This window comes from Robertmurraya siralis (assembly GCF_005502275.1).
Taxonomy (GTDB): Bacteria; Bacillota; Bacilli; order Bacillales; family Cytobacillaceae; genus Robertmurraya; species Robertmurraya siralis.
In genome coordinates this window covers 1-57,671 of sequence record NZ_SWLZ01000018.1, presented here as the reverse complement: position 1 = coordinate 57,671, position 57,671 = coordinate 1, and the positions used below count along the sequence as shown (strand labels likewise).

Genomic DNA, 57,671 nt, shown 5'->3' with positions numbered 1-57,671 from the left:
AGTCAACGATTCCAACGTCTTCTTTTGTTTCTAATTTGTAAGAAGGAACATCTTTGAAGCCCTGCTTTATTTCAGCAGCTGTTAGGCTCTTAATGTCTCCGCTAAACAACGATTCGGTAATTTTAATTGCTTGTTTCAGCGCTTCTTCCCCATGAATTAAACGGGTCATTTCCTCGGCAAGCGCCTTTTGTGCTCTGCGTAAATGTGCTTCCTCCTGAACCGATTGTTCCAATGATTCAATCTCTTCTTTAGACAGGAATGTGAAGTACTTTAAGTATTTGACGACATCGGCATCAGCTGTATTAATCCAAAATTGGTAGAATTCATAAGGAGATGTCCTCTTCGGATCTAACCAAACGGCACCACCCTCCGTTTTTCCGAATTTTGTACCATCCGCTTTTGTCACTAGTGGAATCGTTAATCCGAATGCTTTTGAATTCTCATCAGTCATTTTGCGAATCAACTCTAAGCCTGTTGTGATATTGCCCCATTGATCACTGCCACCAATTTGCAGCTTACAATTATGATTTTCATACAAATGTTTAAAATCCATGCCTTGAAGAATCGTATACGTAAATTCTGTGAAAGAAATTCCAGTTTCCAAACGAGTGGCAATTGTATCCTTGGCAAGCATGTAATTGATGCCAATATGCTTTCCGTAATCTCTTAAAAATGTAATAATATTCATCGGTGCTGTCCAATCGTAATTGTTGACCATGACAGCTCCATTTTCACCTTCAAAATCAAAGATCATTTTTAATTGTTCCGTTAATGCTGCAACATTTTTTTGTACCGTTTCAACGGTTTGCAGCACTCTTTCCTCTGTTGCCTTTGGATCGCCTATTAATCCAGTAGCCCCACCGACAAGAACAATTGGCCGATGACCAGCATTTTGAAATCGTCTTAATGTTAAAAACGGAAGCAAATGACCAATATGCATGCTGTCGCCTGTTGGATCCATACCGCAGTACAAAGAAATTTTTTCTTTATTTAACAGTTCCTTTAACCCTTCTTCATCTGTTTGCTGATAAATGATGCCACGCCACTGTAAATCCTGTAATAATTCCATCTTCTTTTCCTCCAATTTTGATTTGTAAGTGCATATGCTGCTAAATCATGCTAGCGTCTATTCATCCAGAGCCTTCGTATCATAAAATCATAATAGGCAAGATAAAAGTCCAATAAAAAAGTCCCTTCGATTCGATCGAAGGGACGTTAATACGCGGTACCACCCAACTTGAGAACACCAAAATAAAGGCTTCTCCACTTAATTAAGATAACGGAATTTCCGTTTACTGCTAATACTTGACGGTTCACAGCAAAAGCTCAGGGAGGTAATTCATGCTCTCTACATGTACTGACTCGCAGCAACCGTCAGCTTTCTGATCCAGAGATAGGAGCACTACTTTTGATAAGACTTTGTTAAACAAATTTGTTGATAGCCAAAAATCAACACCGACATCTAACAAAGACTTTAAAAAATTCAAACCCATCATAGCTTATTTCATATATGAGATAAAGAATTTTTATCATAAAAAGGATGCGTTTGTCAAATAGAATTTAAGTAATATATGAAAATTATCTTTATCGGCAATACTTGTTTTGCTCTTTATGCTATAATGTATGTGATTTTAGGGGGAATGATAAGATTGAAAGAAAAATTTAATTTCAAACAAATTCTGAAGTCTTGCCAAGATTTTTTTACAAATAAAAAAACAAAAAAAGGGGCAAGCATTACCTATCAGGTAGTATGGAACTTGGTCCTTGTATTTCTCGTTTTAATTATCCTTGGCGGTGCGTTTGCCGGAGGAGTTGGTGCTGGATATTTTGCCTCATTGGTCAAAAATGAACCGCTCCGCTCCTACGATAGTATGAAAAAGGATATATACAACTATGAGGAGACCTCCAATTTATACTTTGCTGATAACGTTTATTTAGGAAAGCTTCGGACTGACCTTGAACGGGAAGAAGTACAATTAGAAGATGTGTCGGAATTTCTAATCAAAGCGATTGTCGCGACAGAGGACGAGTATTTTTATGAGCATCACGGTGTCGTCCCGAAAGCGCTCATGCGCGCTGTATTTCAGGAAGTGACAAACTCTTCTGTGCAGACTGGTGGTAGTACGTTAACACAGCAGTTAATTAAAAATCAAATTCTTACCAATGAAATTTCGTTTGAACGTAAAGCGAAGGAAATCCTTCTTGCCCTTCGACTTGAAAAGTTCTTTGACAAAGATGAAATTTTGGAAGCTTACTTAAATGTTTCTACTTTCGGGAGAAATTCCTCAGGCAGAAACATCGGGGGAGTTCAGGCAGCTGCTAAAGGAATATTTGGCGTAACTGCCAAGGAGCTTACCTTGCCGCAAGCCGCCTTTATCGCCGGGCTTCCTCAAAGTCCGTTTGGTTATACACCTTTTACAAATAAAGGGGAAATCAAAAGCAATCTAGAGCCTGGATTGACACGAATGAAAACTGTTTTACAAAGAATGTTTGACAACGGTTCAATTACACAAGAGGAATATGAAAAAGCCTTAAACTATGATATTACACAAGATTTCATCTCCCATTCAACAAATCCTCAAGAGGAATATCCATATTTAACATTCGAGCTTGAAAAAAGAGCTGTTGATGTACTATCAGTGATTCTTGCTGAAAAAGATGGATATACAGAAGAGGATTTGCAAAAGGATGAAGAATTAAAAAAGGAATATTTGACACTGGCCGACCGTGACCTGCGTCAAAACGGCTATGAAATTCATTCAACAATAAATAAAGACATTTACGACGCAATGCAAAAGGTAAAAGATGAATTTGAATATTACGGCAATGATATTCAAGTTGTTGAAACAGACCCGGAAACGGGCGAAAAGGTTACCGTAAATAAACCTGTTGAAGTTGGAGCTATGCTGATCGAAAACAAAACAGGAAAAATTATTAGCTTTGTCGGCGGCAGGGATTTCTCTCAACAACAATTAAACCATGCAACCAGTGCCAAACGTTCCAATGGTTCAACGATGAAACCACTGCTCGTGTATGCACCAGCAATGGAACTGGGGAGCTTGGCACCGGGTACGATTTTACCTGACCTGCCATTAAAATTAAATCCTGCTTCCAACAATCCATGGCCTAGCAACTATGGGGGAGGATATAGCGGACTTGTAACTGCCCGCTACGCATTAGCAAGATCATATAATGTCCCTGCTGTAAAAGCATACATCGATATTTTAGGTAAGCGTCCTGCGGAATACTTAACGAAAATGGGCTTCACTTCCCTTACAGAAGAAGATTACTCAAACCGTTCCACTGCAATCGGAGGCTTAACAAACGGAGTCACTGTGGAAGAAAATGTGAATGCCTATGGTACTTTTGCCAACAACGGTCAATTTGTTGATGCTTATATGATTGAAAAAATCGTCGATAAAGATGGGAATAGCATTTATCAGCATGAAGCACAACCAGTAGAAGTATTTAGTCCGCAAACGGCTTATTTAACGTATGATATGATGCGCGATGTTATTCGTTCAGGAACTGCTGGTTCGTTGAACAGTCGCCTAAAATTCAGTGCTGATTGGGCTGGAAAAACCGGAACGAGTCAAGATTATAAAGATGCTTGGTTTGTTGGAATTAATCCGAATGTTTCCTTTGGAACATGGATGGGCTACGATACACCTAAGCCATTACAGGTAACATATAAAGGGATGTCTTATTCAAATCGGAATATTTATTTATGGGCTAAGCTAATGAATGCTGCATACGATGTTGCCCCTGAATTAGTCGATCCAGCAGAAACGATTAAAATGCCAGGTGGAATTGTACGACGTTCCTTCTGTGCTATTTCTGGCTTGCTCCCTTCTGATGCTTGTGCAAGGGCTGGTTTAGTGGAAACAGATTTGTTCAATGCAAAATTTGTTCCAAGTAAGGTTGATGATAGTTTAATCGAAGGCAAATATGTTCAAATTGGTGACAAAAAATATTTAGCTTTAGACTCCACACCAGATGAATTTGCGGAAATGGGCGTTATTCTTAACCCTGACTATATCGAAAAGATCTTTGGTATTAGGGTAAACCCACAACAGCTTATTCCGAAGAATAAAGAACGCTGGGCGAAAATATTGCTTCCAGATGATAAAATACAGGAAAATGGGAAAGTTCCAGCGAAGATGGCGGCAAAGGTTGCTGGCACAACGATCACTTGGAGCAAACACCCTGAGAATGATGTGATAGGGTACCGTGTATACAAAGACGGCAAGAAAGTTGCTTCAATAAAAGCGGGTGAAACCCTTGCTTATAAAGGTGATAATGGTATGTATTATGTGACCGCCGTAGATATTGCTGGGCAAGAGTCAGCACCTTCAGATGAGATTCGAATCGGTCCTGAAGATAAAGAGGACCCTACAGATCCTGTTGAAGGAGAAAAACCGCAAAAACCAGAGAAACCAGAAAAACCGCCTACAACTCCACCTGTAACCCCTCCAGGCAATGGGGACCCGGATGGAAATGGCGGCGATAAAGAACCTCCTAATCCACCTGATGCTGGAAGCGAAGGTTAAAGTTTTTACTTTCATTAAGATACAGAGCAAGCTTCAAAAAAACGCTATGGATGTTAAGCAAGCCCTTCATTACTTCTAACTAATGAAGGGCCTGTTTACAAAAAATCATAGCGTTTTTTAGATTTTGTAAAAAGCTTGGCTCATTTCGCTGCCTTGCTTTAATCCCTATTTCCCCATTAAAGCCAAACCGCAATCATACTTCTCCTCAAAAGAACTCCTATCAGTCTCGATCAAGAGAAATGTCACGCAAACCGATGTATATTTCCCCTATTTTTTTGAATCCTCCTAAAAAAACATGACTATTTTCCTATATACTCACATTGAATAGGTGATAAAAGTCACGGAAATATATCTCTCATTTGGTTATATTTAGTAAAAACATTGGATAATAAGGAGAAAATAATATGCAACTACTGTTTAAACCAGCAAAAGTTTTATTAAACAAGTTTTCATTTTTTAAAAAGTTCCTTGTACTGTTTGTCGTAGTATTCTTTACGCTCAGCTTCTTAATCTCGACGATCGTCTCCAACATTTACAGCGAAATCGCATTTACAAAAGAAGAACGAACTGGAGTCGAACTATTCCAAAAAATTTATCCGCTTATTCAATCTGCTCAACAGCATCGAGGATTGTCAGTAAACGTATTAAGTGGTGAGCGATCAGCAAATAGTTCTCTTAAGGAAGTAGAAGAAAAGCTCAATAATGATTTACATTCACTATCAGAAACCTTGAAAGAATTGGGGCATCTTTCAACAGTGCAAGAGGATGTTACAGCACTGCTATCAGATTGGGAAACGGTGAAACGAGATGCCCTTTCGCTAACTATCCCTGAATCAATTGAATTACATAATCAGTTCATTGACGCCATGTTTAGAACTCTATTAAATATTTCTGATGAAACAAATCTGTCATTAGATTCTACCCTAATAAATAATCATTTAATCAATTTATTAAAACAGACTCTTCCACATATCACAGAGTTCATGGGTAAATCACGAGCTATCGGCGTTGGCGTTGCTACTAAGAGGGAGGTAACTGATGAGGAACACAACGATTTAACCTACTTGTTAAAAATGATGGAAGAATATATCACCCAAGGAGAGCGCACATATGAAATTGTCTTTAATCTTGAGCCATCCTTGGAAAACACCATCGGTACTTTTGCGACGAACTCTATTGCTGAAGCAAAACAAATTACCCAAATAATTGAGAATGACTTATTAGCGGCAACCATCTCCATTGAGCCCGAGTTATATTTTGACAAAACAACTGACACCATTAATAGTATATTCGAGTTATTGACCTACCAAACAGACGAATTGGATAAATTACTAACGGCGCAAATCAAGCAATTAACAAACCAATTATATTTAACTGTTACACTCGTCTTCGCTATTATTATCGCATTAGGATACTTACTTATCAGCTTCTATCTTGCCATTAAAGAACAAGTAGCAAGTATCCAAAGCATCACTGCCAAAATATCGGAAGGTGATCTGCTCAAGACCGTGCCAATCACATCAAAGGATGAATTCGGTATTATTGGAGAGGCAATCAACAAAATGCTCTCTTCCTTTAAAAAAGTCCTTCATAACAGCCAAGAGGTCTCTCAGGAGGTTGCAGCTGCAAGTGAACAATTACTCGCCATCACTGAAGAAACAACAAAAGCAACTTTCCAGATAACCAATTCCGTTGAAACCGTAACCTCCATTGTAGGTACACAAGCCGATGAGGCAAAAGCAAACATGGTGTTAATGGAAGACTTTACCCAAAAGCTTTCTCATATTTCAAGCATTAGTCACGAGGTTGGGACAACCACTTCATTGTCAAGTGAAGAAGCTGAAAACGGAAACGGTATCGTAGAAGATACCATTAAACAAATGGAAGTCATTCATCAATCTGTTCGGTTAACTGCAAATGTTATTGAACAGCTTGGAACACGTTCAAAGCAAATTGAAGGAATTTTAAACGCGATAACAGCAATAGCTGAGCAAACGAATCTCTTAAGCTTGAACGCCGCTATTGAAGCGGCAAGAGCTGGTGAACATGGAAAGGGATTTGCGGTAGTGGCCAATGAAGTGAGGCAGCTGGCGGATGATTCTTCAAAATCTGTTGAACAAATTCGCACATTGGTTAGAGCGATTCAAACAGACACTCTTAACTCAATTGAATCTATGGAAAAAGTAACAACAGAGACAGCAGCAGGGATGAACCTCATAAGCAAAACAGGTGAAACCTTTTCCACTATTGCAGATAGCACAAAAAATGTTGCTCATGAGGTTCAAAAGATCGTCAGTTCAATCAACAGCATGCTGACACAAGCAAACCAATTAAGAAATTCGATTGAAAATGTAGCCAAGCAAACAGAAATGACAGAAGATACTATCCAATCTGTAGCTGCTGCTACTGAAGAACAGCTTGCCTCTATGGAAGAGGTCACTTCCTCAGTCGATTCATTAAGTATGAGAGCGCAACAATTGCAGGAAATGATTGAAGATTTTAAACTATAGATGCTCATCACCGCCACTTTACTAAACTTTAGCAGCTAAAAAGAAAAAAGCGGTTGTAGAATGAATTCTTAACTCCTACAACTGCTTTATTTTAAACGAAAACTGAACATTTGTTTTTTCCTTAAGTCGATTCGCTTTTTTTCCGGCTCCGTATTGAATAGAGTGCATTCGTTACTGTTTGGGCATTTTTTTCAGTAATTTCATTTTTTCTCGGAATCGGTCGATACATCCCTTGCGGATCGTCCCATTCAGATGGAAGAGTGACGGGAGCTTTTGCCTGCCAACGCTCAATCCACTCCTTCGGGATCTCGCCGTAGCAATTCTGATTTCCTGTCATCTCCATCCAAATCAAGCTCCATGCCCTCGGTACAACGCGCCAAATATCGTAGCCACCCCCGCCTACAGCGATCCATTTACCATCACAATATTGATGGGCAATTTCATGAGCAAGCTTCGGAATTTCTCGGTAAATTCGCATTGTAGCCGATAAATGTGTCAGCGGATCTAAATAATGGGCATCTGCCCCATTTTGCGTCACAATAACGTCCGGTTTAAAAAATTCAGCTACCTCCCGAACAGAGTTTGTATAAGCATGCAGCCAAGAATCATCCTCAGTAAAGGCATCGAGTGGTACATTAAAGGAATAACCATATCCTTTTCCTTGCCCCCGTTCATTGACATTTCCTGTCCCCGGAAAAAGATATCTTCCTGTCTCATGAATTGATAAGGTGCAAACGTTCGGATCTTCATAAAAAGCCCATTGAACACCATCTCCATGATGAGCATCTGTATCGATATATAGAACTCGGGCACCATATTTTTCCTGAATATACTTGATTGCTACAGAGCTGTCATTATAGATACAAAATCCTGAAGCCTTTCCCCGAAAACCGTGATGAAGGCCTCCTCCTAGATTCACTGCATGCTTGCTCTTACCTTCCATAACATAGTCAACCGCCGTCAAGGTCCCGCCAACGAGCAATGCACTTGCCTCATGCATACCTGGAAAGATAGGTGTGTCCTCTGTTCCCAATCCATAACTCTCTGCTGCCTCCTCCGACAGCTCCCCATTTCCCGCTTTCTTGACAGCGATTACATAATTGGGATCATGAATAAGCTGCAGTTCCTCGTCAGTAGCCCGTCGAGGAGCAACAATATCTTGACTTGAGATCGCCTTCATTTCCTTTAATAAATCTAAAGTGAGCTTTAATCTTAGTTGATTAAAGGGGTGTTCCTTATTAAATTTATAGTTCAATTGTTCTTCAGAAAAAATAAAAATAGAGTCCCCCATCATACTTCCATCCCCGGAAGATTCGGCCAAAGTACCTCATGCCCAGATTTCTCAAGCTCTTCAATTAAGCGGAGCGGATTCATCGTTTGGATCCTTAATACAATAATTTTAAAATCCTCATCTCTTTTATCAGGGTATACGAGCACACTTAATATGTTCACCTTGCAGTCTTGAATATCTGAAAAAAGGCGGAAGAGCATCCCCATTTTATTACGCACGCGAATTTCTATTTGTGAGCCAGGCTGATGAGCTCCGGTCAATTCTACTAAAGTATGAAGTAAATCGGTTTGTGTTATAATTCCTACTAATCTTTTATCTTTCAAAATTGGAAGGCATCCAATTTTACTTTCATAAAAAATGGCAGCGACCTCTTCGACGAAATCCAATGGATGACCTGTAATCACTTCCGTAGTCATAATCGATTCCAAAGGTTTTTGTAAAATTTCTCGATTATCATCAAAGAAAAAAATCGAGGGGATTGCCTCCTTTATATCTCGATCCGTCACGATTCCGATTAAATGCATGTCACGATCGACGATGGGGATATGCTTTATTCGATTTTCTTTCATTACATGAATCGCTTCTTCAATCGTATTTTCTTTTTCTAATGTATACAGCTTCGAAATCATAATTTCTTCGACAATCATCATGAAACCTCCTAAACACTCTTTACTTCCTTAGGCAAAGACAACGATTTTAGTACATAAACCGATTCATAAAACGAAGCTGATCAAATCTTTGGATTGATTCGTTATCGACTCGTTTTCCAATTTTCACCATTAAGCAATTCGCTGGATGGGAGCTGATTTCCGGATCATCTGTTGCAAACCATTCAAGTCCGCCTGCATTCATCATCTTTTCCATTACTTTACGATATTCCCATACATTTAATCCTGTCCCTTTTAAATCCCAATGCCAGTAATATTCCGTTGTGATCGTTATATAGTCTTCCATCGCATCATCCATCATTGAAACGATGAGAAGATTTTTTCCCACCTGACAGCCTCGAAATTTCGGAATGACCTCAATAGCTCCTAATTCGATCAAATTATCCATTTTTCCTTCTGACCATCTTTCCAATGGATCAGGGTATAAATACGTGACATAGCCAACAATCAGTTGCTTATGCCTAGCGATAATAATTCTCCCTTCAGGCAAATCCGCAATTCCAATCAATGCTTTATGCTGCTGAACGGCAGGGCGAAAGGCCACCAAATCCTCATGAAACTCCAATTGTGATAGCGTCTCTGAGGAAATCGGACCTTCGATAATCAAATCTCCATGAGGAGTCTTTAGTTCTTTCGCATTATATGTTTTCTTATGTTCCACGGCTCCACCACCTAATATTTTAATTGGTTTATAAAAGACTTTTTTAAACGTGATCCAGTCAAAGTCTAACTACCTAAACCGATAATGGGATTCCCTCAATATGAATAATTACTATTATTATACATGAATTCATTTGCAATAAAGCGCTTTCACAAAATTTTCAGTATTTTTATTATTTTAGTGACTTTTATCATTATTTTATAAATGAATATTTTTAAAATTGTGAAAAGTAATTATTTGTAATATAATAATTACAACGATATCAAAAAAGGGGGATACTTTTTACAATGAAATTGGAAACGCTACCAGTTATACAAGGGGAATATAACTTACAAAACTATCGCGAAACATATGAAAACTTCGATTGGAAGGAAGTCGAAAAGCAATTTTCTTGGGCCGAGACTGGGCTGGTTAACATGGCTCATGAGGCGATCGATAAACATGCAAACTCCTATCGAAAAAATAAAGTCGCCCTATATTACCGTGATGCTAATCGAAATGAAAAGTATACCTTTCAAGAAATGAAAGATCTTACTAATAAAGCTGGAAATGTACTGAAAACTTATGGAGATGTTGAAAAAGGGGATCGAGTATTTATTTTTATGCCCCGCTCACCTGAACTATATTTCACTGTACTAGGCGCCATTAAGCTGGGAGCGATCGTTGGTCCTTTATTTGAAGCATTTATGGAAGGAGCGGTTCGTGACCGACTCGAAGATAGTGAAGCAAAGGTGCTGGTAACAACACCTGAATTGCTTGAACGCGTTCCAGTGGATGAATTACCCGCTTTAAAGCATATTTTTCTCGTTGGTCATGAAATTGAAGAGAGCGAACAATATATTGATTTTAATAAGCATCTTCAAGAGGCAAGCAATAAGCTGGAAATCGAATGGGTGGAAAAAACGGACGGATTAATTCTTCACTACACTTCAGGCTCAACTGGCAAACCAAAGGGTGTTTTACATGTTCATAACGCGATGCTCCAGCATTATCAAACAGCTAAATGGGTGCTTGATCTGCGGGATGATGATGTTTATTGGTGTACGGCTGATCCAGGCTGGGTAACTGGCACATCATATGGGATATTCGGCCCTTGGTTAACAGGAACGTCCAATCTCATCGTTGGAGGAAGATTTGATCCAAATACATGGTACAAAATGCTTGAAGAGTATGGCGTAACCGTATGGTACAGCGCTCCTACTGCTTTTCGCATGCTGATGGGGGCTGGAGATGAGATTATTAAAAATTATGATTTGAGCCAGCTTCGCCATATACTTAGTGTGGGAGAACCACTTAATCCTGAAGTTGTTAGATGGGGAATGAAAGTATTTAATCGTCGCATCCATGACAACTGGTGGATGACGGAAACAGGCGCACAGTTAATTTCCAACTACCCTTGTATGGAAATACGCCCAGGTTCTATGGGAAAACCAATTCCAGGTGTGAAAGCTGCTATCGTAGATAACCAAGGAAATGAACTGCCACCAAATCGTATGGGAAATTTAGCGATCAAAAAAGGTTGGCCATCGATGATGAAAACCATTTGGAACAATGAGGAAAAATATCAATCCTACTTTATGCCAGGTGATTGGTATGTATCTGGAGATTCAGCCTATATGGATGAGGACGGATATTTTTGGTTCCAAGGTCGTGTTGATGATGTCATTATGACTTCAGGAGAACGAGTCGGTCCATTTGAGGTGGAAAGCAAACTGGTTGAACACCCTGCAGTAGCTGAGGCAGGCGTGATCGGTAAGCCTGATCCAGTTCGCGGTGAAATTATCAAAGCCTTTATTGCCCTCCGTGATGGTTACGAAGTAAACGATGATTTAAAGGAAGATATTCGTCAATTTGTGAAGAAAGGACTTGCAGCACATGCAGCGCCACGTGAAATTGAATTCCGTGATAAACTTCCAAAAACTCGAAGCGGAAAAATTATGCGCCGTGTCCTTAAAGCATGGGAGCTCGACTTACCAACCGGTGATTTATCAACAATGGAAGATTAAAGCATGAAAGACTATTTCTCCTAAATTCCATCAATTCCGTAGACTTTACCATAAAAAAACGAGGACGTCCATTGTCAGGACGTCCTCATTTTTATTATCGCTCCTTACTTTGTAGAGCTACGCAGTTCAATGCGGTGTGGCAGAATTACCGTTTGCTCTGACACTTTCTCTTTATTCATTAATTTTGTCAATAAGCGCATGGCTACCGCTCCGATATCATACAACGGCTGAACAACGGTTGTAAGCTGTGGACGCACCATTAACGCTAGTCTGGTATTATCTGATGAAATCACTTCAAAATCAGCCGGAACACTATAGCCTTGATCTTCTGCTCCATGAACAACTCCTAACGCCATTTCATCTGAGCCAACAAATATGGCAGTAGGCTTGTCCTCAAGCTCCATTAGTTTTTCAAAGGCTTCAATTCCAGAATCGTACGTATAGTCTCCCTCAACGACCAATTCTTCCTTGTAATCAATACCGGCTTCATGAAGAGCGCGCTTGTACCCGGTTAATTTTTTCTTTTCATTAATAGGCTCATGAAATGGTCCAATCACGAAAGCAATCTTCTTATGACCTTTTTCTACAAAAGAGGAAACTGCATCATATGTCGCTTGCTCATGATCAATGTTAACAGATGGAACCTGTTCTGTTTCTTCAATAGAACCAGCCAATACAATTGGTACAGGAGATTTTTCAAATTCCTCCACATGCTCCTGAGTGATATTTCCGCCCATAAACACGATTCCATCTACCTGTTTTCCAAGCATGGTATTTAATAAGTGAAGTTCCTTTTCTTTGTTTTGATCCGAGTTACTCAAAATAATATTGTACTTGTACATGGTCGCGATATCCTCAATCCCTCGGGCTAGCTCTGCGAAAAAAGTACTTGAGATATCCGGAATAACCACTCCGACAGTAGTTGTTTTCTTACTTGCCAGTCCTCTCGCCACTGCATTGGGTCTGTAGCCTAATCGGCTTATGACTTCTAATACCTTTTTTCTTGTAGCAGGCTTTACATTAGGATTCCCGTTTACAACACGCGAAACTGTAGCCATCGATACGTTAGCTTCTCTTGCCACATCGTATATCGTTATATTCATCACAATCGACTCCTTATTCAAAACAATGATTTATTTTTATTTTAACCTATATTAACACGCTTTAGTGCGTAATTATGTACTTAATAATACTTCACTCCACTATCTCTCGCAATGTCAAGACTAATTTTTTTACAAAAAAGTCGAAAATCGATAACAAAATCCCTTATTTTTCATAGAATTGCTCTGAATAAGCATTGCAGGTTGTCGACAATCCTTTAGCTAATAAAAATTAGACGAAGCTTGCGATCAGGATCGGATTTTATAAAAGTATTTTCTCCTTGATGTTCATAAAATCGAGATCATGCTGAAATTATTTTTGAGAGCATCTATTTCTTCCATTGTTTTTTTCCATCCCCTACCTTAAAAATTTTGCTTCTATTTAGTGCTTCAAAAAACACCCGTAAAGATGTGGAGTGGTGTGTCTAACACTCAAAGAGCCATTTAAGCCAAAATGAAACAGCCTTCTGCCAAAAGCAGAAGACTGTTTCTTGTGTATGAAGAAGAGATTATACTCGTACTAACGAAGAAGCGACAAGCTGCTCCATAAATTGATCAAATTGCTTTAGATCCATTTGCTGTGCAGAGTCTGAAAGAGCAACCGCTGGGTCCGGATGTACTTCTGCCATTACACCATCAGCGCCAATCGCTAATGCAGCCTTTGCTGTTGGAAGAAGGAGATCTCTTCTACCAGTTGAATGTGTCACATCTACAAGAACTGGCAGATGCGTTTCCTGCTTCAAAATTGGGACCGCAGAAATATCTAACGTATTTCTTGTTGCCTTTTCATATGTGCGAATGCCGCGCTCACAAAGAATGATCTGTCCGTTTCCTTGCGCCATAATATATTCTGCAGCATTGATGAATTCTTCAATAGTTGCCGCTAAGCCTCTTTTTAACAGGACTGGCTTATTGACAGCCCCGGCTGCTTTCAATAGCTCAAAGTTTTGCATATTGCGGGCACCAATTTGAATAACATCTATATATTGAGCTGCCATTTCAATATCAGCCGGGTTCACAATTTCGCTTATAACAGCCAAGTCATACTCATCGGCTACTCTTTTTAATATTTTCAGCCCTTCAACACCTAAACCTTGGAAGTCGTATGGAGATGTCCTTGGCTTATAGGCACCTCCGCGCAATAGCTTCAACCCTTTTGCTTTCACCGCTTCAGCAACAGTTGCCACTTGCTCATAAGATTCCACTGCGCACGGTCCGAAAATCAATTGCTGTGCACCAGCACCAATCTGTGCTCCCTTTACCTCAACAATTGTGTTTTCTGGCTGCTTCTTACGCGAAACAAGCAAAGCTTTACGATGATCATCCTCCTGCAATTCTAAGCCTGCTTTAAAAATCTCTTTAAACAGATGCTGTAATGTCGATTTTTCAAAAGGACCGTCGTTCTTCTCAAGTATGGAGTCTAGCATTTTGCGTTCACGAACCGGATCGTAGCGATTAACACCTTGAGTCTCTTTAACACGTCCGATTTCTTGCACAAGTCGTGCTCTTTCATTAATTAGATTAAGTAGTTGAACGTTCAGTTCGTCAACACGATCTCGCAATTCTTCAAGTTTCATATTGCTCATTTTTTCCCGTCCTTTCGAATCTTTTTTGCCTTTACTTTTACACATTCAGAAATATTGTTGCATGCCCTGTTTAAATGAGAGACATTTCTGTATAATTAGAGTTATTATATATGAATTTATTATCAATGTCACGTACTTTTCTTTAATAATTAAACGCTTTTAAGCATTAAAGTATTTATGGAGTATATGATTAATCGTATGATTAATAGTTAAAGAAGGTGTATCGTTTTGCTAGAAAAGAAAAAATTGTTTGCCTTAGATATTGGTACTCGTTCCGTTGTCGGAATCATTTTGGAAGAGAATGAGCAAAATTATCATGTTGTCGATATGCTCGCGATCGAACATTCAGAACGTGCCATGCTGGACGGCCAAATTCATGATGTACTATCCGTATCCAAAATTATAACTGAAATCAAGGTACAGCTAGAAGAAAAACATGGGCCGCTAAAAAAAGTCAGTGTCGCCGCAGCGGGAAGAGCTCTAAAAACCGAGAGAGCAATGGTATCTATTGATATTAAAGGGAAGCCCATGATTCAGAAAGAAGACATTCTTCACCTTGAATTAAGCACGGTTCAAAAGGCACAAAGCCTTGTAGCTGAAAAACATGAAGAAGATTCAAGCCATTATTATTATTGTGTCGGCTACTCCGTTCTCTATTATCGCTTAGATGGAGAAGAAATTGGAAGCTTGATTGATCAGCAGGGAAACGAGGCGTCCGTAGAGATTATTGCAACTTTTTTGCCAAAAGTTGTGGTCGAATCTTTAATCTCAGCCCTTCATCGAGCGGGTTTAGAAATGGAAGCTTTGACGCTTGAGCCAATCGCTGCTATTAACGTCTTGATTCCTCCGAGCATGAGAAGATTAAACGTTGCTCTTGTCGATATTGGAGCCGGCACCTCAGATATTGCCTTAACTGATTCCGGTACGGTTATTGCATATGGAATGGTGCCAATTGCTGGCGACGAAATTACGGAGGCCATCAGCGATCAATTTTTATTAGATTTTCCTTTAGCAGAAAGAGCGAAACGGGAAATTAATACAAAGGACAGCGTGACGATCACGGATATATTGGGATTTGAATCGGAGGTTCCAAAACAAGAAATGATTGCACAAATTGGCCCTGCCATCGATCGACTAGCTACAGCCATTTGTGATGAAATTTACCGATTAAACGGGCAAAAGTCACCGAAGGCGGTAATGCTCGTAGGTGGAGGTAGCCAGACCCCTGATTTATCGCAGCGAATTGCTGAAAGACTAAATTTACCTGTTAATCGCGTTGCCATTCGCGGTATTGATGCCATTACATCGTTAACGCTTGATGAAAGCATTACAAAAGGTCCAGAGCTTGTAACCCCTATTGGGATCGCCATTGCCGCACAAAAAACACCTGTACATTATGTAACGGTATATGTGAATGAACAGCCTGTCCGCCTGTTCGAAGTAAAGAAATTAACGGTTGGAGATTGTCTCCTTGCAGCGGGGATCAAGATGAATAAACTTTATGGTAAACCTGGATTAGCCATGATCGTCTCATTAAATGGACAGCAAATCACAATCCCGGGACAACACGGGAGCCCTCCAAAATTATTCATTAATGGCGAGGCTTGCTCTTTTGATGATGTTGTAAAAAATGGAGATATCTTAACTCTTGAAAGAGGAAGAGATGGGGAAAAAACAAGCTTAAAAATTCACGAATTGCTTGATGAAATCCCTACTAAAAAGATAACAATCAATGGCAAAAACTATGAGCTTGAACCCATTATTACACGCAATGGTATAGAGGTATCTCCTGAAGTAATTATTGAGGATCGTGACAAGATCGAATATAAAATACCAGAAACAATTGAGGAGGCATTCAACGCCCTTGATCTAGAACATTTTTTCCTGCAGCTAAAGCCTTTCCGGGTCACTTTGAATCAAAAGGATACCATTATTCCTTCCTTTTCCGGGAAGCTTTACAAAAATGGCTTAGAAACAAAATTAAATCATACCATCGAACATCAAGATCAGATTATGGTTGAAGCAAAAAAAACCGTTACCATTCAAGAGCTTGCTGATAAAAAACAGTTCATGCTCTCACACTCAATTCCGGTCTACTTTAACGGAAAAGAAATTCAGCTAACGAAAACAGTCACTGAAATTCAAAGAAATGGGCAAGCTCTCCATGCTGAGGATTTAATCAAAGATGGCGATCATCTTATAGCGCATCAAAAACAGCTAAAGCCCTTTATTTTCCAAGATTTATTTAATTTTGTAGAAATCGAAATGCCTTCCCAAGCAAATGGAAGCTTTCAATTACTTAAAAACGGCGTCGAAACTACTTTCTTTGAAAATATTGAGCCTGGTGACAAACTAGAAATTGTCTGGCCAAAAATGTTGAAGCAAAATTAGGATCCGGCGTCCTTTAAAATAGGTTGTGTTAAACATAATTGTTCTTCAAGCCATTTTGCTCGATAAAGCGAAGGGGAAAACAAGCCTTTCTATTTATCAGAACGATCTTTTTGCATAGCTTCAAACACAAAAGTGAAAAAACAAAGGTTTTTCACGAACTGAGCCAAAAATCATCAGAATCATCTAAACATAGCCCAAAAATAAAAGAGGGGAAGAAACATGAGTCATTGTTCTTCCTCTCCTTGTTGTTAGTGAAACTTAGTTTGTTAATGACTAAATTTCGCTTTCTACTGCTTTCGCTAAGGTTTCCGCGGTAATTTTCCAATGTGATGCATGCCATGCAACATTCTCTTGATTAAATAAAATCGCTTGCGGAGACTCGTGTTTTACATGAAATGTTTCAGCAATATGATCCGATAATGGACGTGCCTCTTGCACCGCCAAATAATAATAGTCTATCTCTCCATAGTCATTTGCAAAGCTTTCATATTCCTCGAACGCCGCCTGGCTAATTGGGCATGTTAATGAATGCTTTAATAGGAAAAAACGACGGTTTTCTTCCAATAATCGAGCGAATTGTGCAACAGATTCCAATTTTTCCATTTCCTTTCCTCCAACATAAGCAACCATTTTAATGATTTAATTGATGTTCCGTTTCATCAAACGCTTTTTTTGTTTCTTCTAATTTCATTTGAATATCAGTTTGCCCACCTTCAGAAACCATTTCACTTTGATTTGTTTCATTAGTGTTCGCAATTTTTAATCCTTTCACCTTACTGATGAATTGATTTGATTGTTTGGACACCGATTGTCCAATCGCACTCGTCTTTTCTTTTGCAGCCTCAGCTAATTCTGATCCTTTCGTTACCGCTGTTTCTCGAAACTGATCTGTTTTTACTTTAATTGTGTGGGCTTGTTCTGATAAATTACTTCTTATCTCTTTCCCAGACTTTGGAGTGAGGAATAGCGCAGCTGCAGCGCCAACAATTCCTCCGATGAAAGCCCCGATTAGAAAATCTTTTGTATTTATCCCGTTATCCATCTTCTCATTTTGTTGATTTTCGTTGCTTGACATCATTAAAAACCTCCTAGAGTTTAGTTGTCCCTTTCCCTTACCCTCACCAGCTTCTCTTCAGAAATCGGTTCAGACTTTGCTTTCTTTGCCGCCCATTTCTCCCTTAATTCAAGAAGTACTTGTCCCCACTGAATAACTTGTGAAACCTTATCTTTATTTTGCTCAACTTGCCTGTCAAAAGATGAAGTGACATTTTGTAATGATCCACCAAATTTTTTTATCGAGCTCCCCACATCTTTGACCGCATCAACAACCCCATTAAGGCTCTCTGATTTTTTCTGGAGATCCTCGGCCAGCCCATTCGTCTTCGTTAATAATTCCGTTGTTTCCCTTGTTACCCCTTCTAACTGTTGCTCTAAACCTGTCAACGTTTTAGATACACTATCCAACGTTACTTGCAACGATTTCAATGTCCTCCCAATAAAAAGGACTAAAATTAAAAAAGCAATTGCAGCGATTGCTGCACTTAAGTAAAGAATAATTTCCAAAAAGGAGCACCTCCACTAGCATCCATCTGTCTTCTGTTCTATCTATTCCCTCTATAAGAAAATCTTAACATAAAAGTGAGCTTGTTTCAGGTATGATGAATGGAATTTATTTAGGAATTTGCTAATTCTTATAACAAAAGGGATAAAAAAGGGTAAAATAGATATGATTTCCCAGCGTTTAAATTAAACGCCGGCAAATACCAAAACAAAACGGGGGGATTAACTTTGAAAGATCCACGAATTGGAACATTAGCTAAAAATCTGATTAACTACTCTATAAAATTACAAAAAGGCGAAAAGGTACTGATCGAAAATTTTGGATTACAACGCGAGCTCGTTACAGCTCTCGTAGATGAAGCATATAAAGCTGGTGGCTACCCTTTTGTATTATTAAAAGACTATATTGTTGATCGCTCTCTTCTTCTCGGTGCCAGCGAAGATCAATTTAATCTGATCGCAGATTTTGAAGCAAATGTCATGAGCAAAATGGATGCATACATAGGATTACGATCAGGTGACAACATCAATGAATTAGTCGATGTTCCAGATGGCAAAAAGAAAATCTTTGGCTCTACGATTGGAAAAAAGGTTCATAGTGATATTCGTGTTCCTAAAACAAAATGGGTTGTTCTTCGTTATCCAACATCTTCAATGGCTCAGCTTGCCAAAATGAGTACAGAAGGGTTTGAAGATTTCTACTTTAAAGTGTGCAACTTGGATTATGGAAAAATGGATCAAGCGATGGACAATCTTGTGGAACTAATGAATAAAACCGATAAGGTTCGCATTACTGGACCAGGCACAGACCTGACCTTCTCAATTAAGGATATTCCAGCGATTAAATGTTCTGGGCAAATGAATATTCCAGATGGAGAAGTCTATACAGCACCTGTGCGCGACTCTGTTAATGGAGTTATCACGTATAATACTCCTTCCCCTTACCAAGGCTTCACATTTGAAAACGTGAAGCTTACATTTAAAGACGGAAAAATTATTGAGGCTACATCCAATGATACAAATCGAATTAACCAAATTTTTGATACAGATGAAGGAGCCCGATATATTGGGGAATTTGCCATTGGTGTAAATCCGTATATTTTACATCCAATGCAAGATATTTTATTTGATGAAAAAATAGACGGAAGCTTCCATTTTACCCCAGGTCAATGCTATGATGATGCCTTTAATGGCAATCATTCTAATATTCACTGGGATATGGTCAATATCCAAAGACAGGAGTATGGCGGCGGAGAAATATACTTTGACGACGTCTTAGTTCGAAAAGACGGTCGCTTTGTTCTCCCTGAACTTGAATCATTAAATCCAGAAAACTTGAAATAGCTTAACGCCACAGATCGACTAACATTAGGATCAAACCTAAGCGATCAAGAAGCTCAAAGCTTTTCAAGTAAACCATTTCGGAAGTGAAACTTTACCTTCCTCTATAATCGCTTCGTAAAAAAATTGTCGCTCAAACGATTATCCTGTGTGAAACCAGGGTTTACACAAAATAAACCAAAACACCGATATTAACGCAATAAAAAGCTGATTTAGAATTTCTTAAATCAGCTTTCCTTTTTCCTAAACTAAACTTTTTTCATAAGCACTTTGGAATTTTTGAATATCACCAGCACCCATAAAGATAATGACGCTATCGTCATATTCACTCAAAACGGCTGTTTCATCCTCATTAATAATTTCAGCGTCTGGAATAATTCCTCTTAAGTCTTCAATGGATAGCTGACCATGATTTTCCCTCGCCGAACCGAAGATTTCACATAAAAAGGTTTTGTCCGACAAATTTAAGCTTTCCGCAAATTCATTTAAAAACGTTTGTGTTCTTGTAAATGTATGTGGCTGGAAGACAGCTACTATTTTTTTATCTGGATATTTTTTCCTCGCTGAATTAATGGTTGCTCTGATTTCCGTTGGATGATGGGCGTAATCATCAATTAATATTTGCGTACCAATTGTTTTTTCTGTAAAGCGACGCTTCACACCTTTGAATGTAAGCAATTGCTCCTTCACAACATCCGCATCAATTTCTTCATAGTGACATAAGGTAATAACAGCAAGTGCATTCAAAATATTGTGATCACCAAAGGTGGGGATGGAAAAAGTATCATAAAAGGTGTTGCGAATAAAAACATCGAAAGTAGTGCCCTCTTTTGTTGTTTCCACATTTCTAGCTTGAAAATCGTTTTCTTCTCCAAATCCGTAGAAAAGCACTGGTACCTTTGCTTGTATTTTTTGCAACTGTTCATCATCACCGCAAGCAATGATTCCTTTTTTGACTTGAACCGCCATTTCTTGAAACGCAGAAAAAACATCCTCGATATTGGCGAAATAGTCAGGATGATCAAAATCAATATTTGTCATGATGCAGTAGTCAGGAAAATAAGATAAGAAATGGCGGCGATATTCACAAGCCTCAAATACGAAGAATTCAGCTTCTTTATTGCCTTTCCCTGTTCCATCTCCAATCAAAAACGATGTTGGTTTTGCGCCACTCATCACATGGGCAAGTAATCCAGTTGTGGATGTTTTGCCATGGGCGCCTGTAACACCAACGCTCGTAAAGCTTTGCATAAATTGTCCTAAGAAACGGTGATAACGTATCACCGGCAAACCTAATTCCATTGCTCTGACAATTTCCTCATGCGTATCTGGAAAAGCATTTCCGGCAATAATCGTCATACCCGGCTTAATATTATCCTCTTGAAAAGGAAGAATTTTGATCCCGGCATCCTCAAGTGCTTTTTGTGTAAAAAATCGCTTTTCATAATCTGAACCTTGAACTTCTAAATTCATATCATGGAGAATTTGTGCAAGAGCACTCATTCCTGATCCCTTTATCCCTACAAAGTGGTAAATTGTCATATAAGAACCTCCAACCATCTTCTACCTGTAAGGCTGTTCAATTGTTTAAACAGCAGTTACAAAGTTGCCATTAATATATACTCAGGAATTTACTTCAAAATGATAAACGAACCTATCATTTTCTAAACTTGGTTCGCTTTAATCGCTATGAGATTGTTCCTCTTTATTCACCGTCATGCTGTACAATATCGTCCATAAACCAGCGACCTTTCTGCTGGAATGGCATGAACGAAGACGGAAGCACCTACCCTTTTAGTCGGAGTGAACCATCATCATGTAACAACACAATTGTTAAAAAGAACCATTCTGTAAATCAGTATATGAGTATGACTAAATTTTGCTTCATTTATTAGGGTGTACCTGAAAATATCCCAATCTGTCCATATAGAATCATGCTAGTATTTATGTATATTCAACAAACTCATGTTGAATATTATAGCACCAATTGTTCATAAAAACTATGGAACAAAAGGGAGTTCTTTTCGTCGTCTATCCGACAGGAGCTTTTTTCTTTATTATAAAACAAAGGCTCTATTCTCAAACATAGACAAAGATAGAAAGTACCTGCAGAAAAGAGCCATTGTTTTTCAACTATTCCTCTTGCAGTAATTCAAGCTCAGATTCGGTAATTAATACATCTCTCGGTTTACTTCCACGTGCTTCTGATATCAATCCCTGTTCCTCCATCATATCAATCAGCCTTGCTGCGCGGTTATAACCGATCTTAAATTTACGCTGGAGGCTTGAAGTCGATGCTCCACCTTGTTCAACAATGAATTCACATGCTTCGTAAAACAGCTCATCCTCTTCCTCGGTGACAACTGCTTTTCGCAATAATTCCTCTTGTTCGAACAAATATTGCGGCTTTTGCTCTCTTCGTACATGGGCAACGATCGAGTCGATTTCTGCGTCGGAAACATAAGTCCCTTGCAGACGGACTGGTTTAGATGAACCATTTTCTAAAAATAGCATATCTCCACGACCAAGCAACCTTTCCGCCCCGCTAATATCAATGATTGTTCTAGAATCAATTTGCGAAGAAACAGAAAAAGCGATTCTTGTTGGAACATTTGCCTTTATTAACCCTGTAATAACATCAACCGATGGTCGCTGTGTCGCAATGATTAAATGGATCCCACACGCCCGGGCCTTTTGTGCAATACGGCAAATCGCTTCCTCAACTTCTGCTGGGGACATCATCATTAAATCTGCTAGTTCATCTATAATAATGACGATATAAGGAAGCTTTACAGCATAATTTTGTTCTTCCTCAGCTATCTCATTAAATCGGGTAATATCACGAACCCCAGCATGAGCGAATAGCTCATAACGTCTCTCCATCTCCTCAACAGCCCATTTAAGCGCGGCTGTAGCTGCCTTCACATCCGTGATAACAGGACTTACAAGATGCGGAATTTGATTATATGGCGCAAGCTCAACCATTTTTGGATCAATTAGCAATAGTTTCACTTCATTAGGATTCGCTTTATATAATAAACTAACGAGAATCGAGTTGATACAAACACTTTTCCCTGAACCCGTTGCCCCAGCAATTAATCCATGAGGCATTTTCCTTAAATCTGTAACAATTGGTTTCCCTGATATATCAAGACCTAACACTGCTGTTAAAGGTGATGTGGAAGCTGCAAATTCATCACTTCCAATAATCTCACTAATGAACACAGGGCGGCTCGTTTCATTTGGCACCTCCACTCCGATCATATGCGTTCCAGGGATCGGCGCTTCCATCCGAATATCTTTCGCTGCCAAACTAAGCTTAATATCATCAGCAAGATTGGTGATTTTATTTACTTTCACCCCCGGCTCGGGGTGAACCTCAAACCTCGTCACTGATGGACCTTGAGTGACGTTGACCACACTTGCTCTTACATTAAAATGAAAAAGCGTTTCATTTAACTGTTGTTCCTGAAGTTCCAGCCATTCCCGATCAATGTTTTTAAAAACAGGAGGCTTTAACAGCTCAAATGAAGGGAAGACATAATACTCTTCATTCATATCCTCTTTCTCATGTATTTCTTGCTCAACGCTTGCGCTAACCTCACGAATTGAGCTTGCTGCTTCCTCTGCTATCGCAGCCCGTTCCGCAAGCTTTCGCTTATCCTCTTTTAACATAATGACATTGAAAGGAAGATGAGATCTTCTCTTGGGTTCAGGTGCTTTTGCTTCCTTGCAAGAATCTTCTTCGGTTTCTTTTTCCGTTTCCTCTTCGATTTCTACTTCGATTGCTTTTTCTATTTCTTCTTCGGCGAACTCGTCGTCCGTTTCAACTTCCTCTGTAAAAGAAAGCTCCTCACTCTCTTCATCAGCGCTGCTTGGAGAAAGCTCCGATTGTTCAGCTAACTCATTGTCCGCAAACTGCTGGACTTTTTCTTGTATGCTTATTTCCTCATCTTTAAATATTTCGGTATTTATGTCGACAGTCTCTTCCCGCTTTAAACTGGCTTCCCGTTTTTGTTGATCATTCACTTCTTCATTATTTTCAATCGGTTTTTCTATTGACTCTCTTGATTCTTTTTTCGCGTCCTCTTGTTTTGCTGCAATCGCTCCCGCTTCTATCCGTTGAGGTGCTGAAAAGCCTTCTAATTCAAATTCAACTGGAGCGGTCCTTTTCGGATGCTTTTCGAAACCATAAATGGGTGAAGGGATTTCGGTTGGACGAAACGGCCGATTTGAAGGTGAGCTTTTCTTTTGCACTCGATCATGGTTCACCCGAGTAGTTTCAACATTTCCAACCGCTGAATTTCGCCGTGTTTCCCTTCGTGTACCCGCTGGTTTGCGGGGAGCATTTCTCTTTCCATCGCTTTTTCTTATTTCTTTCCGTTCCTCATCTGGAATTAAAGGAAAGCGAAATTGGCCCTTAGGATATTGATAAATTACTTTAGCATCCACTTCTCGATTTCCCTCATTTTTAGTGGGGACGTGTTCATCTATGTATTCATCTTCCTCACTTTTAAAAAAATGAAATAGTTTTTTAAACCAACTCAAAATAAATCACTCTTTCTAATCCTAATATCAAAAAAATAGTTTGGAAGATTTGTTGATTTTCTTAAGTATCAGAATCGAAATATCAACATCTTAGTATAACTCCTATTTTTATTTTAGCAATAAAAATAAAAAATTCGAGACAAATATGAAGGAAAGGTTCGAATTACCTGCTTAATGTTTAAAATTTCCTTTAAATTTTTCAGAGCCCTCACGCGCACACTAAATAAAGAAAAAAGGGTCGCTGTCTCCTCAGTCGAACCCTTTTTAACCATTATTCTTTCTCCTTATTTTTCCCTAAAATAAAAATCGGTTCTAATTCCCCATTTTCATATAAAAAGGAAAGAGCTGTAATCGGAACCCTGCCACTTGCAAAAAAGCTCATCGTCATCTGCGCTAAAATATCATAGCCTGTATCATTTTGAATATCGGCAATAATGAGCACGTCTTGATGGGGCACTGCTACCGCCATCGTCCCTGACACTTGCTGCTCCATTTCTTTCAAAAATGATTCATTTAAAATGCGGCTGGCATCATATCCATCATTTTTATTTAAAAAATAATAAATATTTCCAGCTACTACATCTCGTTTCAAATCAGTTGGTAATGACCGCACATTAAATAACGCAATCTCTTTTAGGCGATTTTTCTCCCAGCCTTCTTTGTCAATTAGCTTCTGATCAATTAAACGGTACGTCTTATCTAAATCAAGGGCATAATAGATTCTCGTTTCTGCAGTATGTTCATCATACAACAGTTCCACGTCGTCTGCAGAAACGGTAGGAAACGATGTTGAGCGAATCACAGGGAAAATTCGTTTTTCATGGCCTTCAAGTGAAAGCGGTTCAACCATCGCAGAAAGTCCTTCTTCAACATAATAAACGACAGCATCAATTGCTTTCTCTTTCTGTTCTTCCCACTTTCCGACGATTCCAGGAAGGGAAATTGTAATCCCTTTTCCTGTTTTTTTATTTTCGATTCTTAATTGGTCATTCTTTTTATCATAAGTAAACGTCCGTTCAGGACTTTGCAGTCTTTTTTCTAGTTCTCTTTTCATTTTAATACTGTCCATTTTCAACTTCTATTCCTCCCCAGATTTAGGAGTCTTTTAAATCCCAATCTCATTTATTTTACAATAAAAAGGCCTCCATCTCAAAGATGGAGGTTTCAAGTTATCCAATGCTCACGTTCAATTTACGCAAGCTCTTCGATAAACTGTTCAATTTCTTCTTTTGTTTTTCGATCTTTACTGACAAAACGGCCAAGTTCTTTTCCGTCCCCATAGGCGATAAAACTTGGGATGCCGAAAACATCCACTTGTGCGCATAAATCAATAAACTGATCGCGATCCACATAAATAAACGTGTAATCCTTGTACTTTTCCTCAATTTCTGGCAAAAATGGGTCAATGAATCGACAATCAGGACACCAATCAGCTGAAAACATGAAAATATGTTTTCCTTCATTACGGAATTGTTCAAATTGCTCTAAACTTTCTAGCTTTTTCATCTTTTTGCTCCTTCTGTTTGGATAAACAGGTCACCTGCTTTTATCCAACCTTTTTTTCTCATATACTCTGATATTAACAAGCTAATGATTGCAGGTCCAATTATATGCAGCAAGAGGACTTTCATAATCACATCAGCACCGAAGCCCATCGTTGTAAAGGTCATAATTTGACCTACGAAGCCACTAGTCCCCATTCCCGCTCCTGCTGCATTATTATGTAATATCAGAACAGTCGTCCCAATGGGGGCTAAAATCGCTCCTGCGATCGTTGGAGGAATTAAAATCCTTGGATTTCTTATAATATTGGGAACCAACAGCATTGAGGTGCCTATTCCAACTGCGACCAGACCACTCCATTTGTTCTCACGATAGCCACTTACTGCAAAACCAATCATTTGCGCTGCACAACCAATCGTCGCTGCTCCTGCTGCCAGTCCATTTAAATCAAGCATTAAAGCAATTGCAGCACTAGAGATCGGTGCTGTCAGAGCTAGCCCCATCAAAACAGCAACAATGACCCCCATCATAACAGGTCTTTGCTCCGTTCCCCACATAATTAAATTTCCTAAACCCTTCATAAACGAATCGACTACTGGCCCAACAAAATAAGCGGTAATATAGCCCGCTACTATTGTCACTAGTGGAGTGACGATAATATCAATTTTTGTTTCCTTACTCACTAATTTACCAACTTCTGTTGAAATGACAGCTGCTACAAAGCTTCCTGCTGGTCCTCCTCCTAAAGAAGCCCCTGCTGCTCCGCTCACAATTGCTGCAAAAATGACGAGTGGAGGAGCGCCTAAACCATATGCGACAGCTACTCCAATAGCCGGTCCCATAAGACCCATAGCTAATGCTCCCATATCGGTCAAAAAAGTTATATGGAGCTGCTCTCCAACAGTATGGATTATTAAACCAATGATCAGCGATGAGAAAAGCCCAAGAGCCATGTAGCTCAAAGCATCAATAAAATAAACTTTCGGTGATAGACTGATTCCTTTTTTATATAAATGTTCTCTCATTCTTCCTGTCCCCTCTCCTATCATACACACCTGTCAAGACACTTGTATATGATACCTATTTTAGCCTTTACTGAAATAAAAGGGAACTACTTTTTTATTATTCCATACGAGAGAGCTATTATGAATCTTACAAATTGCCGATTCCTGTTCTCCCAACAGTAAATGTAAACACGAACTACGAAATCCTTATTTCTTACACAAAAAAAGCCGTGCCATTTTCAGCTTGGGTGCTGACGATGGCATGGCTTTTTCTAACTTTTAAAGTGAACAGAGTTAGCGATGTGCATCATCGCTTCTGCTTCAGCAGCTAGATTCTTTGTCTTAACTTCACTTGTAATCTTTACTCCGCCAATTCCGACGGTCACTTCATTTTCTTTTTCATTCAATCTTTTTACAAGCAAATAACCCAATTTTCCTTCTTCTGTAAAACGCTCGTCCAAATCAAATTCCTTTTGTTGCAATGTAGCGTTTAAAACTACCTCACTGCTCGCATCTTCTTGAAGATTATAAAATAAAATATAGGTCTTTGCCCCGTTTTTTAAAATGATATTATTGGCCGATTCCTCTTTCACCTCGAAGCCAAATGGCAAATGATATTGAATTTCTTTATTTTCTTGATTTCTTTTGTTCGCTGCCCCTTTAAATGCTTCCTCAACTGCTTCACTCGCTTTTGTCTGCTCTTCTTCAAAAGAAGCGGAGCAGCCTGCAAGAAAAATGAGCGCCATCACAAAAAGCAACAATGCTTTATCGTGATTTTTCATACCTTTTTTCCTCCTTGATTAAAGCACAGCACAAGAATAGCCATATTAAATGCTTAGCGACACGAACTCAACCCTTTTTCTTTTTGCTAAACTCGTATTGACCTAGCAGAAGCATCATAACATGGGAAAACATTTCTGAGCGATTGACTCTACCACTCGAAAAAATACCTATTGCTCCTTCTTGCTTGCGAATATTCTCTTTTTTTGTGTACTCGTCCATAACAGGCCCCAGTTCCTCACCATTTCTTAAGCGCGCAGCAACCTCTTTAGGAAGCGGGATTCTTGCCCCACCAGCAATAAAAGGGGACTGTCCATGAACAGCTAACGCCCCCCAATTGCACAGAAAAAGTTGATCTCCATGCTCTTGTACGCCTCCTTCGAGACCAATGCCAATATCCCCTTTCCCCTCTTTCAAGGCTGCTGAAGCACGATTTATTGCACCTCTAATCGTTTCTTCATCTGAAAAAGGCTGAGCCTTAACGCCTGAATCTGTGTCCAGCATTTCAAACTGTACCTCGTACCCTGCAAAAGCAGATTGCACCGCCTTTATTTTTGCTGGATTTTTTGTACCGATTACTACTTTCATAGCTGTTCGTCCTTCTTTCAAAAAATCGTCTTCACCTGTGAAGGTTAACTATTTTCTTTTATGGTAGCTACTGTCGTTTGATCGCATGATATCACTAACTTAATCAATAATTCCTTTGCCGCTGCATAGTCATCCACATGAATAATGGAGGCGTGGGTATGAATATAACGTGAACAAATTCCCACTACTGCACTTGGAACCCCTTCATTTGTCAAATGAACACGACCTGCATCCGTTCCTCCTGGAGACACGAAATATTGATAAGGAATCTTGTTTTGCTCAGCAGTATCAAGAATAAATTCTCTCATCCCGCGGTGGGTAACCATGGAACGATCCAAAATTCTTAATAACGTTCCCTTCCCTAATTGGCCAAATTCCTTTTTATCACCTGTCATATCATTTGCCGGACTTGCATCTAATGCAAAGAAGATATCCGGTTTAATCATCGTTGCGGCTGTTTGCGCCCCTCTGAGGCCGACCTCTTCTTGAACAGTTGCCCCAGAATAAAGCGTGTTGGGCAGTTCTTCGTCCTTAAGCGCTTCAAGTAACTCAATGGACAATCCACAGCCATAGCGATTATCCCAAGATTTTGCCATAATCTTTTTCTCATTTGCCATTGGAGTAAAAGGACAAATTGGCACAATTTGTTGTCCCGGCTTAATGCCGATTTTGATTGCATCTTCTTTATCATCTGCACCAATATCAATCAGCATATTATTCATTTCCATCGGCTTATTTCGCTTCGCTTCATCTAACAGATGGGGAGGAATAGAACCGATAACACCGATAACAGGTCCGTGATCCGTGATAATCTGCACACGCTGTGCTAATAAAACTTGGCTCCACCAACCTCCTAATGTTTGAAAACGAAGCATTCCATTGTCAGTAATAGCCGTTACCATAAAACCAACTTCATCCATATGTCCTGCTACCATAACAGTAGGACCGTTCCCTTTTCTTACCCCGAATACTCCACCTAGCTTGTCTTGAACTATTGCATCACTGTATTTAGACAACTGTTCTTTCATAAATTTGCGTACCATATGCTCATTACCAGGAGCACCTGGCAATTCGGTTAATGTTTTAAATAAAGCCTTCGTGTTTTCGTTCATCGTTTCGACCTCTTCTCCATGTTATGTAAATTCACGCAATAACAATCACCTTGATATCACTTTTTCGCCATCGTGAAATTGAGTGTATACCTTTTATTTTACAGAAGTCTCTTTCGACTTACCACCTCCCGTACTTCGTTTAATAAAAAAAGGGATGAAAATCTCTAAAGGGAATGCTTTTTAATTTATCTGTGTTGATGATATGATGGTTAAAGAGCACTTTTTTGAGAGGAGGCCTATCATTGAATTGGAAATCTTTCTTCTTAGGACTTAGCGTGGGAGTTGTAAGTGGATTCGCTGCAAAGCAAATTTTAGATGCAAATGCCTATGTATCTCCTGAAAAGGCATTAGCCAATGCCAAGGAACTATTTAAACAATCTGGGCCGATTAGCGGCTCATGGATTCAAATGAAAACAGAGCCTTATGAAAAACAAAATTTAAGTTATACCGTCTACAAAGGTGGAATCTCCCGATTTACAGAGGAGAGCATGGAGCAATATGAATTCATTGCTGACGCTGCAACTGGGAGTATTATTGAGACGGTACAACTCGTTTAGACTTAACTATTCCGATACAAAAAGACAAGTGAAATAATGCGCCATTTCTTCACTTGTCTCTGATCTTTTTTTATTACGATGAACAAAAGTATTATTCCCACAAATAGATGCAAGCTTCTCGCCAGCGGGGACATAACAACCTTTTTAAAATGCGCTTACTCTGCTCTTTTGACTGTTGCAACTAATTCATTTTCTCCATTCCATTTTACTGCCCGATAAATAGCATCATGATAAAAAGTAAACCAAGCCTTTTGTGATAAGCCAAATTCAAGCCATTTTTCTTTTGCATGTATGGAAATCATTGGATAATCATCATAAGCCATGACCCATAGAACATTTTGATGAGCATGGGTTGGCATAATATCAGCCATATGCAGTGCCGTCTCTCCCCCATCTTGAAGGATGATAATCGAATGGCCGTCACTATGTCCGCCCGTATGAACCATTCTGATTGGACCGTACTTCCACTCGTTCTCAAATGTTTGTACTTGTTCTTGAATTGGTTGCCAGTTTTCTTTCCAATATGTATTCCTTGAACGGATATTCGGTGCCCTCATTTCATCCCATTCGACTTTAGATGTAATAATCTTACTGTTTGGAAAAACAGAAACAAATTCTTCATCATTCCGTTTCGTTAATCCATTGGCATGATCATAATGCATATGGGTCATGAGCACATAATCAATATCTGCTGTTGTCATCCCCAGTTTCTTTAATGACCACTCTATTGATGATTCTTCCGTAACGCCAAAATTCCTTTTTTGTTTATCTGTTAACTTTCCTACACCAATTCCTGATTCAATTAAAAAGGTTTCACCATTTCCTTGAATTAAAATCGGATCTGTTCTCAATGGAATTTGGTTATTTTCATTATGGGGATACTTCTTAGCCCATAACGGTTTCGGAACTACGCCAAACATTGCACCACCGTCAAGATGCGTAACTCCTCCACGAAGCCATGTCAATGTATATTCTCCAATTTGTAACGTTTCCATTTAATTCCCTCCCTTACAAAATATCTTACCATTTGTTTAATATTTAGAAAACTTCAACCTTAGACAAGCTATTCCAGCCCCTTCGAATTGTTCCTAAGAGAGTCATCTGCTAGCAATCATACCCATCAAGGTACAGACTTTTTCGCGGCGGGTGGCAACAATTTACCCACAACCGTGAAAGAGAGTATTATCAAATATCCGGAATGGCGAATTCAGGTCCATTTCGTTTGAAACCTTGGTTTCAGAAAGAAAATGAACCTAAAATCAACACGGTCATATCACAAAGCCAAATAGAAGAAAAAGCTGTTCCTTCCAATGGGAACAGCTTCAAAGGGACGGCCCCCATATATATGATAAATTTTGTACGCTATTGCAATCGTCTATAACCAAAGAAACAACATGACTTAGCGATATTGAACCTCACATCTATATATACGACTGCCTTTTTGTGAGAACTTCTCTTCGTACTCGGTCATAATATTACCCTCAAAATCACTATTATGAAGATCAAGACTTACATATTTTAATAATAATCCATACTCTGAAAAGCTCATCAGCGAAAATTCAAACAGTCCTTGATTATCTGTTTTAAAATGAATCTCGCCATTGTCGACAAGAATTTCTTCATAGAGCTTTAAAAAGCTTTTATACGTTAAACGTCTCTTTGCATGACGAGTTTTGGGCCAAGGATCAGAAAAATTTAAATACACGCGACTAACATCACCCTTCGCAAAGTACTCGGTTAATTTTTCACCATTAACATTTAAAAGCTTAAGGTTCGGGATATCAGCTGCAATTAAACGATCAAGTGCAGAAACAATGACACTCTCATATAGCTCAATCCCAATATAATTAATATCTGGATGAGCCTTTGCCATTTCCGTAATAAAACGACCCTTTCCAGTTCCAACTTCAATATGAAGCGGTTGTTCCTTTTCAAATACCGCCTTCCAATTTCCTTTATATTGTTCTGGTGAAGAGATAACATGCTGTGGATGTGAATCCAACATTTCTCTCGCCCATGGTTTATTTCGTAAACGCATTTGGACACCCCTAAAATCTAAAATAAATATTCGTACAAACAATATCATTAAGAAGGACTTCACGCAAGTAAAAATAGTATGCAACAAGCCGCTACAGTGAATAAACAAGAAAAGGAATTCACATGCTAGATGTGAATTCCTTAATAAATTTGGATTTGTCGAAAGGGTGGACAAGGTGCCATTAAATCAACAAGATCAGCTTCAATTACTGAAAGATATATTAAGCAATCATCAAGTTGATTGCTGCGGGTCTATCGCAGAGCTCGAACAATTAGAACGACTAGTAAAATCATTAATGACCGCTTCAAATGTGGACAACGAAGTGCTTGAACAAATTTACCACTACAGCCAAAATGGAATTAACGCAAGCAATTTAGATAACCATATCGAATCGCATCAACAGCAATTATCCCAGTGGGTAAACGAAGTCGAAACTTTTTCGTAAGCAGTTTCTTTCTAAAAAAGGCATTATGAACCAATATTGTATGCGCTAATTTCGTATGAAATCAAGGTTTCACATCCTTTTCAGCTATGTTGAAAGGTCCTCTGATTCCATGAAATGAAAGGTGAAAATGAGCAAAAATCAACACGGATATATAACAAAGCTTAAAGCCAAAAAATTATTAATTGATTCTGTCTCATTCACCGACCGTGCATTTCTTAAAGCGGCAGAGTAGGTTGGACCAACTCATATAGTGAAAAGTCCGTATCATGTTCAGCCAGAAAAACAGTTAAACCCAAGAATGCTCGAAAATCAACATTCTTGGGTTTTTAATGTCGCGATATTTACTGAAAAATGAACTTATTAGACAACATTGCCTAATATATCATGAATAACCGCAAGCCATTTTTCAACTTCTTCCGTTCTTTCCTTGTTTTTTGACCACTGAACAGTCGACAAGGTTTGAGCAATAAAATACCATTTCAACCGTAAGCGCAAGTGATCATTGAGTGTAATTCCATAAAGACGAACCCAATCCTGCCATTGCTTCTCCGGAATATACCAATAAAGAAGCATGCTTAAATCAAGAGCAGGATCACCAATCATCGCTCCATCCCAATCGATTAAATATAATTGATTGTCTTTTGTCAACAACCAGTTGTTGTGGTTGACATCGCCATGACAAACAACCTGAAGATTAGATGGAATATTAGGAAGCTCCTTCTGCAAAAATTGCAATGATGAATGAACGACAGGATGCCAAAGAAGCTCTTGATCCAAAGCTTTTTCTACTGATTCCAGAAGATAACTTGGCTGCAACGGGTTTTTCCCCATTCGTCGCAGCATGCCAAGAAGAGGATCAGAACCATGTATTTTTTGCAGTAACTTTGCAACTCTCTCCCCGATCATTTCGGGCGGCTTCAATTCTCTACCCTCTAACCATTGCTGAGCAGTTATAACATCCCCGCTCTCCAATCTCTTTGTCCAAATAAGCTTTGGAACAATTCCTTCTGCTGATAAGACGGCCAGAAACGGTGAGGAGTTTCGCTTTAAGAAAAGCCGCTGTTCTTCATGTTGTGCAAAAAACGCTTCACCCGTTGCCCCTCCAGCAGGGACAATTTCCCATTCTTGTCCAAATAAGTGTTCCAAAATTGTTCACCTTCAGTAAATTGACTTCATAATGCCGATCATTATGAAATTAATTAAGTAATAAAACGTATTACAAGTTCAGTACGAATAAAAAAGACAGCTACTGATACGAATCTACAATAGCTATCTTGTGCAAGCTTCATCATAAATGAAAGCTAATTGAAAAACAATTGTTTTTAACTTTACACCATTCATTTCAATTTAGCATAAATCATTAATCCTTTAAATTTTATCTCCAAATACCAATTTCCGTCAAGTCCCCTGTGAAAATTCAACCATTCCTATTTTTGTTACTCTTCATTACCAAAGCAATCTATAACTCTCTCAATCTACTTTTTTTGTTAGCAATGGCATTGCTTGATGATGAACAGTAATCTGCATGGGGCTTTCCCCAATGTATTCTCCATCTGCATGGGCATAAAACGGGGATCTCGATTGAACTGTAAGTTGTTTACCAACCAATTCTTTTACTTCTTTAAACTTTGTATGTCCTCCCCAAAACACGGTAATAAAAACAAGGAAAAACTTCAGCCTAGAGAGGTTTTGTACAATCGTTACATTCAACAGACCATCGCCAACATCAGCCTGCGGAGAGATTTTCATCCCCCCTCCATAATAAGGCTGATTTGAAACGGTCACAAACCAAGCTTTCTTATAATGGAGCTTTTTTCCATCAATCACAATATTCACATCACTGCATTGAAAAGAAAATATTTTTTTCATAACAAAGTATGCATACACTAAATTGCCTAAATGAAATTGATTTAAAAATCTTTTAAGACGTGAAGAGTTGGCCACCTTCGTTATTAAAGCATCAAATCCGACACCCATATTATTGATAAAGTACGTGACATCGCCCTGTTCATTTTTGATTTCACCGATATCAGCAAGGAAAGGTCGGGTTTTGGCCCGTTCTGAAATAAACTGCAATGCCGCAAGCGGATTTTTAGGAATACCGTATCCTCTTCTAAAATCATTGCCCGAACCTGCTGGGATCATGCCAATCATGGCATTACGAGCATTAGCGGCACCATTAATAACCTCATGTAAGGTGCCGTCACCACCAATTGTAACAATCATAACCAAATCTTCAGCATCTGTACCATTAAGCAACGCTCCGACAATTTCTGCAGCATGCCCTCGATATTCTGTAAACGCTGCATGAAAAGGAATTTGCTCTAAAGTAAGCTGTTTCTGAACCTTTTTCCACACTTTCATGGAGTAACCATTCTTTGCTTGAGGATTAATGATAAAATGGATGCTGTTCATTTACTCAACCTACATTTTCCTGATTATTCTTGTTCTGATTCTATTTCCCACTCCGGCCTGCGAACACTAGTGGTTTGACAATAATTTAGCAATGCCTGGGCTGCTTTTAATTGAATATGCTTTAATGGTGAACGCTGCTTTCTCATCGTCTGAAACCATTTTTCATAATTTCTTCTCTCAATAAACTTCGTATCATACGGGGCAGATGGATAATCGATATAGCCATTGCGGGTTAAAACCACCTTATGAATCGGCAACTCAATTCCATATCGACTTAAAATGTTTTTCGTTACTTTTTCAGTTCGGTTTAGTGCTAGTAAAGGATTCAAAACTTTTTGTTCTTGCTCCTGATTACGTTTAATCCAGAAGTGATCATTGGAACCGACAAAGACCGCCCGCTCTTCTTCCTCTAAAAAAGTGATACACCAAACATCCGTTGGGGTTATGAGAATAATTTCCACTTCCACTGGTGCGGTTTTTAAAAGAAAAATAGGATGAAACAAGACAAGGACTGTATCCGGAAACCTTTGTAAAAAATACTTCAAGCGCTCATTATGATAATAGCTCTTGCTTACAAACGATTGCTCCGCTAACGTTGTGCTGGCCCATTTTAATTGGAAGGTAAAAAGCTGTTCCAAAAAGCTTCTTTTTAAATCCTCCAATGTACCTGGTTGTATCGCCAGTGTTGGCGTAAATGAAAATGAGCTGACCGGAGTCTCTTGCTCCTCAAGCACTTCCTTTTCCACTTCTTTTTCTCTCTTTAAAAAGCCTTTTATCCGATTAAAAAAAGGTTCTTTCTCCTCTTCATACCATTCCGGAACTAACGGCTCTTCCTCGCGTTCCAGCGGAATTTCACCATTCTCCCATGCGTTCTTCAATTTATCCCATTGCTGCGTTTTCAAGCTGACAAACCGGGAGGGGTATAAGAAAATATCTTGCTCATATCTTGAAACATAGTCTTGTAACTTTATTAACTGACCCATTTTTACCATCCTTACTTCTAAAGCAATATTATCCTATTTTAAGTTTTTGTTATATGTCGGTGTTGATTTTTGGCTCATTTTCTCTGATTCCATGAAACCAAAGTTTCATACGAAATAAGCCAAAAATCGTTTTACCAACGATTCTATTTAACAAAGCTTATTTAAAAAGAAAGATTCCTTTATTTCATATTTAGGAGTCTGTTCTACATGTGTTTCGTATAAAACGATTTCATTTGCTTGAAATGTAAAAGGGACGTTTCCTGTTAAAAATACTTTCGAAAAAGGTTGTTCACCCTGCCATTTTCGCGCGAGAGTTATATGTGGTTGAAACTCTCTTGTTTCAAGTTTGAATCCCGCCTGTATACATGATTGATATACTGAATTTCGCAGTTGCAGCAGCTTTTCTTCTTTTTCTAACCGCGCCCAGAAAATTCTCGGAGAATCGCCCTTACCAAACACTCCAAAGTCTTGAATCGTTAAGGAAAAAGGGGAATGTATGGTAAGTTCCCTTGCAACATTAGTTAACGATGCTTCAAGCTGTTCCTTAGTGGCGCTTCCTAAAAAGGCTAAAGTAATGTGATAGTCCTCTTCGTGCACCCAGCGATTAAAAGGCAGTTCATTCCGTAACCGATCAGAAGTTCGCATCAAAAATGCCTTCGCATCTTGCGGAAGCTTTAAAGCGTAAAAAAAATGTGGGGTTCTTTCCATTATATCGTCCTTTCTTTGAAACATTAAATGTATTTTCTATTCTTTTCATCATAACCACCTAAAAAATGATAATCAACCCAGTTGCCCGGAATAGTATGTTTTCGATATGATAAGGGAGAAATTCGTTCATAATAGACAGTGATGGAATCATGATCGATTTGAGAGAGGAAGATTTGATGAAATTCGTAGAAAATATTGCTGATTTAATCGGCGATACCCCAATGGTAAAATTAAATCGCCTTGCTCCTGAAAATGGGGTAGATGTGTATTTAAAATTGGAGTTTTATAACCCCAGTCGTAGTGTAAAAGATAGAGCTGCTTATAATATGATAGTTGCGGCAGAGAAAAAAGGGTTGCTGAAAAAAGGAGCAACTATTATTGAGCCAACGAGTGGGAATACAGGCATTGGCTTAGCAATGAATGCTGCCGCAAAAGGTTATAAAGCGATTCTCGTCATGCCTGATACAATGACCAAAGAACGGATCAATATTTTAAAAGCATATGGTGCGGAGGTTGTGCTTACTCCTGGTGATGAAAAGATGCCAGGCTCGATAAAAAAAGCGGAGGAATTGGCAGCAGAAATTCCAAACAGCTTCATTCCCATGCAATTTGACAATGAAGCAAACCCTGATGCCCATCGACATTCAACTGCTTTGGAAATCATTGATGCGATGAAAGAGATTGGAAAACCGCTCAAAGCATTTGTTGCCACCGCAGGAACAGGTGGTACAATTACGGGAACAGGAGAAGTTCTCAAAGAGCATTATAAAAATATGCAGGTACATGTCGTCGAACCAGCGGGTTCACCCGTACTATCGGGTGGAAAACCGGGAAGACATAAGCTTGTTGGAACAAGCCCTGGCTTCATTCCAAACACATTGAATCAAGAGGTATATGATAAGATTCACCAAATTACCGATGATGATGCTTATAAAATTACCCGTCTCCTTGCAAGCAAGGAAGGTATTCTTGTTGGACCATCATCTGGCGCCGCCTGCTTTGCAGCCCTAGAAGTAGCAAAAACTTTAGAGCCTGGTACTGCAATCGTCTGTATTGCCTGTGACACAGGAGAAAGATATTTATCAAGCGATTTATTCCGTTTTGAACAATAAAAAAATCGACTTCTCAAAATCCATTTCCCACAAATTTTTGAGAGAGCATACAGATAACAACGAGCTTCGGAACTCCCCCAAAATATTCTTCATTAGATGAGCTTTGGGGAGGTTCCGAGCCAAAATTATGGGAAGCCGCTTGCTCCGAAACTGACCCATTTCCATTTCGAGTGTCAACAAGACGTAGGCCCGAGTTTAGGTTTTGTCATGAGTTGTCCTAAACGTAGCAGCTGTCCGTCAGCATATTTTAAGTATTCATGAAAAAATATAAAAGGAAGTGGAGTAAGTGAACCGTTTTACCCCACTTCCTTTATTTTAGAAGCTTATTGGATAGCCCCTGTGCATCTTAAGGTTCTATCAGCTTCTTTTTATTTGGCAAGCTCATAAATGGCGTGCGCATAAATAGCGGTTGCCTTAAGTAAATCTTCGATAATCATGTACTCGTCCTTTTGGTGCGCAATATCCGGTCTTCCCGGAAAAAGCGGACCAAATGCAACACCCGATTTCAACGACCGGGCATAGGTACCACCACCGATCGCAAGAAGCTCTGCTTTCTCTCCTGTCTGTTCCTCATAAACCTTTTTTAATGTATGTACTAAGAAGTCCTGCTCGTCCACATGATGCGGCTTCGAATCGGAAAAATTATCGATCTTGAATCCTTCAACAGTCAACTTCGCTTCCAACTTAACGATGGTTTCTTCCAAGTTTGTTGTAACTGGATAGCGCATATTAAGACCCAATCTGCCGCCATTTTCTAGATCATAACTTAATTTGCCGACATTGATCGTTAAATCTCCCGTAATGTCATCAGAATAGGCAATTCCCAATGCACGTCCACGAGAATCTTGATAAAAATAAGCAGAAACAAAATGAACAAAAGCAGCAGCTTGCTTATCGAGCTCGAGACTTGAAAGAAATTTTGCTAACATAAGACCTGCGTTTTTCCCTTTATCTGGTTCCATCCCGTGAGCAGAAATTCCTTCCAATTCAAACAGCAAACCTTCCTTTGTATTCGTATGCTTACCTGTCACATCGTTGTCCTTTAAAAAATCTTCAAAGGAACTGATTATTGGTGCAGGATTTCCAGAAATAGTAATAACCGCTTTGGCATAATCAGGAACCATATTGTATCGTCTCCCTGATTCAAAAGAAAGCAATTCATTTCCTACTTTCTCATTTGTTGAGAGTGGCTTTTGTACGAGATCATAGTCAGCAATTCCTTTCTCAGCATAAATGATTGGAAAATCAGCATCTGGAGCAAATCCACATGTCGGCATTTCCTCATGCTTAAAATAATGATCAACACAGCGCCAATTGCTTTCTTCATCAGTTCCAATAATCATACGTATCCTTTTGGTTAGCGGCAATTTTAATTCTTTCACAATTTTCATGGCATAGTAAGCAGCCATTGTTGGGCCTTTATCGTCAATTGCTCCACGGGCGAAAATCTTTCCATCTCGAATGTCAGCACCAAATGGATCACTCGTCCATCCGTCTCCTTCTGGAACAACATCGACATGGCAAAGGATTCCGATTAGCTCATCCCCCTGTCCAAACTCAAGATGTCCTGCTAAATTATCCACATTTTTAGCAATGAACCCATCTTTCTCCCCAAGCTCAAGCATGAACTGCAATGCTTCCTTAACCCCTTGACCAAGCGGTGCATCTTCCGTTGCACTGTCCTCATCTAATAAACTTTTGATTTTCAATAAATTTTGTGTATCCTCAATAAGTGACTGTTTTCGTGCTTGCACTTCTTTCATCCAATCCAATTTAATCCCTCCTCAAGTTCCTAAAAAGTTAAATGCGAGCAAGCCTATAGTAATGGGAATCGCAACGATTATGATCGCTACTACATACAATACCGTAATTGTTCGCTTTCTAGCAGCAAAATACGCATCATGCTCTTGATATTTTTTTGTAAAGGGATGAGATAAAATAATTCTCTCCCAAAGACCAGCCAACCAACTCCACATCATCAATAAAAATCCACCTAAGATGATACACTTAATCCATAATGGTGGAATAATTAGAACAGCCGCTATCGTAACTGAACAAATTTGAAAATAAGTCATAATATGGGAGCTATTGCGGATAAACACTTTGACAAACAATTCAACAAACCCATTAACTGCCGTTCTGTTCTTAAAAATACGTCGTGAATTTCGAAACAACCATGGTCGTTTTCTTGTGATCACCTTCGTTTTTTCAATATCATAGGACATTTGAAAGATCATATTAACAAGCTTCTGCTTCTCTTCATTTTCAATTAATAATTCGGCTTCCAACGCGGAATTCTTCTTTAATAACGGAAAGTAAAGAAGAAGGGCCGCACTCCCAATCACAACAGCGAACAACATCATCATTAATGAATGATTTTCCCAAAGGCGAGAAAGTGCCTGAGCTCCCCAACTTACAACGATAAAAAATCCAATTGTTAAAAAGATTCTAACCCATTTTCCTTCAATCTTTTTAATATGAAACTTAATATACATGATCATGTACTTGATCGATAATAAAAACAAAAAATATGAACCGACATGAATCGATGTTAACTGATAATGTTGAATGATAAAAGGAAGCAAAAGAGCAATTGTAAGTAAAGTAGAAAGTGCCTGAAACAGCACTGAATAACGAAATCCCCATTTTTTTAATCCGTAAAACAATTCCCTTTTCTTTACTAAAAAAACCTTATCTGCACCATCAACATAAGTTCGGTATGTACCTAGCCAAGTAAATAAATAACCTGCTACAAAAAATAACTCTATTGGCATCCATTGAATCCACGTAGGGGCTCCTTCTATCCACCAAGAGCGATAAATAACGATGAACGCGACAATAGCAGGAATGATGAGATAGAGCCAAATTGTCCAATCAGCTATTTGACGAAAGATTTTAATCTGATAATACCAATTTTGAAATAAGCGGTGACGGAAAATTTTGAAGCTGTTCATCATTCTGTTTCCTCTGCAATTTTATGAAAGCAGTCAAATAGTGAGCCACCTACAAGTCCGCACTGCTCCTGTATTTCCACTAATGTCCCTGATGCTTCGAGTCTCCCGTTATTAATGAGGAGAAAGCGATCACAAACCTTTTCCGCCGTGTCCAATACATGTGTAGACATTATAATCCCAGCCCCACGTTGTCTTTCTTCCTCAAGAGAGGCGAGGAGGAGCTTCACTGCACTTGGATCTAAACCAATAAATGGTTCATCGATTATGTAAACAGCAGGCTTCGTAACTTGAGCGAGAATAAGCATCGCTTTTTGCTGCATTCCTTTTGAAAAAGTTGCCGGCAATTGATGGGCGGCCTCATGTAATTTATACAAACGAAGGAGCTCGTTCACTTTCATTTGATATTCTTGCTCAGCTAGTTCTTCAACTGCTGCAACAAAATCCAGATGCTCCCACAAAGTCATTTCATCATAAAAAATCGGTCGCTCGGGAATATAGGAATATTTTTCTGGTAGTTGAAAGGTCGCTTCCCCTTGCAAGTATTCCATAAGGCCAAGAATCGACTTTATCGTAGTGCTTTTTCCAGCTCCATTCGGACCGATGAGCCCGATTAGCTCACCTTTTTCCAGTGAAAATTTAATATCTTTAATAATTGCTTGCTCTTTTTCGTATCCAGCTTGAACAATATCAACAGTCAATAGACTCAAAATGCTGCACCTCCTATCAATACATACGAATGAGTCTTGAAAAAGTTTGCATGAATTAAGAAATTAAGAAAGCAAAGCTGACAACGGAGCCCTGTTCACTTTCCAATAACCGAAATTAGTAATCTTTTGACTTCCTCACTAGTTTACAGATTCCCTCTTATCAACGAAAGAGCAAGGCCATTGTCTTCACTTGCTCTCTGATGCTTCAATCCATTCTCTCATTTTTAATTTTCACTTAGCAATGTAGCAAGTTCATTATACTCGTAATCGACAGCATAATCATATGCTGTTGAGCCTGTAGAATCCTTGTAGTCAACATCAACTCCATATTCCAATAGAAGTTTGACCATCTCAATGTCTTCCGCAAGCACTGCTGAAAATAATGGCGTTGTCTCGTATTCATCAACCGTATTTGGATCTGCTCCAGCCTTTAGAAGAGCCTTTGCTGCTTCGTAAGAAGAATAATACACGGCCCAATGAAGAGCGGTAGACCCTTCGAAATCCATTTCATTGATATCCATTCCTTCATCAAGAAGAGATTCTATTTTTGCCACATCATTTTCAATCGCAGCATTTATTAAAGGAGTTGTATCATCGATTTCTGAAATAACCTCCGAAAAGAAATCTGTTTTTCCAAGGGCAATAATAGTATAAGTAATGCCTGAAATCACAATGGTAATAGAAAATATTGCAATGATCAGCCCTATCCAAACGCGTCCCTTCGGTTCTTTTAATGGTTCTGTCGCTTCAGGCTCATAGCAGGCTGATAATTCATAAATTCTCTTAGGTAAATGAGGATGTGTCGAGAGTTTTTCATTCAACCAAACAAAAAATCCTGATTCTGTTTGAAGCTGCCTCATATAAATTTCATGATTTACTTTCGCGTAAAGCTCTTTTCCAATTGCAAGCATCAGCAATGCATTTGTAGATGCTTCTAATGATTGAATATAGTAGGTTGCATAACGATCACATGTATACTCACATGCCCGCAAGTATGCATTGCCAAGGAAAGGTACCCACATTGCCGGCAAAATCAACAAGCTTATTAACACATGCTTTCTTTTTAAATGGGCAAACTCATGCGCTAAAACAAACAGGACTTCCTTTTCTCCTTCTTTTTCAATCAGATCAAAGATACCTGAATAAAGAACAACCATATCTTTTTGAAAAAAACGCGTTGCAAAAGCGTTTAACATTCCTTCAGATTCGACGACATAAAGATCGGGTATTTTCGATAAACCCATATCTTTAGCTACCATCACGGCTTTTTCATAAATCTCAGGAAATTGTTCTTCACTTAGCTTTACCCCATTGCGACGAATTCCACCAACATAAAGACCATTGAGAACAAGAGAAAGAAGTAAAATAAATGCGATGACAAACACTCCAAAGATAGAAAAAGTCAAAAGAATGTAAATCAAAATACTAAAAATGAGAACAAGCCCAAAATAAATGTTTTCCTTTCGATGAACCAGTTGATTTTCAATTGTTGTATCCAAAAACAAAATCTTCCTTTCTTGATAGTCTGTTATGAATTATAACCGATTGAGAAAAAATCGAATAGAGGGAAATTTTAGTTTCCTCGACCAAAGAATGAGCATCCCGTTCCCTCCATATAGATGCTCAATACTTATTGTTTTGCCTCATTCCGAGAGTCATTGCCAAATTCAAATCAAGCAATTGTTGAAGTCAACTACAGGATGTTAAAAGCTAGCAATACTACTAGTCATTCTGTAAAAACTCGATTATGAAGTGTCAAACACGGTCAGTCAATCTAGAGTCAGCGTCCGCTCTTATCTACATAACTAAAAAGAACTGTATGATAAGTTATAAGAATTTTCAAATTTCGTACATAAATAGCTTGTCTTTTCCCATATGTATTACTGAGTAAGACAAGAAAGGGGAGAAGAATATCAACAAATTAATTCATTAAAGTAGAAATTATTAAAAAATAAGTTTAGAATTATGTTATAAGGTTTAATATGAAAATATATTTGAAAGAAATCGATAAAGGGGTTGTCTTGGGAAAAGAAGCGTACATATGTATGAGAAGATTCTCATAGAAGCTGTCAGTTGTAGGATTATGCCACAGGTTTGAAAAAAGGATAGGGAGTGGTTTTTTGAAACCTTCGACTAACCGGATGATAAACCGAATCAAATCCGTCTACATGTTTATTAATCAACAAGGAACTGTAACAACTCAAGAGCTTGTAGAAGAATTTGGTACAACTCCTCGGACGATCCAACGAGATTTAAATGTTCTAGCTTATAACGACTTAGTTGAAAGCCCAAGTCGCGGTAAGTGGACAACAACACAAAAAAAAGTAAAAATGACCTCGTAACTGAAAAATTAACTTTAAGAAATTAGAAGTCGCCTCAATTGGGGCGACTTCTTTATGCAGATATTTCACTTTACTTCATATTCAAGCAAACTCTTTATTTCCTGTTCCGTTAACTCTCTATACTCTCCGAGTTCAAGCGTTTCATCGAGTTCCAACGGCCCCATCGATATTCGTTTCAAATAGAGCACTTTTTTCCCTACTGCCTCAAACATTCTTTTTACTTGATGAAATTTACCTTCAGTAATCGTTAATTCAATGTCCGAACGTAGTCCTGTTTTTAAAATTGTCAGCTCCCCTGGCTTCGTAACATAACCATCATCTAACATAACACCCTTTTTAAAAGCGGTCACATCCTCTTCTGATACTTCCTGATCGATAACCGCAAAGTAGGTCTTTGGCACATGCTTCTTAGGGGATAATAAACGATGGGAAAGCTGTCCGTCATTCGTTAAAAGTAAAAGCCCTTCTGTATCCTTATCCAATCTTCCAACTGGAAATGGAGAGAAAATAGCATCTTCCATTTCTAACAGGTCAACAACGGTTTTTTCGTAATGATCCTCCGTTGCAGAAACAACGCCAGGCGGCTTATTCATCATTAAATAGATAAATTCTTTATACTCCACTACCTCACCAAAAAGAGTCACAACATCCTCTTCAGGATTAACATGTTCCTTTGCGTCTTTAACCAATTTATCATTTACCTTAACGACTCCGTCTTTCAGCAGTTTTTTTACATCTTTACGGCTGCCATAGCCAAGATTTGCAAGCATTTTATCAATTCTCATTTTCCTATCCTCATTTCCACATTACTCACTGGGCAAATCGCATCGAAAACAGACTAAGCAGCTACAACGACTAAATTTATGGATAATAAACAAGACGCAGCAAATGGTAACCTGTATTTTGCTTTTCTTGCTGCTACTCTGTTCTAACACAAACACCCTTGCATCAACAAGGGTGATGTATAATTTGAACAGCTGTGCCTCTATTTCACGTATACGGGAATCCGCAATTTCCATATCGTTAAATTTTTAGCCTCAGTTTTTCTTTAATGCTGTCAACCCTAGCACCAAAAAGAAAATTAACAAGTTTCGATTTTAAACCTAAATAGAAATACACTCCCGCACCTGCTATTGCACAAATCGCGACAATGATAAGCGCTTCAAGCTTGACGTCTGGTGAAAGGAACATCGTCAGTAAATAATACACAAGCTTTGTAACGAAATACATAATCGCCGTAAAGATCACGATTAAGATCCCTCTTCTAAAAACAAGACGAAAGCGATATTTAGAGAATGCTTTAATCACAAATAAATTGATTAAAATTGCCACACTATAACCAAGTGCCGTTGCTAGAATCGCGCCCTTTGTTTCCATCAATTTTATCAACGGGATATTCAAGCTGAGCTTAATTAAAATGCCCACCAATAAACTAAGAATATTAAATTTCTGCGCATCAATTCCTTGTAAAATAGCTGCTGTCACGGCATAAAGGGCAAAGAGCATCCCTATTGGCGCATACGCTTCTAATACTTCTGCTCCCAGAGCATCTGGCTCATAAAACACCGTATAAAAAGGCTCTGCTAATAGGGATAAACCAAGAGCGGCTGGTAATGTTAAATAGGTAAGCACTTGAAACGTTTGATTCAATTGACGATTTAATCCGAGCTGATCTTGCTCTGTATAGGATTTAGTGACTGCTGGGACTAATGTTAACGAAAAAGCTGTTGCCAGTGAAACTGGAATAATGACAAGCTTTTGCGCCTGGAAATTAAGAATTGAAAAAGCATGCTCAGCATCATTGAAAGCATAACCCATCGAGACCATCGTTGGATTAAAAGTTAGCTGATCAATAAACTGAAACAATGGATTGGCAATTCCGACTAATACAAAGGGAATGGAATAAAGAAGGATTTCCTTGTAAATGTCTTTAACAGAAATATCTATCGTTTTTCGATCACGAAGCAGCAGTTCATCAAACATCGGCTTTTTCTTAACCCAATACCAAAATAGAACCGCAAGTCCTCCAAGACCACCGATAAAAGCCGCAAAAACAGAAAAGCTAACTGCCGTTACTAAGCTCCCTTTCATTACCTCCAAAACAATAAAGGCACCGGCTAATACGAAGGCAATCCGGACAATTTGTTCGACTACTTGAGAAACCGCTGTCGGTTCCATTGATTGATGGCCTTGGAAAAAACCTCTTATAATAGACATAAATGGAATAATGATTAAAGCAAAACTAACTGCTCGAATAACAGTTGTGACATCTGCCATATGATCGATAAAATCTGGATCGGTAATAACCATAGCTGCTAAAGTAGGGGCAGCCATATATAAAATCAGAAAGGAAATAATTCCTGTAATCGCCATTAACACGAGACCTGTCTTAAATAATTTCCTTCCTACGGCATATTCTTCTATGGCATTATATTTTGAAATAAATTTAGAAACAGATGCAGGAATCCCTGCCGTCGCAATACTGATGAAAATCGTATAGGGAACATAGGCATAATTGTAAAGAACCGTTCCTTCATTCCCTACTAAGGCAAAAAAAGGAATGACATAAAACAAGCCAAGAAATTTCGAAATAAACGTACCAGAGGTTAACACAAATGTCCCTCTTAACAGCTTTGAAGACATAACATCCCATCCTAATCAAAAATCAGCGAGCAAAAAAATCTTCCAATTTAACAGTTTACACTTCTTTAAAAATAACTTCTACCTTTATATGTATCCTTTTCATGACAATCGTTCATGTTCTATAATATACTGATTAGATACTTTTCAAAAGTAAAAGCCCCGTTTTTAGAATAAATATCCTCCAATTACATGGAGCCGTTAAGGAGAATGAATGGATGCAAAATGATGTAATTGTCATCGGTGGTGGTCCATCTGGTCTGATGGCAGCCATAGCTGCTGGTGAACAAGGAGCAAATGTTTTATTAATCGACAAAGGGGACAGGCTTGGGAGAAAATTAGCGATTTCAGGCGGCGGAAGATGCAATGTGACGAATCGTCTTCCGATTGATGAAATCATTAAGCATATCCCGGGGAATGGGCGCTTTTTGTACAGCGCATTTTCAATTTTTAATAATGAAGATATTATCAACTTTTTCGAAAAACTTGGCATTGAATTAAAAGAGGAAGATCACGGGAGAATGTTCCCTGCCTCAAATAAGGCACAATCCGTTGTGAATGCTCTTTTAAGCAGGTTGGAACATTTGCATGTACAAATAAAAACCAACTCGCCTGTCTCTGATATTGACTTTAATGAGGAAGGTCCCATTACTGTTCATTCGGAAAATGGACAGAGCTACACCACTGCAGCAGTCATTATTGCGGTTGGCGGTAAATCAGTTCCTCACACCGGTTCAACGGGTGATGGCTATGCATGGGCTGAAAAGGTCGGCCATACAATCACCGAGCTTTACCCGACTGAAGTCCCATTAACTTCAACAGAGCCGTTTATTAAACAAAAGGAGCTACAAGGGTTATCTTTACGAGACGTTTCGTTAAGCGTACTTAATCCTAAAGGCAAAGCGATCATTACACATCAGATGGATATGATCTTTACCCACTTTGGCATCAGCGGTCCTGCTGTTCTTAGATGCAGCCAGTTTGTAGTGAAAGCAATGAAAAAGTGGAATCTCCCCGAGGTAACGATGAGCTTAGATGCACTTCCTGATAAAAAAGAAGAGCCTCTTTTTCAAGAATTACATAAATTAATCAAAACGGAACCGAAAAAAAGTGTGAAAAATATTTTAAAAGGATTGCTCCCTGAACGTTATTTACTTTTCCTTCTCGCCTATAATGAAATTGATCCAGCCATCCAAGGAGCCAATCTTTCTTCTGATAAGCTCCGTGCATTCACACATAGCTGCAAACAATTTCAATTTAAAGTAAACGGGACGCTTTCTTTAGAAAAAGCCTTCGTTACTGGCGGAGGTGTTTCCGTAAAAGAAATCGAGCCGCAGACAATGGCCTCAAAGAAAAAGAATGGACTCTACTTCTGTGGGGAAATTCTCGATATCCATGGCTACACTGGTGGCTATAACATTACCTCTGCTCTCGTAACAGGGAGACTGGCAGGAATGAATGCAGCGCTCTTCGTTCAAGAAAATAAAAAGTGAAGCCTCCTTGTTAAGGGCTTCACTTTTTATTTACGGTAAACAATCATTGCAGAAAAACAATAAACCTGTTCCTGCTCTTCTTCATCCTCTGGAAATGCAGCAATATTGTATTTAATATCAAGTAGCTTTTTTTGATCCAATCGTTCCAAAAAACGATTCATTTCTCTTTCTAAATCTTTTTCATGCTCCTGATCAAATAACTTAACCTGGATCACCGTTCTTCTCTCCCAATCTTTTTTATCCATTATTGACAAATTGGGAGGATTTTATAACGATTAGACGATTACTTCACCGTTCCATTCCAGCATTCCGCCGACCATATTCCGCACTTTATAGCCTTGATCCTGTAAATAATAACACACATTTTCACTTCTTCTACCCGAACGGCAAATAAAAATATATTCCTTGTCCTTATCAAGCTCATCTAAATGATTGGGGATCTGTCCCATTGGAATATGTTTCGCTCCTTGAATCATCCCTTGTGCGACTTCCTCATCTTCTCTCACATCAATAAGAAGTAATTCTTCACCATTTTCAATTTTCTGCTCTAATTCTTCCGTTGTTATGGTCTTAATCGCTTCCATCACACAACACCTCACATTTATCACTATTTAAACAGTAAAAACATTTTATTATAATACTATAAATGAAAAAGGCTCCAGTTGTCATGCTATAGGTTTTTTACGCTTGTTATAAGTGATGTTCATTCACTGTTTCAATAAAGCAGGAGATTTTTTTCGAAAAGAGACCAGCATATATTATTTAAGCTTTGCTTCAAAATATTACTTTTCAGATTTAAAATCTTTCGTAGCTATAATTACTCTCCCAACCAACAGCATATTTGGATATGAAACAACGGAACTACATTCCTTATTATCTGTTTATAAATAAGTTTATCTTTATTTCCTTTACTTTTAAGTGGATAAACTATTTATCACTGTAACTTTATAAGTTTTAAACTCGTTGTATATATTAAATCGTTTTACAGGAGGTTTTTCACAAATGAGGAAATGGGAAATCCTTTTCGCTATGCTTTTAATATTTCCGGTATTAAATGGTTGTGCAAGTTCATCTACTCAAAATGAAAATAAAGAAATTGATAAAATTATTTTAACTTCTTTTTCAGATAAAAGCCACGAAGTCACCGTGAACAAGCCAGATGTATATAAACTCCAAGCATTTTTGAACAGTAACAAGAAAATGGAGGGAATCATTAATATGACTGCTCCAGATTATATCGTATCTGCTATTTATAAGGACAATCGAGAGGATAAATATCATCTATGGGTAGGAAATAAGGAAGAAACAAGTGCAATTTCTGAAATAGATAACACTGAATCTCTTTATACGCTTTCTTCAGAAGCTACACAAAAAATCCAAGAGCTAATGAAAGCAAATGAGAACTAACTGAAAATGGTAGTTCTAAATTTTGCGCAGGCACTTGCTTTTCTGAGGGAAGGCGGTGAGCATCCTCTGAGCAGCCGCTCCTGCCGGAGACTGATTGGCCGGAAGCAATGCCTAAAGCTCTTCGAACCGGTCAATAAATACCAAGTCGAATAACACTCCCTTTCAATTTTCCTGTAAAGTTTCAGGAGGAGTTTTTCAATTTTTCTTCCTTTATCGGATTTTTACATCCACCCTTTTTCTTTAGCCACAGCAATGGCCTCAATTCTATTTTTAACGTTTAACTTATTAATTGCTTCAGAAATATAGTTTCTTACGGTGCCAGAAGACAAGTACAGCTCCTGCGATATTTCCTTTGCCGTCTTTCCCTCTGCCACTAATCTTAATACTTCTTTTTCTCTTTCTGTTAGTGGATTATCTCCCTGTAAGCTTCCGAATACCAACTCTGGCGCATATTCTCTTTTTCCCTTCATCACATTTCGAATCGCTTCCGCCAATTCATCACTGGAGCCATCCTTTAATACATAGCCATGAACTCCTGCATTTACGGCTCTTTTAAAATAGCCTGGCCGGGCAAAGGTCGTGAGGATAATGATTTTACTAGGAGAACCTATTCTCATCAAATCCTCAGCCACCTCTAATCCGGATTTAATCGGCATTTCTATATCGAGAAGACAGACATCTGGTTCCAGATTGATAACAGTGTTATAAGCTTCCTCCCCATTTCCCACTTCTTCTATCACTTCGATATCATCTTCCATATTTAAAAGAGAGCCTAATGCACCTCTTAACATCCGCTGATCTTCAGCTATAATAATGCGAATCATGATACATCTTCAGCCTCCCTTTCCTTGATAATAATCGGGACTGTTATTTCCAGTCTTGTTCCTTGTTTAGATGTTAATTGCAGGGCTCCATCAATAAGCTCTAACCGTTCTTCCATTCCTTTTAAGCCATTCCCCAACCTAGTAGGATCCGAAATCCCCACACCATCATCTTCGATTGCGATCACGACCTCTCCTTCAAGAGAGCAGATGGAAACATAACAATTTTTTGCTTCACTATGTTTAACCACATTAGTAACTGCTTCTTTTAAGCACAAGCTTAAAATATTTTGAGTCAAGTATGGGATATCGCTTACATCCGAATCACCATTTAAATGTAAGGCAATTCCTGCTGTTTGGAGCAATGCTTGGACTTCTATAATTTCTTCCGCCACCGTAATGGTTCTCATATCTGATACAAGTTCGCGGACCTGAGATAATGCAGATCTAGCCGTTCTTTCCATCTCCTGCGCCTCTTTATGCGCTCTTTCCGGGTCCTTAACTGCCAGCTTACCTACAAGCTGGCTTTTTAGCGCCAACAACGATAATGTATGACCGAGGGTATCATGAAGATCACGGGCAATTCTCATTCTTTCCTCTCGCTTTACAAGTTCTTTAATTTGTTCGTTTGCTTCATCCAATTTTCTTTCAAGCTCCATCCTGCTGACCATGGAGCGTATTCCAAATGGCGCCACAAGCATAATAATAATAAAAGGGGTAAAATAAAAAATGCTCCTCTCAAAGTCATGCGCTGCCATATGAATGAGCAATGGCAAAATAATCGCACCTGCAAGAAACATCAACATATAAAAAAATATTTTTTTCTGTTGATACCAGCCAATAAAATGAGCAGAAAAAAAGCCAAGAAATACATTATTTACATTATAAAAAAGAGAAAGAATCAAAATAATCCCAATTTGCATGAAGAGCCAAAAACTAAACATGTTTTTGGCTTCACTTGACACATAAAGCTGTCGGTACGTGAAAAGAAAAAGAAATAGCAATAAGTATCCAAATATTTGTTTAAAGCTGCTCTCCTGACTCACATAATAGCCTGGCATTAATAAATACACTAAAAAAATATATGGGAACAGACCATACTGTCTAGGAAAGAGCGCAAATCTTTTTTTCTCACTCATAAAATCTTACACCGCCGCTTCTTGTTTTCTCCTGATATAGCTTGATAATACCATGAAAATGATGAGATATCCGATTAAAACAAGAACATTCGAAACGTCTGGCCCATTTCCACGGACAATTTGCCATGCTCCATTTCCGAAATTATAGGAAGGGAGCCACTGGGCAATTTTTTGAACGATCGTTGGCATAATTTCCAACGGCATCCACATCCCTCCGGATAGAGCTAATAATAGATAAACGAGATTGCTGACACCTGAAACCGTGTCGACCCGTTTCATAGTCCCAAATAGTACGCCGAGAGCTAAAAAAGGAGCAGATGCGAGCAAAATCCATAGCCCACTGAGCAACCATTCTAGAGGTGATAAAGTAACACGATTTATAAAGCCTCCTGCCGTAAAAATAACGATGATCGAGAGAATATGAATGACCGTTTGGCCAACCATTTTTGCGAAAAAGTAAGCGCTAGTTGATATCGGTGTAATTCTCATGAACAGTGACCAGCCTTGCGTTCTCTCCTCGACAAGTCGAATCCCGAGCGTCATAATAGCAGAACCCATTACACTAAAGGTCGTCATAGACATCAAATAATGGGCTTGCCATTCCTGATCATTGTCGAAAGCATTATTAAAAATTCTTGTAAAAATCACATAAAAGACAATTGGCATAAGCAGAGACCAAAAAACATAATAGGGGTTTCGCAAAATCTTGATTATTTCCATTCTACACTGCATCAATAACCCTTTCATTTATATGGCCTCCTTATTTTTCGTTAGTTGCTCAAACGCTTCATCCAGTCTTCCCTTTTCAATCTCAATCCCTTTGACTCCAAGCCTTTTTTCAAATAAGTAAGCAAGTACGTCATCCGTTTGCTCGGTTACAACAATGACGCGATTATTCTTTACATAAACATCAGAGACGATCGCTAAGCTTCTAATTTCATCCAACGGCACTTCACTATTTTCAATAAAGGAAACAGACTGTTTTGTAAGCCTGTTTTTTATCGCATGTGGAGTTCCATCTGCGACAACCTCGCCCTTATGGAAAAGGAGAATTCTCTCTGCAACATCATCTGCCTCCTGCAAATAATGAGTCGTGAAGATAATCGTTTTTCCCTTTTCTTTTAATGCTTTAACAGTATCCCAAAATCGTTTTCGGGCTGTAATATCCATTCCAACTGTTGGCTCATCAAAAAATAATAGATCCGGATCACCGGCGAGTGCTAGTGCAAACCCCAGCCTTCTTTTTTGCCCACCTGAAAGCTTATCAGCCCTTTTTTTCATCTCTTCTTTCTTCAGGCCTGTTAATGCCACAAGCTCCTCAAAATCCATCGGTGTTGCATAGTAGCTCCTAAATAATTGAATTATTTCTTTCACTGTTAAGGTATCAATTACGCTTACTTCCTGAAGCATGGCCCCAATCTTTTCACGCACGGCCTTTTCCTTTGGGTCCATTCGAAAAATTTCAACTTTCCCCTCTGTTGGCTCTAATAATCCTAACATCATCAGGATGGTCGTCGATTTCCCAGCACCATTGGGACCTAAAATAGCGACTACCTCACCTCTCTGAATCGAGCAGGAGAGTTCATCGACAGCTGTTTTATCTTTAAATTTCTTTGTTGCTTTTTCGATTGAAACCACTTCTTCCACCTCATCCACCTCCATCGTTTCTATATTCAGTATAACGTCGGAACAAATGTTGAGATTAGTGGATTGTGTCATCAATATGTGATGACATTTGTCATAATTGTTCTTTTTCCATAAGCTAAAATTTGCAAAACACAAGCGCAGGACGCCTTCGGAACAATCAGAAAGCAGATAGTTCCTGCGTGCTATTCCAGAAATATTCCTTAGTGCTCATCGCTGCACAAACATAAAAGGGTCCGTTTTTTCAATATAAGAAGCCTACGGTGCTGGCAACTCCGGTTGACTTATCGTTCGTTGTAAAAATCCAAATACCGAGTTTAACTGGGAGCTGAAGTTTGTTAGGCTTTGGGTTTGTTCCGGCCCAATCACACTTAATTTTTTATATAAAAAACTCCCCATTAAATAGCAGATTACATATTAATCTGGCCACTTAATGGGGAGCATATCAAAAATTCATTCAATCCTTTTATTTAGTTAGCAACAATGTTCACTAGCTTACCTGGAACAGCAATGACTTTCCGTACAGTTTTGCCGTCAATTTGTTCCTTTACCTTTACATCTCTCATAGCAATTTCTTCAAGCACCTCTCTATTTGCATCAGCCGGTACCATTAGCTTCGCCTTGACCTTGCCGTTAATTTGCACGACAATCTCAACCTCATCATCTACAAGCTTCGCTTCATCATATGCCGGCCATGCCTCATACGTAATCGTTCCATCGTGTCCTAGCTTTTCCCACAGCTCTTCTGCTATATGCGGAGCTATAGGTGCTAACATCTTCACAAAACCTTCCACATAGCGAATTGGCAATACTTCCACTTTATATGCTTCATTAATGAATACCATAAGCTGAGAAATCGCCGTATTAAAACGCAAGCCTTCAAAATCCTCTGTTACTTTTTTGACCGTTTGGTGATATACCTTTTCTAATTGAATATCTTCACGATCCTTCACCTTCGGACTTAACGTACCGTCCTCTTCAACGAACAGACGCCAAATTCGATCTAAGAAGCGGCGAGAGCCATCTAAACCATTTGTTGACCAGGCGATCGATGCATCAAGTGGTCCCATGAACATCTCATACATACGCAGTGTATCTGCACCATGACTAGCAATAATATCATCTGGATTTACAACATTTCCTTTTGATTTACTCATTTTTTCATTGCCTTCTCCAAGAATCATCCCTTGATTGAATAGCTTTTGGAATGGCTCTTTTGTCGTAACAACGCCGATATCATAAAGGAATTTGTGCCAGAAGCGGGCATAAAGCAAATGAAGTACCGCGTGCTCTGCCCCTCCAATATAAATATCCACTGGCAGCCATTCTGCTAATTTTTCTTTATCCGCTAATGCCTTATCATTATTTGGATCGATGTAACGCAAGAAATACCAGCAGCTCCCTGCCCATTGCGGCATTGTATTCGTTTCTCTACGGCCTTTCTTCCCTGTTACTGGATCGACAACATTGACCCAATCTTCAATGTTCGCTAACGGAGATTCTCCCGTTCCAGAAGGTTTAATCTCCTTTGTAACAGGAAGAATTAATGGAAGTTCTTCCTCAGGTACTGCTGTCATCGTCCCATCTTCCCAATGAATAATTGGGATAGGTTCACCCCAGTAGCGTTGGCGGCTAAACAACCAATCGCGAAGACGATAAGTAACTTTTTTTGTTCCGATCCCTTTCTCTTCAAGCCAAGCAATCATTTTTGCAATGGCTTCTTCTTTGCCCATCCCGTTCAAGAATCCAGAATTCACATGCTCACCATCACCTGTATATGCTTCTTTCGAAACATCCCCGCCAGCAACAACCTCGCGGATTGGCAAGGCAAATTTTTGCGCAAATTCAAAGTCTCTTTCATCATGTGCAGGAACAGCCATTATTGCGCCGGTACCATAGCTGACAAGTACATAGTCAGCAATCCAAATAGGCATTTTTTCATTATTGACTGGATTAATCGCATATGCACCAGTAAATACACCTGTTTTCTCTTTTGCTAAATCGGTACGTTCTAGGTCGCTTTTTGTTTTTACCTGCTCTAAATAAGCGGTTACTGCCTCTTTTTGTTCAAAGGTCGTGATTTTTTCTACAAGGGCGTGTTCAGGAGCCAATACCGCATAGCTTGCGCCAAACAGCGTATCCGGGCGTGTCGTAAAGACAGTAAACGTTTCATCATGCCCATCAATGGCAAATGTCACTTCCGCACCTTCTGAGCGTCCAATCCAGTTCCGCTGCATTTCTTTAAGGCTCTCCGGCCAATCCAATTCCTCTAAATCTTCAAGAAGACGATCAGCATAAGCTGTAATTTTTAACATCCATTGCTTCATCGGACGGCGCTCAACCGGATGCCCTCCACGCTCACTTTTGCCATCGATAACCTCTTCATTTGCAAGTACCGTTCCAAGTGCAGGACACCAGTTAACTGCTACCTCATCAATATATGCCAAGCCTTTTTCATATAGCTTTAAAAAGATCCATTGCGTCCACTTATAGTAGCTCGGATCTGTCGTGTTAATTTCTCTATCCCAATCATAGGAAAACCCTAGTGCCTTGATTTGGCGTTTAAATGTTTCGACATTATGCTTTGTGAACTCTGCTGGATCATTTCCTGTATCCAACGCGTATTGCTCAGCAGGAAGACCAAAAGCATCCCATCCCATTGGATGAAGAACGTTATAGCCTTGCGCACGTTTCATTCTTGAAAGGATGTCTGTTGCTGTATAGCCTTCAGGATGCCCTACATGAAGTCCTGCACCTGATGGGTATGGGAACATATCAAGAGCATAAAATTTTCTTTTCCCTTTATTCTCACTCGTTTTATATGTTTTATTTTTTTCCCAGTAGCTTTGCCACTTTTTTTCAATTTCCTGATGATTATAGCTCATCTTTCTTTCCTCCTAATAAAAATATTGTGTGAATATGTAGATGATTATTGCGATATTTTGGGGCACTCTTTTCAATGATAATTCATTAGCTAGCAGCATACATACGAAAGGGTTAGAAGGCTCTATCAAAACAAATAGCAGTTGCGAGAACATAATAAAAAACCCCTCATCCCGAAAAGGGACGAGAGGATTATCATTAACTCTCCCGCGGTACCACCCACATTAGTGACAAAGTCACTCGCTCAACCATCCGTAACGCGGTTAACGGCAAACGCTACTTATTTTCACGCTTGCGACTCAAAGGCGAGTTCGTGATGATCCCGGTTGACTTTCACCTGCCGTCAACTCTCTAAATACGGGTGAACATCATTACTATTCCTTATCCCAGTCATTATTTTTATAAATGGCTTTGTTAAAAAAAATTACTGATAAAAGCGATTTTGGGCCCATTTCATGTGAAAACTTGATTCGACACGTCTTTTTACGATAACTGAAAGGTTTTCTGATTCCATGAGCGAATCGACATACAACAAAGCTTTATAGATACAAACATTGTATAAAATTTCCGAACGAGTTGCAAGTTGTTAAAATGGCGAAAAAGTAATAACTAGTATACGTTCATCTTCTTAAAATGTACCATCTCATATTCGATTTTACCATCTTTTTTCAAAATTTATACATGGTGATTTAATGACTAACTTCCGAAACAACCTTTTGCTCAGCTTTCATTGCCAATTTCCGATCATAGAAAATCGTTGTGAAGATGGCGATCACAAATAAGAAAATCAAAACGGTAAAAAGCATCGACATCCCATATAAATCAACCAATAAACCTCCGAGAATGGGTCCAATCATTCTTCCGCCAGTTGCTGTACTGTTGACAATCCCTTGATAAAAGCCTTCTCTTCCTTTCGGAGCAAGCTTATCAGCAATCGTTGGCACTGCTGGCCAAACTAGCATTTCTCCCACGGTTAAAATAATCATCGCGGTTAAAAAGCCAAAAAATGCCTCCGCCTTTGCTGCAATTAAAAAAGAAATAATAAAGATCAACATTCCGATAACAATTTGCGTCTTAACATTTTTTTCAATTGCTTTTATTCTCAGTGCTCTATTTAAAAATGGCTGCCCTAACACAATTAACGCACCGTTAATTGTCCACAAAAAACTGTATTGCTTTAATGATATATTTAATTGCTGTGTATAAGTGGAGATTGTCGCCTGCCACTGTACATAGCCTACCCAACAGAGAAGATAGCCGATACATAAAATCAGCAGTGCATATAATTTTGTATAATCTTTATCAGGTTTTGGTTCTAATCGTGCCACTGATTGCAAATTTGTTGTCGTTTGAATCGTACGATACCCCATTAAAGCAATAGCTAAAAAGATAACATACATCAATGTGTTTGCAATGAAAATAAATTGGAATGAATAAGAAGCAACAATTCCACCCAATGAGGCACCGATCGCCACTCCGAGATTTTGCGCGACATATATGGCATTAAAGGCTCTTCTGCCCCCTTCTTTCCAAACAGCGCCAGCCATTGCATACATGGATGGAAAAATGATTCCTGAACCAAAACCAGCTATCGTGAGAAAGGTGACATAGGGCAAAAAGCTATGCCAAAAAGACAAGCCTGTAAATGAAACAACGGTAATGGTAATCCCTAAAAGAATAGACTTATATCCGCCAATTTTGTCAAAAAGAAAACCGCCAAACAAGTTCCCAATTACAGTGGCCCCTGCATTTAACATCAAAACTATTCCTGAGATGGACAAGGTCTTGCCAAGATGCTCATGAATATAAATCGCATTTAAAGGCCATAAAAAAGAAGAACCTGTAACATTTACCGCCATCCCAATAACTAAAAGCCAAAGACTTCGTGGCATGCCAATCGCTCCTTTCCTTGTTCCCTTTATATTTGTAAACAGCGTCTATATAGCGCAAAATTTCGAGTTCCAAAATATTATATTATTCCTTTTTTGCTTTCAGTGCAATGATTTAATTTATTCAGTTTTTTCATATAAAAATGAATTTTCCCTAGACTATAAAAAAGGAACGGAGCTGGGACATAACTAGCTTCAAATAATGAGAAAGGTGAATTTGAGGGTACTCAAATTCACCTTTCTCTATTTTTGTGTGTTCATTTTTCTATTACCTTAGTTAATGGCCGTGAATTTT

The 57,671-nt window shown here is 38.9% G+C and carries 48 protein-coding genes and 2 other annotated features (1 of these 50 running past the window's edge); of the genes, 11 read left to right on the top strand and 37 right to left on the bottom strand.

Going from position 1 to position 57,671, the window contains the following annotated elements; all coding sequences use genetic code 11:
* Positions 1–1,069, bottom strand: partial view of a tyrosine--tRNA ligase gene (gene tyrS, locus FCJ93_RS17710; RefSeq protein ID WP_095312769.1) — the 5' portion only. 188 nt of this gene lie to the left of the window's left edge; only the first 1,069 of its 1,257 coding nucleotides appear in the window; it begins with the start codon at positions 1,067–1,069; its stop codon lies off the left edge, out of view.
* Between the two features lie 136 nt (positions 1,070–1,205).
* Positions 1,206–1,424: a binding site (T-box leader), on the bottom strand.
* A 216-nt stretch (positions 1,425–1,640) separates the two neighbouring features.
* Here tyrS and FCJ93_RS17705 point away from each other — a divergent pair.
* The gene (locus FCJ93_RS17705) at positions 1,641–4,550 is read left to right on the top strand and encodes a transglycosylase domain-containing protein (RefSeq protein ID WP_095312806.1); all 2,910 of its coding nucleotides are present in this window, start codon (positions 1,641–1,643) and stop codon (positions 4,548–4,550) included.
* Positions 4,551–4,954: 404 nt separating this feature from the next.
* Positions 4,955–7,060 (top strand): methyl-accepting chemotaxis protein, encoded by a 2,106-nt coding sequence (locus tag FCJ93_RS17700; protein WP_137744299.1) that lies wholly within the window; start codon positions 4,955–4,957, stop codon positions 7,058–7,060.
* 121 nt (positions 7,061–7,181) lie between these two features.
* Here the strand turns inward: FCJ93_RS17700 and FCJ93_RS17695 are convergent, their stop codons facing one another.
* Genes FCJ93_RS17695 through FCJ93_RS17685 form a run of 3 tightly spaced genes read right to left on the bottom strand, consistent with a single transcriptional unit; the run spans position 7,182 to position 9,680 of the window.
* Positions 7,182–8,354 (bottom strand): acetoin utilization protein AcuC, encoded by a 1,173-nt coding sequence (locus tag FCJ93_RS17695; RefSeq protein WP_137744298.1) that lies wholly within the window; start codon positions 8,352–8,354, stop codon positions 7,182–7,184.
* Positions 8,351–8,998, bottom strand: coding sequence for an acetoin utilization AcuB family protein (locus tag FCJ93_RS17690; protein WP_137744297.1), 648 nt, complete (start codon positions 8,996–8,998; stop codon positions 8,351–8,353). Before FCJ93_RS17690 ends, FCJ93_RS17695 begins: the two co-directional genes overlap by 4 nt.
* Before the next feature lie 49 nt (positions 8,999–9,047).
* A complete protein-coding gene (locus tag FCJ93_RS17685) occupies positions 9,048–9,680 on the bottom strand; it encodes a GNAT family N-acetyltransferase (protein WP_095312763.1) in 633 nt (210 codons plus the stop codon).
* Positions 9,681–9,967: 287 nt separating this feature from the next.
* On the opposite strand from FCJ93_RS17685, the gene acsA reads away from it, so the two are divergent.
* The gene (acsA, locus tag FCJ93_RS17680; protein ID WP_095312761.1) at positions 9,968–11,686 is read left to right on the top strand and encodes an acetate--CoA ligase; all 1,719 of its coding nucleotides are present in this window, start codon (positions 9,968–9,970) and stop codon (positions 11,684–11,686) included.
* Between the two features lie 104 nt (positions 11,687–11,790).
* Here the strand turns inward: acsA and ccpA are convergent, their stop codons facing one another.
* Positions 11,791–12,789, bottom strand: coding sequence for a catabolite control protein A (ccpA, locus tag FCJ93_RS17675; RefSeq protein ID WP_095312759.1), 999 nt, complete (start codon positions 12,787–12,789; stop codon positions 11,791–11,793).
* A gap of 506 nt (positions 12,790–13,295) precedes the next feature.
* Entirely contained in the window at positions 13,296–14,372 is a 1,077-nt protein-coding gene (locus tag FCJ93_RS17670; RefSeq protein WP_095312757.1) for a bifunctional 3-deoxy-7-phosphoheptulonate synthase/chorismate mutase, read from the bottom strand.
* A 228-nt stretch (positions 14,373–14,600) separates the two neighbouring features.
* Between FCJ93_RS17670 and FCJ93_RS17665 the strand changes: the two genes are divergently transcribed.
* The gene (locus FCJ93_RS17665) at positions 14,601–16,763 is read left to right on the top strand and encodes a cell division protein FtsA (protein WP_137744296.1); all 2,163 of its coding nucleotides are present in this window, start codon (positions 14,601–14,603) and stop codon (positions 16,761–16,763) included.
* A 273-nt stretch (positions 16,764–17,036) separates the two neighbouring features.
* Here FCJ93_RS17665 and ytxJ read toward each other — a convergent pair whose 3' ends face one another.
* Genes ytxJ through FCJ93_RS17650 form a run of 3 tightly spaced genes read right to left on the bottom strand, consistent with a single transcriptional unit; the run spans position 17,037 to position 18,326 of the window.
* Positions 17,037–17,366: a bacillithiol system redox-active protein YtxJ gene (ytxJ, locus tag FCJ93_RS17660; protein WP_095312755.1), complete on the bottom strand. Its 330-nt coding sequence runs from the start codon at positions 17,364–17,366 to the stop codon at positions 17,037–17,039.
* Positions 17,367–17,394: 28 nt separating this feature from the next.
* Complete coding sequence (locus FCJ93_RS17655) at positions 17,395–17,841, bottom strand: YtxH domain-containing protein (protein WP_328592010.1); 447 nt, start codon at positions 17,839–17,841, stop codon at positions 17,395–17,397.
* Between the two features lie 17 nt (positions 17,842–17,858).
* Positions 17,859–18,326 carry a DUF948 domain-containing protein gene (locus tag FCJ93_RS17650; protein WP_095312753.1) on the bottom strand — a complete coding sequence of 156 codons (468 nt, stop codon included), beginning with the start codon at positions 18,324–18,326 and terminating at the stop codon, positions 17,859–17,861.
* 225 nt (positions 18,327–18,551) lie between these two features.
* On the opposite strand from FCJ93_RS17650, the gene FCJ93_RS17645 reads away from it, so the two are divergent.
* Positions 18,552–19,667, top strand: a complete 1,116-nt coding sequence (locus tag FCJ93_RS17645; RefSeq protein WP_095312751.1) for an aminopeptidase — start codon at positions 18,552–18,554, stop codon at positions 19,665–19,667.
* A 240-nt stretch (positions 19,668–19,907) separates the two neighbouring features.
* On the opposite strand, the gene murC is transcribed toward FCJ93_RS17645, so the two are convergent.
* From murC to FCJ93_RS17605, 8 genes are all read right to left on the bottom strand, one after another.
* Complete coding sequence (gene murC, locus FCJ93_RS17640) at positions 19,908–21,206, bottom strand: UDP-N-acetylmuramate--L-alanine ligase (protein WP_137744295.1); 1,299 nt, start codon at positions 21,204–21,206, stop codon at positions 19,908–19,910.
* 591 nt (positions 21,207–21,797) lie between these two features.
* Positions 21,798–24,212, bottom strand: coding sequence for a DNA translocase FtsK (locus FCJ93_RS17635; protein ID WP_137744294.1), 2,415 nt, complete (start codon positions 24,210–24,212; stop codon positions 21,798–21,800).
* 271 nt (positions 24,213–24,483) lie between these two features.
* Entirely contained in the window at positions 24,484–25,281 is a 798-nt protein-coding gene (locus tag FCJ93_RS17630) for a DUF1444 domain-containing protein (protein WP_137744316.1), read from the bottom strand.
* 122 nt (positions 25,282–25,403) lie between these two features.
* Positions 25,404–25,718 carry a thioredoxin family protein gene (locus FCJ93_RS17625; RefSeq protein WP_095312745.1) on the bottom strand — a complete coding sequence of 105 codons (315 nt, stop codon included), beginning with the start codon at positions 25,716–25,718 and terminating at the stop codon, positions 25,404–25,406.
* Positions 25,715–26,740, bottom strand: a complete 1,026-nt coding sequence (locus FCJ93_RS17620) for a PTS transporter subunit IIC (protein ID WP_137744293.1) — start codon at positions 26,738–26,740, stop codon at positions 25,715–25,717. The genes FCJ93_RS17625 and FCJ93_RS17620 overlap by 4 nt, the downstream gene beginning before the upstream one ends.
* Positions 26,741–26,991: 251 nt before the next feature.
* Complete coding sequence (locus tag FCJ93_RS17615) at positions 26,992–27,501, bottom strand: hypothetical protein (RefSeq protein ID WP_095312741.1); 510 nt, start codon at positions 27,499–27,501, stop codon at positions 26,992–26,994.
* Positions 27,502–27,568: 67 nt separating this feature from the next.
* Complete coding sequence (locus FCJ93_RS17610; protein WP_095312800.1) at positions 27,569–28,087, bottom strand: DUF84 family protein; 519 nt, start codon at positions 28,085–28,087, stop codon at positions 27,569–27,571.
* A gap of 44 nt (positions 28,088–28,131) precedes the next feature.
* Positions 28,132–29,199 (bottom strand): M42 family metallopeptidase, encoded by a 1,068-nt coding sequence (locus tag FCJ93_RS17605; protein ID WP_137744292.1) that lies wholly within the window; start codon positions 29,197–29,199, stop codon positions 28,132–28,134.
* Positions 29,200–29,441: 242 nt separating this feature from the next.
* Here FCJ93_RS17605 and FCJ93_RS17600 point away from each other — a divergent pair, with 242 nt between their 5' ends.
* Positions 29,442–29,756, top strand: a complete 315-nt coding sequence (locus FCJ93_RS17600; protein WP_095312737.1) for a PepSY domain-containing protein — start codon at positions 29,442–29,444, stop codon at positions 29,754–29,756.
* A gap of 155 nt (positions 29,757–29,911) precedes the next feature.
* On the opposite strand, the gene FCJ93_RS17595 is transcribed toward FCJ93_RS17600, so the two are convergent.
* Positions 29,912–30,751 carry a YtnP family quorum-quenching lactonase gene (locus FCJ93_RS17595; protein ID WP_095312735.1) on the bottom strand — a complete coding sequence of 280 codons (840 nt, stop codon included), beginning with the start codon at positions 30,749–30,751 and terminating at the stop codon, positions 29,912–29,914.
* 404 nt (positions 30,752–31,155) lie between these two features.
* Positions 31,156–31,794 carry a tRNA (guanosine(46)-N7)-methyltransferase TrmB gene (gene trmB, locus FCJ93_RS17590; RefSeq protein ID WP_095312733.1) on the bottom strand — a complete coding sequence of 213 codons (639 nt, stop codon included), beginning with the start codon at positions 31,792–31,794 and terminating at the stop codon, positions 31,156–31,158.
* A 175-nt stretch (positions 31,795–31,969) separates the two neighbouring features.
* Between trmB and FCJ93_RS17585 the strand changes: the two genes are divergently transcribed.
* Entirely contained in the window at positions 31,970–32,239 is a 270-nt protein-coding gene (locus FCJ93_RS17585; protein ID WP_095312731.1) for a YtzH-like family protein, read from the top strand.
* A gap of 360 nt (positions 32,240–32,599) precedes the next feature.
* Here the strand turns inward: FCJ93_RS17585 and FCJ93_RS17580 are convergent, their stop codons facing one another.
* The 4 genes from FCJ93_RS17580 to thpR all read right to left on the bottom strand — a co-directional run bounded on the left by FCJ93_RS17580 (position 32,600) and on the right by thpR (position 36,345).
* The gene (locus tag FCJ93_RS17580; protein ID WP_095312729.1) at positions 32,600–33,385 is read right to left on the bottom strand and encodes a phosphotransferase family protein; all 786 of its coding nucleotides are present in this window, start codon (positions 33,383–33,385) and stop codon (positions 32,600–32,602) included.
* 324 nt (positions 33,386–33,709) lie between these two features.
* The gene (locus FCJ93_RS17575; RefSeq protein WP_095312726.1) at positions 33,710–34,654 is read right to left on the bottom strand and encodes a diacylglycerol/lipid kinase family protein; all 945 of its coding nucleotides are present in this window, start codon (positions 34,652–34,654) and stop codon (positions 33,710–33,712) included.
* Positions 34,655–34,677: 23 nt separating this feature from the next.
* Entirely contained in the window at positions 34,678–35,637 is a 960-nt protein-coding gene (locus FCJ93_RS17570; protein ID WP_095312724.1) for a nuclease-related domain-containing protein, read from the bottom strand.
* A gap of 147 nt (positions 35,638–35,784) precedes the next feature.
* Complete coding sequence (gene thpR, locus FCJ93_RS17565) at positions 35,785–36,345, bottom strand: RNA 2',3'-cyclic phosphodiesterase (protein ID WP_095312798.1); 561 nt, start codon at positions 36,343–36,345, stop codon at positions 35,785–35,787.
* Positions 36,346–36,521: 176 nt separating this feature from the next.
* Here thpR and cysK point away from each other — a divergent pair, with 176 nt between their 5' ends.
* Complete coding sequence (gene cysK, locus FCJ93_RS17560; RefSeq protein WP_095312797.1) at positions 36,522–37,457, top strand: cysteine synthase A; 936 nt, start codon at positions 36,522–36,524, stop codon at positions 37,455–37,457.
* Between the two features lie 368 nt (positions 37,458–37,825).
* Here the strand turns inward: cysK and pepV are convergent, their stop codons facing one another.
* The 4 genes from pepV to FCJ93_RS17540 all read right to left on the bottom strand — a co-directional run bounded on the left by pepV (position 37,826) and on the right by FCJ93_RS17540 (position 42,617).
* Positions 37,826–39,220, bottom strand: coding sequence for a dipeptidase PepV (gene pepV / locus FCJ93_RS17555; RefSeq protein WP_095312795.1), 1,395 nt, complete (start codon positions 39,218–39,220; stop codon positions 37,826–37,828).
* Between the two features lie 21 nt (positions 39,221–39,241).
* The gene (locus FCJ93_RS17550) at positions 39,242–40,411 is read right to left on the bottom strand and encodes an ABC transporter permease (RefSeq protein ID WP_170211346.1); all 1,170 of its coding nucleotides are present in this window, start codon (positions 40,409–40,411) and stop codon (positions 39,242–39,244) included.
* On the bottom strand, positions 40,411–41,118 hold the full coding sequence (locus FCJ93_RS17545) for an ABC transporter ATP-binding protein (RefSeq protein WP_095312720.1): 708 nt from the start codon (positions 41,116–41,118) through the stop codon (positions 40,411–40,413). The genes FCJ93_RS17550 and FCJ93_RS17545 overlap by 1 nt, the downstream gene beginning before the upstream one ends.
* Before the next feature lie 224 nt (positions 41,119–41,342).
* A complete protein-coding gene (locus tag FCJ93_RS17540) occupies positions 41,343–42,617 on the bottom strand; it encodes a M48 family metallopeptidase (RefSeq protein ID WP_095312718.1) in 1,275 nt (424 codons plus the stop codon).
* A gap of 621 nt (positions 42,618–43,238) precedes the next feature.
* Here FCJ93_RS17540 and FCJ93_RS17535 point away from each other — a divergent pair.
* Complete coding sequence (locus FCJ93_RS17535) at positions 43,239–43,460, top strand: DeoR family transcriptional regulator (RefSeq protein ID WP_095312716.1); 222 nt, start codon at positions 43,239–43,241, stop codon at positions 43,458–43,460.
* A gap of 65 nt (positions 43,461–43,525) precedes the next feature.
* Here the strand turns inward: FCJ93_RS17535 and FCJ93_RS17530 are convergent, their stop codons facing one another.
* Both FCJ93_RS17530 and FCJ93_RS17525 read right to left on the bottom strand, forming a co-directional pair.
* The gene (locus FCJ93_RS17530; RefSeq protein ID WP_137744291.1) at positions 43,526–44,245 is read right to left on the bottom strand and encodes a pseudouridine synthase; all 720 of its coding nucleotides are present in this window, start codon (positions 44,243–44,245) and stop codon (positions 43,526–43,528) included.
* A gap of 238 nt (positions 44,246–44,483) precedes the next feature.
* Complete coding sequence (locus tag FCJ93_RS17525; RefSeq protein ID WP_095312712.1) at positions 44,484–46,103, bottom strand: putative polysaccharide biosynthesis protein; 1,620 nt, start codon at positions 46,101–46,103, stop codon at positions 44,484–44,486.
* A 215-nt stretch (positions 46,104–46,318) separates the two neighbouring features.
* Between FCJ93_RS17525 and FCJ93_RS17520 the strand changes: the two genes are divergently transcribed.
* Positions 46,319–47,593 carry a BaiN/RdsA family NAD(P)/FAD-dependent oxidoreductase gene (locus tag FCJ93_RS17520; RefSeq protein ID WP_095312710.1) on the top strand — a complete coding sequence of 425 codons (1,275 nt, stop codon included), beginning with the start codon at positions 46,319–46,321 and terminating at the stop codon, positions 47,591–47,593.
* 26 nt (positions 47,594–47,619) lie between these two features.
* Here the strand turns inward: FCJ93_RS17520 and FCJ93_RS17515 are convergent, their stop codons facing one another.
* Complete coding sequence (locus FCJ93_RS17515; RefSeq protein WP_137744290.1) at positions 47,620–47,808, bottom strand: sporulation protein Cse60; 189 nt, start codon at positions 47,806–47,808, stop codon at positions 47,620–47,622.
* A 60-nt stretch (positions 47,809–47,868) separates the two neighbouring features.
* Positions 47,869–48,177: a rhodanese-like domain-containing protein gene (locus tag FCJ93_RS17510; RefSeq protein ID WP_095312708.1), complete on the bottom strand. Its 309-nt coding sequence runs from the start codon at positions 48,175–48,177 to the stop codon at positions 47,869–47,871.
* A 418-nt stretch (positions 48,178–48,595) separates the two neighbouring features.
* On the opposite strand from FCJ93_RS17510, the gene FCJ93_RS17505 reads away from it, so the two are divergent.
* Entirely contained in the window at positions 48,596–49,000 is a 405-nt protein-coding gene (locus FCJ93_RS17505; protein ID WP_095312706.1) for a hypothetical protein, read from the top strand.
* A gap of 221 nt (positions 49,001–49,221) precedes the next feature.
* On the opposite strand, the gene FCJ93_RS17500 is transcribed toward FCJ93_RS17505, so the two are convergent.
* The 6 genes from FCJ93_RS17500 to FCJ93_RS17475 form a co-directional block, all read right to left on the bottom strand.
* Positions 49,222–49,824 carry a response regulator transcription factor gene (locus FCJ93_RS17500; protein WP_095312704.1) on the bottom strand — a complete coding sequence of 201 codons (603 nt, stop codon included), beginning with the start codon at positions 49,822–49,824 and terminating at the stop codon, positions 49,222–49,224.
* Positions 49,821–50,960, bottom strand: a complete 1,140-nt coding sequence (locus FCJ93_RS17495) for a sensor histidine kinase (RefSeq protein WP_095312702.1) — start codon at positions 50,958–50,960, stop codon at positions 49,821–49,823. The genes FCJ93_RS17500 and FCJ93_RS17495 overlap by 4 nt, the downstream gene beginning before the upstream one ends.
* 6 nt (positions 50,961–50,966) lie before the next feature.
* A complete protein-coding gene (locus tag FCJ93_RS17490; protein ID WP_095312701.1) occupies positions 50,967–51,707 on the bottom strand; it encodes an ABC transporter permease in 741 nt (246 codons plus the stop codon).
* Positions 51,708–52,607, bottom strand: a complete 900-nt coding sequence (locus FCJ93_RS17485; protein WP_137744289.1) for an ABC transporter ATP-binding protein — start codon at positions 52,605–52,607, stop codon at positions 51,708–51,710.
* A 467-nt stretch (positions 52,608–53,074) separates the two neighbouring features.
* Positions 53,075–55,489 carry a leucine--tRNA ligase gene (gene leuS, locus FCJ93_RS17480; RefSeq protein WP_137744288.1) on the bottom strand — a complete coding sequence of 805 codons (2,415 nt, stop codon included), beginning with the start codon at positions 55,487–55,489 and terminating at the stop codon, positions 53,075–53,077.
* Between the two features lie 174 nt (positions 55,490–55,663).
* Positions 55,664–55,884 (bottom strand) — a binding site (T-box leader).
* 292 nt (positions 55,885–56,176) lie between these two features.
* The gene (locus tag FCJ93_RS17475) at positions 56,177–57,379 is read right to left on the bottom strand and encodes an MDR family MFS transporter (protein WP_137744287.1); all 1,203 of its coding nucleotides are present in this window, start codon (positions 57,377–57,379) and stop codon (positions 56,177–56,179) included.
* Between the last annotated feature and the right edge of the window lie 292 nt (positions 57,380–57,671).

Excerpts from the sequence above, each read along its gene's own strand:
- acsA (WP_095312761.1), top strand. The coding sequence starts at position 9,968 with ATGAAATTGGAAACGCTACCAGTTATACAAGGGGAATATAACTTACAA.
- ytxJ (WP_095312755.1), bottom strand. The coding sequence starts at position 17,366 with ATGGAAAAATTGGAATCTGTTGCACAATTCGCTCGATTATTGGAAGAA.
- cysK (WP_095312797.1), top strand. The coding sequence starts at position 36,522 with ATGAAATTCGTAGAAAATATTGCTGATTTAATCGGCGATACCCCAATG.
- FCJ93_RS17505 (WP_095312706.1), top strand. The coding sequence starts at position 48,596 with ATGAGGAAATGGGAAATCCTTTTCGCTATGCTTTTAATATTTCCGGTA.
- thpR (WP_095312798.1), bottom strand. The coding sequence starts at position 36,345 with ATGGAAAGAACCCCACATTTTTTTTACGCTTTAAAGCTTCCGCAAGAT.
- FCJ93_RS17615 (WP_095312741.1), bottom strand. The coding sequence starts at position 27,501 with ATGAAAAATCACGATAAAGCATTGTTGCTTTTTGTGATGGCGCTCATT.
- FCJ93_RS17520 (WP_095312710.1), top strand. The coding sequence starts at position 46,319 with ATGCAAAATGATGTAATTGTCATCGGTGGTGGTCCATCTGGTCTGATG.
- FCJ93_RS17550 (WP_170211346.1), bottom strand. The coding sequence starts at position 40,411 with ATGAACAGCTTCAAAATTTTCCGTCACCGCTTATTTCAAAATTGGTAT.
- FCJ93_RS17530 (WP_137744291.1), bottom strand. The coding sequence starts at position 44,245 with ATGAGAATTGATAAAATGCTTGCAAATCTTGGCTATGGCAGCCGTAAA.
- FCJ93_RS17700 (WP_137744299.1), top strand. The coding sequence starts at position 4,955 with ATGCAACTACTGTTTAAACCAGCAAAAGTTTTATTAAACAAGTTTTCA.
- murC (WP_137744295.1), bottom strand. The coding sequence starts at position 21,206 with ATGACAATTTACCACTTTGTAGGGATAAAGGGATCAGGAATGAGTGCT.
- trmB (WP_095312733.1), bottom strand. The coding sequence starts at position 31,794 with ATGCGTTTACGAAATAAACCATGGGCGAGAGAAATGTTGGATTCACAT.
- FCJ93_RS17625 (WP_095312745.1), bottom strand. The coding sequence starts at position 25,718 with ATGAAAAAGCTAGAAAGTTTAGAGCAATTTGAACAATTCCGTAATGAA.
- pepV (WP_095312795.1), bottom strand. The coding sequence starts at position 39,220 with ATGAAAGAAGTGCAAGCACGAAAACAGTCACTTATTGAGGATACACAA.
- FCJ93_RS17500 (WP_095312704.1), bottom strand. The coding sequence starts at position 49,824 with ATGATTCGCATTATTATAGCTGAAGATCAGCGGATGTTAAGAGGTGCA.
- FCJ93_RS17670 (WP_095312757.1), bottom strand. The coding sequence starts at position 14,372 with ATGAGCAATATGAAACTTGAAGAATTGCGAGATCGTGTTGACGAACTG.
- ccpA (WP_095312759.1), bottom strand. The coding sequence starts at position 12,789 with ATGAATATAACGATATACGATGTGGCAAGAGAAGCTAACGTATCGATG.
- FCJ93_RS17525 (WP_095312712.1), bottom strand. The coding sequence starts at position 46,103 with ATGTCTTCAAAGCTGTTAAGAGGGACATTTGTGTTAACCTCTGGTACG.
- FCJ93_RS17705 (WP_095312806.1), top strand. The coding sequence starts at position 1,641 with ATGATAAGATTGAAAGAAAAATTTAATTTCAAACAAATTCTGAAGTCT.
- FCJ93_RS17475 (WP_137744287.1), bottom strand. The coding sequence starts at position 57,379 with ATGCCACGAAGTCTTTGGCTTTTAGTTATTGGGATGGCGGTAAATGTT.
- FCJ93_RS17620 (WP_137744293.1), bottom strand. The coding sequence starts at position 26,740 with ATGAGAGAACATTTATATAAAAAAGGAATCAGTCTATCACCGAAAGTT.
- FCJ93_RS17575 (WP_095312726.1), bottom strand. The coding sequence starts at position 34,654 with ATGAACAGCATCCATTTTATCATTAATCCTCAAGCAAAGAATGGTTAC.
- FCJ93_RS17655 (WP_328592010.1), bottom strand. The coding sequence starts at position 17,841 with ATGATGTCAAGCAACGAAAATCAACAAAATGAGAAGATGGATAACGGG.
- FCJ93_RS17690 (WP_137744297.1), bottom strand. The coding sequence starts at position 8,998 with ATGATTGTCGAAGAAATTATGATTTCGAAGCTGTATACATTAGAAAAA.
- FCJ93_RS17610 (WP_095312800.1), bottom strand. The coding sequence starts at position 28,087 with ATGAAAGTAGTAATCGGTACAAAAAATCCAGCAAAAATAAAGGCGGTG.
- FCJ93_RS17695 (WP_137744298.1), bottom strand. The coding sequence starts at position 8,354 with ATGATGGGGGACTCTATTTTTATTTTTTCTGAAGAACAATTGAACTAT.
- FCJ93_RS17495 (WP_095312702.1), bottom strand. The coding sequence starts at position 50,960 with ATGAGTGAGAAAAAAAGATTTGCGCTCTTTCCTAGACAGTATGGTCTG.
- FCJ93_RS17510 (WP_095312708.1), bottom strand. The coding sequence starts at position 48,177 with ATGGAAGCGATTAAGACCATAACAACGGAAGAATTAGAGCAGAAAATT.
- leuS (WP_137744288.1), bottom strand. The coding sequence starts at position 55,489 with ATGAGCTATAATCATCAGGAAATTGAAAAAAAGTGGCAAAGCTACTGG.
- FCJ93_RS17595 (WP_095312735.1), bottom strand. The coding sequence starts at position 30,751 with ATGGAAACGTTACAAATTGGAGAATATACATTGACATGGCTTCGTGGA.
- FCJ93_RS17605 (WP_137744292.1), bottom strand. The coding sequence starts at position 29,199 with ATGAACGAAAACACGAAGGCTTTATTTAAAACATTAACCGAATTGCCA.
- FCJ93_RS17490 (WP_095312701.1), bottom strand. The coding sequence starts at position 51,707 with ATGAAAGGGTTATTGATGCAGTGTAGAATGGAAATAATCAAGATTTTG.
- FCJ93_RS17570 (WP_095312724.1), bottom strand. The coding sequence starts at position 35,637 with ATGGGTCAGTTAATAAAGTTACAAGACTATGTTTCAAGATATGAGCAA.
- FCJ93_RS17630 (WP_137744316.1), bottom strand. The coding sequence starts at position 25,281 with ATGGACAGTATTAAAATGAAAAGAGAACTAGAAAAAAGACTGCAAAGT.